A 56,855-nucleotide genomic window follows, 5' to 3' on the forward strand; every position below is an offset into this window, starting at 1 on the left:
TATGACGCTCTTCGGGCGCGAGGCAAGAGCGCGAAGGTCGCGCTCATCGCCTGCATGCGAATATTACTGATCAGACTGAATGCCATGCTGAGAGATGGCACCGAATGGCGGTGACGAATGGCAGGGTGAAGACAGTTGCTCCCACATTGGATCGGTGGTGGTTACAAAAGCGGGGTCGATCGGGCGACGATCGCTTCCACCTCCACCCCCCTTGGCAACGCGCCATACACGCGGCCGGCCGAACCGAGGCGGCTGGCGAGGAAGGCATCGCTGACCGCCGAATTGCCAGCCTCCAGCAACAGCTTGGCCTGCAGCCCCAAGGCGATGTCTTCGGTGAGCTGACGGGCACGATACTGAATGTCGCTGGTGTCCTTGAACGCCGCCTGCAATTGACTGATGTGCGCAGCCAGGCGTTTGTCGCCATGACCATCGCCCAACTCGCTGAACAGCACATCGAGCACGCCAGGCTCTTTCGACAGCGCCCGCAGCACGTCCAGGCATTGCACGTTGCCAGAACCTTCCCACGTCGAATTGACCGGTGCTTCGCGGTACAAGCGCGGCAAGATGCTGTCTTCGACATATCCCGCGCCGCCCATGCATTCGGCGGCCTCGTTGATCATGGCGGGGGCGCGCTTGCAGATCCAGTATTTGCCCACCGCCGTCACCAGACGGGCGAATTTCGCTTCGTGCTCATCATCCAGATGATCCAGTGCCTTGCCCATGCGCAGGCTCAACGCCAGGGCCGCTTCGCTTTCCAGCGCAAGATCGGCAAGCACGTTCTGCATCAACGGTTGTTCGCTGAGCAACTTGCCGCCGACCATTCGGTGAGCGCAGTGATGGCTGGCCTGGGTCAAGGCCTGGCGCATCAGCGAGCTGGAACCGACCATGCAATCGAAGCGGGTCATGGCCACCATTTCGATGATGGTCGGAACGCCGCGCCCTTCTTCACCGACCATCCACGCCAGTGCACCGCGGAATTCGACTTCGCTGGACGCGTTGGAGCAATTGCCGAGTTTGTTCTTCAGGCGCTGGATGTAGAACTGATTGCGTGTGTCGTCGGGGCGGTGGCGCGGCAGCAGGAAACAGGTCAACCCCTTGTCGGTCTGCGCCAGTGTGAGGAAGGCATCGCACATCGGCGCGGAACAGAACCACTTGTGGCCCACCAGTTCGTAGGCCTGACCAGGACCGCTGGCACCGACCGGATACGCCTTGGTGGTATTGGCCCGCACATCCGTGCCGCCCTGTTTCTCGGTCATGGCCATGCCGATGGTGACGCCGGCCTTGTGCGCCATGCCGACGTTACGCGGGTCGTATTCGGTGGCGAGGATTTTCGGCAGCCACTGCTCGGCCAGATCCGGTTGCAGGCGCATCGCCGGGACGCTGGCGAACGTCATGGTCAGTGGGCAACCGCTGCCGGCTTCGGCCTGGCTGTGCAGGTAGGTCATGGAGGCGCGGGCGACGTGGGCGCCGGATTGCGGATGGGCCCAGGGCAGCGAGGTCAGCCCGTGTTCGATCGCCGTGCGCATCAGCTCGTGATACGCCGGGTGAAACTCCACCAGATCGATGCGATGACCATAACGGTCGTGACTGCTGAACACCGGCTTGTTCTGATTGGCCAGAAACCCCGCTTCCATCAGCGGCCCGCCAGCCAGAGCGCCATAAGCATCGATCCGCGATTCGGCCCAACCGGCCCCGAAACGTCGCGACCACTCCTGCAACGGCAAATCGATGCGATACAGGTTGGCGCCGTCCAGCGAGGGGGGCTGGTTGGTGACTTCGTGGGTTTCGGCGAACTGATGCAGGTTCATGACGGGGCTCCTTTGGTCAGCCAAGGAATTCAGTTAATCACTGCCCCGAGGCCGAACAAAGTGGCATATCCGCCTAACTATCGGCGCTTTCGCCTTGTTTTGGGCAAAGCACTCGACGGTACAACGCAGCCTGCAAGTCTTCGAATTTCACCGGTTTGCTCAGGTGATCGATCAAGGCACCGGTCGGGCAGCGTTCCCGATCAGCACTCAAGGCAATCATGAACACCGGCAATTGCTCGCAGCCCGGCAAGGCGCGGATCTGGCAGCACAGTGACACGCCATCCAGCGACGGCAACTGACCATCGAGCAGCACGGCGTCGAAGGTTTCACGCTGCAAGAGATCCAGCGCGGCCACGCCATTGTCGGCCGTTCGTACCCGAAACCCGAGCTTGAGCAACATGCCGCGCATCACCAATTGATTGATGCTGTTTTCATCCACCAGCAGCACGGTGCAGTCCTGCGGCAGACGCAGACGCGGGAATTCTCTAGTCATCATCGGCGTTGAGGCTCGCTCTACCACGGGCAACTCAAGCTCGACGTCGAGCTGGAAGCGACTGCCGCGACCGGGCTCGGAGCGGTGAGTCAAATGCCCGCCCAGCAAATCGACCAGTTGCCGACAGATCGCCAGGCCTACGCCCAGGCCGCCATATTCCCGGGTCATCGAGCCGTCGAGCTGGAAGAAGCGCTGGTACAGCGTCGCCTCGCCCAGATCGGTGAAGCCGATGCCGGTGTCGATTACTGCAAAGGACAGTGCCAGCCGGTCGGGGCCGACGGGTTTCCCCGTGACCCGCAGCGCCACGCCGCCCACCCGGGTGAACTTGATCGCGTTGTCCAGCAGGCATTCCAGGCATTGCGCCAACTTGATGTTGTCGCCGTGCAAACGGTCCGGCAGGCCCGGTGTGACGTCGACCTTGAAGTCCAGCGACTTGCCTGACGCATTGCCTTCGAACTGCACGCGCAGGGCATCGATCAGGCTGCGCAAACTGAAGGTCGTCGCATTGGCCTTGAGCTTGCCGGCCTGCAATTCGGTGAGGGTGAGGATGCCGTTGACCATGCGCATCATGTCGCGTGCCGAACCGGCGGCCGTTTGCTGATATTGCTCCAGCTCCGGGTCCATCTCGACGGTTTGCATCAACTCCAGCGAACCGATCACACCGTTCATGGGCGTACGCAATTCGTGAGTCAGCGTGGCGAGGAACTCATCCTTGAGCTTGTTACTGTGCGCCAGTTGCTGGTTGAGCACTTCGAGCTTTTGACCGGCATCGAACAAGGTCTGCGCCTGTTGCTCGCGCATGGCGTTGATCCGGTCGGCCAGGGCCAGGGACAACAGCGCCACTTCGATGGCCGAGCCGATCTGGCTGGAATACATGGTCAGGAACACGTTCGGCAGGTAACCCAACACCATCATTGTGTTGATGATGCCGCCGAGCAAAAACGCCGACCAGGCGATGATGAAATAACGCGCCACCCGCAGGCCGCGCCACCAGGCGAAAAAACCCGCCGCGAAAATAACCACGGTGAACGTCAGGGCCAGTGTCGTCGCCAGACGCAAGGCCAGGGCGTAACTGGTCATCAACGACAACCCGACCACCACCGCCCCGAACGCAATCAACGCCAGCAGCAAGCGATCGAGCCAGCGGTTGAGGGTCGCCGTCTGCAGGAAGCTGCGGGCGAACTGGCTGCCGAACAGCCCCGCGCAACCAATGAAGAATGGCGTCGCGGCGTTAGCCCACCAGGGATTGTTCGGCCAGAAATACTGCACGGCCGCGCCGTTCACCGACAGTTGATACAGCCCGAACGAGGCGATATAGAAGATGTAATAGAGGTAACTGGTGTCGCGCACGCTGAGGTAGATGAACAGGTTGTAGACCAGCATCCCCAACAACACGCCGTAAATCAGGCCCAGCACGTAGAGCCGCACCGGTTGTTCTTCAAGGAATGCCGTACTCGACCACAACGTGACCGGCGCCTGGATCGACCCTTCGCTCTGCAGGCGCAGGTACAGGGTTTGCGTTTGATCCGGGGTGAAGTTCAGATCGAACAAATAGTTGTTCTGGCGAATTTCGCGACTGTCGAACGGCAAGGCATCGCCGGTCTGACGGGCCAATCGATAGACACCCGCAGCATCGGGCAAGTACAGATCGAGGTGATCGAGGGGTGGATAGGCCAGTTCCAACAACCACGTCCGTAGCGTTGCGGGGTCGGTCGGGCGGTAATGCAGGTCGATTTTCAGCCAGAACACCGAACGCGAGTAGCCGGCGTTGAGGGTGTCTTTATCGTGGGGCTTGAAATGTCCGGCCGCAGCTTGCGCACGGACATCATCGATGGTCGCCTGACCATCGGCATCTTCGAACACTTGCAGGGTTCGGCCCAGGGGCAGGCTTTGAGTGAATTCATCGAATTCGACTGCGCTCGCCATGAGGGGCAAGCAAAACAGCAACATCAGCAAATAGCGCATTTAAGCCCCAGCGTGGCCTGTCCGGTTATCTCAGGAAGCCCCTCATTCCCTTTGAGTAGACGTAAAACCGGTATTACCTGTTATTGGTTTGGATCCACTCTAGCATAGCCGTTGATGGCCATTGAACACCATTGAAATATTTCCTGCAAAGGCTCTAGTACGGGCGTTCCAGCGGAGCGTGTTGAGTTAGAGCTGTTTACTCGGTCAGATTATGACAATCCCGGCAGATTGCATTGCCAGCCCATGACTCTCTATCGGCAGGACTGGCGGGCACTGCACCCGAAAATCGATGTTTGGTGGTAAGCTCGCGCACCATGAATATCTACAGCTCTCGCCCCGTTGTCCTCTGTCTCTCCGGCCACGACCCAAGTGGTGGCGCCGGCTTGCAGGCAGATATCGAAGCCCTGCTTGCCCAGGGTTGTCATGCGGCCCCGGCCGTCACCGCCCTGACCGTGCAAGACACGGTCAATGTCACTGACTTCCGCGTCCTCGACCGCGAGTGGGTGCTGGCTCAGGCCAACGCCGTGCTCAACGATTCCGAAGTCGCTGCCGTCAAACTCGGCATGCTCGGCTCCCTGGAAATGGTCGACACCGTCGTCGAACTGCTTCAGGCGCACCCGCATTTGCCGATGGTCTGCGACCCGGTGCTGCGCGCCGGCGGCGGCGGACGACTGGGCAAGGATGAAGTCGGCTACGCCATGCGCGAACGCCTGCTGCCCTTGGCCATCATCGCCACCCCTAACCTTCCCGAAGCCCGCATCCTCGCCGAACTGCCCGAAGGCACCGCGGACGAGTGCGCGGAAAAACTCCTGCCCTTCGTCAAACACCTGCTGATCACCGGCGGCCATGGCGATGAAGACGAAATCCACAATCGCCTGTACAGCCGCGACGGTCGCCGCGAAACCTTTACCTGCCAGCGCTTGCCCGGCAGTTACCACGGTTCCGGTTGCACGCTGGCCAGTGCCCTCGCCGGTCGTCTGGCCCAGGGTGAAAACCTCGTCAGCGCCGTGCAGACCGCGCTTAACTACACGTGGCGCACCCTGCGCGATGCAGAGCAGCTGGGCAAAGGTCAGTTCGTGCCGCGCCGCCTGCCACTGGATTTCTGTTCGTAACGCCATGAGGCATGCCCGATGAAACTACGTGGCCTTTACGCCATTACCGATAGCCAGCTGCTGGCCGGTAAATTCCTGTCGTACGTGGAGGCGGCGCTGGAAGGCGGCGTCACCCTGCTGCAATACCGCGACAAGAGCAGCGACGAGGCCCGCCGTTTGCGCGAGGCCCAAGCCCTGCGTGATTTGTGCGAACGCTACAAGACCCATCTGATCATCAATGACGACGCCGAACTGGCCGCACGCCTGAACGTCGGCGTGCACCTGGGCCAGACCGACGGCCCGCTGACCCCGGCCCGTGCGCTGCTCGGTCGCCAGGCGATCATCGGCTCGACGTGCCACGCGCAACTCGAACTCGCCGAACAAGCAGCCAAAGAAGGCGCCAGTTACGTCGCCTTCGGCCGTTTCTTCAACTCCAACACCAAACCCGGCGCACCGACCTGCAACCTTGAGTTGCTCGACCAGGCCCGCAGCAAACTGCACCTGCCGATCTGCGCAATCGGCGGCATCACCCTGGACAACGCTGCGCCACTGGTAGCCCACGGGGTCGATCTGCTGGCGGTGGTTCACGGCCTGTTTGGCGCCGAGAGCACGGCTGAAGTGACACGCCGCGCCCGCGCATTTAACGAATTACTGAAAATCTGATTTGAGAGCCCGATCATGTCTCGTTCCGAAACCCTGTTTGCCAATGCCCAGAAACACATTCCCGGTGGCGTGAACTCGCCTGTTCGCGCATTCAAGAGCGTGGGCGGCACGCCGTTGTTCTTCAAACACGCGGAAGGCGCCTACGTCACCGACGAAGACAACAAGCGCTATGTGGATTACGTCGGTTCCTGGGGTCCGATGATCCTCGGCCACAGCCATCCGGACGTGCTGGACGCGGTGCGCAAACAACTGGAACACGGCTTGTCGTACGGCGCCCCGACCGAGATGGAAACCGAGATGGCCGACCTGGTCTGCTCGATCGTGCCGTCGATGGAAATGGTGCGCATGGTCAGCTCCGGCACCGAAGCGACCATGAGTGCGATTCGCCTGGCCCGTGGTTTCACCGGCCGCGACAGCATCATCAAGTTCGAAGGCTGCTACCACGGTCACTCCGACAGCCTGCTGGTCAAGGCCGGCTCCGGCGCGTTGACCCAAGGCGTACCGAGCTCTGCCGGTGTACCGGCGTCCTTCGCCAAACATACCCTGACCCTGCCGTTCAACGACATCGACGCCGTGGCAACCATGCTCGCCGAGGTTGGCCAGGACGTGGCCTGCATCATCGTCGAGCCAGTGGCCGGCAACATGAACTGCGTACCGCCAGCGCCGGGCTTCCTCGAAGGCCTGCGGACCCTGTGCGACAAGCACGGCGTGGTGCTGATTTTCGACGAAGTGATGACCGGTTTCCGCGTCGCCCTCGGCGGTGCTCAAGCGCATTACGGCGTCACGCCAGACCTGACCACGTTCGGCAAGATCATCGGTGGCGGCATGCCGGTTGGCTGTTTCGGCGGCAAACGCGAAATCATGTCGCACATCGCGCCACTGGGCCCGGTTTATCAGGCCGGCACCTTGTCGGGTAACCCGCTGGCGATGGCGGCCGGTCTCACGACTTTGCGCCTGATCAGCCGCCCTGGCTTCCACGCCGAATTGAGCGACTACACCAGCCGCCTGCTCGATGGCCTGCAGCAGCGCGCCGAAGCCGCCGGCATTCCGTTCGTGACCACGCAGGCCGGCGGCATGTTCGGCCTGTACTTCAGCGGCGCCGACGACATCGTCACGTTTGATGATGTGATGGCCAGCGACGCGAAGCTGTTTGGCCGCTTCTTCCACCTGATGCTCGAAGGCGGCGTGTACCTGGCGCCGAGTGCATTCGAAGCCGGCTTCACCTCGATTGCCCACGGCGAAACCGAGCTGAAACTGACGCTGGATGCCGCCGAACGCGCATTTGCCGCTCTGAAATAACGCTGTGCCGCTGACGTTGGCGATTGCCAGCGTCAGCTTTTACCTACATTTCAGCGTCTTTTCTTACTCATCTGCCGATAATCCCCCGTAAACCGGGCGATATATTCCCCGCGCAGCAGAAAAACGAGTAAAGACTTTGTAAGGTTGGCCCTGCTTATTTCATAATGCGCGCTTATTGGATCCCTCGATGGGTCCGCGTGCCCCTCAGAGGTAAGTCGATTCCCATGAACCGCACCGGCCGCGCCCTTGCATTGGGCTGCCTGTTGCTCCTTCAGCCCCTGCTCGCGCTCGCACAAGCAGGCGGCAACTCGTTGTTAATCCCAGCGATGGGTCGCTGCACCCTCAATACCCAGCCGCAAGATCTGGCACAGGCGCTCGCCGCCTGCCAGAAAGCGTCGGATGACGGGGATGCGCAAGCGCAATACGAGTTGGGTGAGTTCTATTACGACGGCAAAAATACCCCGCGCGACCTCAAGAAAGCCCTGGATTACTTCGAAAAGGCCTCGCTGCAAGGTCACGCCCAGGCGCAATTCAAACTCGGCACCATGTTCTTCCACGGTGAAGGCGTACCGGCCAATAACGTTCAGGCGTATATCGTGCTGAAAATGGCGGCGGTCAACGGTGCGGAAGAAGCGCTGGATACTGCGGACGAAGTCGCCGAGAAAATGCCGCGTGAAGAGCTTGAAGTGGCTACTCAGGTGCTTGGGCAAATCTTCCGCAAATACCTGATGGAATTGCAGAGCGCCGATGGGCGTACGCCGTTCTCGCCTCTTCCCTGATTTCTATTTTGGCCTTTGCGGCCCTATCGCCAGCAAGCCGGCTCCTACAAGGATTGCGTCAGCTTTGTAGGAGCCGGCTTGCTGGCGATCTGAGGCGACTCCGTCTTGAGCCCTACTTCTCAGGCATCGGCATCGGAAACGGCATGACATTGCCGACCGCGCCGCGGGCTTCGCTGATTTTCGGCGTGCCGAGACGCTCGACTTCGTCGATGCGCACGATCGAATGCATCGGCACAAAGCTGCGCACGACACCTTCGAACTGAGCCTTGAGCTTCTCTTCGCTCGGATCGACGACCACTTGCGTACGCTCGCCAAAGACGAACTCTTCCACCTCCAGGAAGCCCCACAGATCACTTTGATAGATCTGCTTGGCGTACATTTCGTACACCTGGCCCTGGTTGAGGAAAATCACCTTGTAGATTGGAGCTTCACGTTTGGTCATGGTGGGCGAGCAACACATAGGGGGATAAAAATGAGGGCGCGAACTATAGCATAGCCACCGGACGCACAACGGTAGGAACCTCGGGACATGTTCCCTATAATGCGCGGTTCTTTGAATCACGTGATGACTGTATCCATGGCCAAGAAGCTTTACATCGAAACCCACGGTTGCCAGATGAACGAGTACGACAGCTCGCGCATGGTCGATCTGCTGGGCGAACATCAGGCCCTGGAAGTCACCGCTCGCGCAGAAGACGCCGACGTGATCCTGCTCAACACCTGTTCGATCCGCGAACGCGCCCAGGACCGGGTGTATTCCCAGCTCGGCCGCTGGCGCGAACTGAAACTGGCGAACCCCGAGATGGTGATTGCCGTCGGCGGTTGCGTCGCCAGTCAGGAAGGCGCCGCCATCCGCGATCGCGCTCCGTATGTCGACGTGGTCTTCGGCCCGCAGACCCTGCACCGCCTGCCGGAAATGATCGACGCCGCCCGCGCCACCAAATTGCCGCAAGTCGACGTCTCGTTCCCGGAAATCGAAAAATTCGACCATTTGCCGGAGCCGCGCATCGATGGCCCGAGCGCTTACGTCTCGGTCATGGAAGGCTGCAGCAAGTACTGCACGTTCTGTGTGGTGCCCTACACCCGTGGCGAAGAAGTCAGCCGACCGTTCGATGACGTGATTGCCGAAATCATCCACCTCGCTGAAAACGGCGTGCGTGAAGTGACGCTGCTGGGCCAGAACGTCAACGGCTATCGCGGCACCACCCACGACGGTCGCCTGGCGGATCTGGCCGAGCTGATTCGTGTCGTCGCGGCTGTCGATGGCATCGACCGGATTCGCTATACCACCTCGCACCCGCTCGAATTCTCCGACAGCCTGATCCAGGCTCACGCCGAAGTGCCGGAGCTGGTGAAACACCTGCACTTACCGGTGCAATCGGGTTCGGACCGCATTCTTGCGGCGATGAAGCGCAACCACACCGCGCTGGAATACAAATCCAAACTGCGCAAGCTGCGCGCCGCCGTGCCAGGGATCTGCATCAGCTCGGACTTTATCGTCGGCTTCCCCGGCGAGACCGAAAAAGACTTCGAACAGACCATGAAGCTGATCGAAGACGTCGGTTTCGACTTTTCCTATTCGTTTGTCTACAGCCAGCGCCCAGGCACACCGGCGGCCGATCTGGCCGATGAAACGCCGGAAGAGCTTAAAAAAGAACGCCTGAACGCCCTGCAACATCGCCTGAACCAGCAAGGTTTCGAGATCAGCCGACAAATGGTCGGTTCGATCCAGCGGATTCTGGTCACCGATTACTCGAAAAAAGACCCCGGCGAGCTGCAAGGCCGGACCGAGAATAACCGGATCGTCAACTTCCGCTGCGACAATCCAACCCTGATCGGCCAGTTCGCTGACGTGCACATCGATGCGGCGCAGCCGCACTCGCTGCGGGGTTCGTTGATCACTGCATAACTTGCAGGAGCCGGCTTGCTGGCGATGAACGATAACCCGGTCATCCTGATGCACCGCGGTGCGCCCATCGCCAGCAAGCCGGCTCCTACAGAATCGGGGTGTGTCAGGTCGAGATATTTAAGAGCTTTCGCACCCGCCTCACTGGCGTTATCCTTGATTTCATCTTAATTGCCCCAGGGCGGCTAAATACGACCTTGAACGCACCCATAGAACCACATCGTTTTATCCTCGAGCCCTTTGAGGCTCGCCGCTTCGCCAATCTGTGCGGGATGTTCGACGAGCACCTGCGCTTGATCGAGCAACGCCTGACCATCGAGATCCGCAATCGCGGAAACCAGTTCGAGCTGATCGGCGACCCCAAACACACCACCTCCGCGGAAAACCTCCTGCGCCGCCTGTACCGGGAAACCAAGGGTACCGAGCTGTCGCCGGACATGGTTCACCTGTTCCTGCAGGAATCGGCCGTCGAAGAGTTGGACAACGTTTCCCCGTCCGAACCCTCCGTGGCCCTGCGCACCAAGAAAGGCATGATTCGCCCTCGTGGCTTGAATCAGTTGCGCTACGTGAAGGAAATCCTCGGTAACGACATCAACTTCGGCATCGGCCCGGCCGGTACCGGCAAGACCTATCTGGCCGTTGCCTGCGCGGTAGACGCGCTGGAGCGCGAGCAGATTCGCCGCATCCTGCTGGTTCGTCCGGCGGTTGAAGCGGGCGAAAAGCTCGGTTTTCTGCCGGGCGACCTGTCGCAAAAGATCGACCCGTACCTGCGTCCGCTCTACGACGCACTCTACGAGATGCTTGGCTTCGAATACGTCGCCAAGCTGATCGAGCGCCAGGTGATCGAAGTTGCGCCGCTGGCCTATATGCGCGGTCGCACGCTGAATAACAGCTTCATCATTCTCGACGAAAGCCAGAACACCACCGTCGAGCAGATGAAAATGTTCCTGACCCGAATCGGCTTCGGCTCCACAGCGGTCATCACCGGTGACATCACCCAGGTCGACCTGCCCAAAGGCACCAAATCCGGGCTGCACCATGTGATCGAAGTGCTGAAAGAAGTGCCGGGCATCAGCTTCACCCATTTCATGCCCAAGGACGTTGTGCGCCACCCACTGGTGCAGCGCATCGTCGAAGCTTACGAGCGCTTCGAGAATCGCGCGGCAGACGAAACACCAAAGGACAGTCGCCGCGATGCTTGAGCTTGATCTGCAACTCGCTACCGAAGCGCACGCCCCCAGCGAAGCCGAGTTCCGCCAATGGTGCGAACTGGCCTTGCGCCAGCGCACCGCCGACTCCGAGATGACCATTCGCCTGGTCGACGAAGCCGAAGGCCGCGAGCTGAACCACACCTGGCGGCAGAAGGATTACGCCACCAACGTCCTGTCGTTTCCTGCCGATGTGCCTGACGAGTTTCTCGATATCCCGCTGCTGGGCGATCTGGTCATCTGCGTGGCGGTGGTCGAGCGTGAAGCCGCCGAGCAAGGCAAGGAACCCAAGGCGCACTGGGCGCATCTGGTCATTCACGGCTGCTTGCATCTGCTGGGTTACGACCATATAGATGACGATGAAGCCGAAGAAATGGAAGCGCTGGAACGAACGTTGCTTGCAGAGTTGGGCTACCCCGACCCGTACGCGGACGACGAAATCGAAACATCCACTATCGTGACAACAAAGGATTCAGAGTAATCGCTATGAGCGAAGATCGATCGAGCAACGGGCAGAAGTCATGGCTGGGTAAGCTCACCCAGGCTTTTGCCCACGAGCCGAAGAACCGTCAGGAGCTGCTGGAGCTTCTGCGCGACGCACATCAAAACAAGTTGCTGGACAGCGAAGCGCTGGCCATCGTCGAAGGCGCCATCCAGGTTGCAGACCTGCAAGTACGGGACATCATGGTCCCGCGCTCGCAGATGATCAGCATCAAGGCGACCCAGACACCCCGCGAGTTTTTGCCGGCCGTAGTCGACTCGGCCCACTCCCGTTACCCGGTTATCGGCGAAAGCCACGATGACGTGATGGGCGTGTTGCTGGCCAAGGACTTGCTGCCGTTGATCCTCAGGGAGAACGGCGACAGCTTCAACATCAAGGACCTGCTGCGCCCGGCCACCTTCGTGCCCGAGTCCAAGCGCCTGAATGTGCTGCTGCGCGAGTTTCGCGCCAACCACAACCACATGGCCATCGTTATCGATGAGTACGGCGGTGTGGCGGGCCTGGTGACCATCGAAGACGTGCTGGAACAGATCGTCGGCGACATCGAAGACGAGCACGACGTCGAGGAAGACAGCTACATCAAGCCACTGCCCAGCGGTGACTTCCTGGTCAAGGCCCTGACGCCGATCGAGAACTTCAACGAGTTTTTCGACAGTGAGTTCTCCAACGATGAGTTCGATACCGTCGGCGGCCTGGTGATGAGTGCATTCGGGCATCTGCCGAAACGCAACGAAATAACCGAGATCGGCCCGTATCGCTTCCGCATCCTGAACGCCGACAGCCGTCGGATTCACTTGCTGCGCCTGACACCTATCGCCCGCTAAGGATTGAAATGCATCGTCTGACCCGCCCCGGCTGGCCCGGTAACCTGCTGGCCGTGGTGGCCGGTGCAATCACCACCCTGGCCCTGGCGCCGTTCGATATCTGGCCGTTGGCGTTGCTGGCGGTCGGCTTTTTCTACGCCGGTTTGCGTGAACTGAGCCCCCGCCAGGCCCTGGGCCGTGGGTGGTGTTTCGGTTTCGGCCTGTTTGGCGCCGGCACCAGCTGGATCTACTACAGCATCCACAACTTTGGCGGCGCATCGGTGCTGCTGGCCGGTTTCCTGATGCTGCTCTTCACTGCGGCGATTGCCTGGTTCTTCGCCCTGCCCGCCTGGATCTGGGCGCGCTGGTTGCGTCGCAACGAAGCGCCGCTGGCCGATGCCATGGCGTTCGCAGCGCTGTGGGTAGGCCAGGAAGCGTTTCGTGGCTGGTTCCTCACAGGCTTCCCGTGGCTTTACTCCGGTTACAGCCAGCTCGACGGCCCGTTGGCCGGCCTCGCACCCGTGGGCGGGATGTGGCTGGTGTCCTTCACCCTGGCCTTGACGGCCGCGCTGATCTATAACACTTCGCGCCTGATCAAGACGGGTCGCAAAGCTTTTATTGCGGCGGGTGTACTGCTGTTGGTCGGCCCTTGGGTTGCCGGCATCGTGCTCAAAGGCCATGCCTGGACCAGCCCGGCGGGTGCACCGCTGAGCGTCGCGGCGATTCAGGGCAATATCGAACAAAGCATGAAGTGGGACCCGGCGCAGCTCAACGCGCAACTGGCGCTGTACCGCGACATGAGCTTCAGCTCCAAGCGTGTCGACCTGCTGATCTGGCCGGAAACCGCGATCCCGGTACTCAAGGAGTCCGCCGAAGGCTATCTGGACATGATGGGTAAATTCGCTTCCGAGCGGGATTCGGCAATGATTACCGGCGTCCCCATCCGCGAAGTCGTCCGTCACGAAAAACGTTTTTTCAACGGCATCACTGTCGTCGGCGAAGGCGACGGCACTTACCTCAAGCAGAAGCTGGTGCCGTTCGGCGAATACGTGCCGCTGCAGGATATCCTGCGCGGCCTGATCGCCTTCTTCGACCTGCCGATGTCGGACTTTGCCCGTGGCCCCGCCGATCAGGCGATGCTGCAAGCCAAGGGCTATCAGATTGCGCCGTACATCTGCTACGAAGTGGTATACCCGGAGTTTGCCGCCAGCCTTGCGGCTCGCAGCGATCTGTTGCTGACCATCAGTAATGACACCTGGTTCGGCACTTCCATCGGGCCGTTGCAACACTTGCAGATGGCGCAGATGCGCGCACTCGAGGCCGGCCGCTGGATGATCCGCGCCACCAACAACGGCGTGACCGGCCTGATCAACCCCTTCGGCCAGATCACCACGCAGATCCCGCAGTTCGAACGCGGCATCCTGTACGGCGAAGTGGTGCCGATGCATAACCTGACGCCTTACCTGCAATGGCGCTCGTGGCCGCTGATCATTGTCTGCGTGTTGTTGTTTGGCTGGGCGTTGGTGGCCAACCGGATGGCCAAGGCCGTTTAATCGCGGAGCCTGCAAAAAGATCGCAGCCTTCGGCAGCTCCTACAGGGGATTGTGTACACCCTGCAGGAGCTGCCGAAGGCTGCGATCTTTTGATTTTCAGCGGTAAAACAACGAATACCCTATCTGCCCCACCGCTTCATTCAGCAACTGCCCGCTCTGCCAGATCGACTTGAACTCAGGCATCCAGCCCCCCAATGGCCGGGCATTGTCCACGCCTAGAAACCCCACCGGCGCGGGCACCACCTCAAATCCTGCCTTCTGGAAACTCCAGACCGCCCGCGGCATGTGCCAGGCCTGAGTCACGACCACAACACGCTTGATTCCTTGTGGCAGCAACACTTCGGCACTGAACTGCGCATTTTCCCAAGTCGTACGGCTGCGCCCTTCCTGCCAACGCACGGTTACGCCAGCGTCTTCGAACATCGAGTCCGCCATCAATTTGGCTTCGGTGGGCGGCGTGCCGAAATGCAGGCCGCCGCTGGTGAGGATCGGCAGGCCGGAGGCCTTGGCCAGTCGCGCGGCATAACGCTGACGCCCCAGGCCAACACCGGTCGGCTGGTCCTCGCCCCAAGCCAGGTCGCCCCGCTCACGCCCTGACCCCAGCACAACGATCGCGTCAGCGCGCTGACTCAGGGTCGCCCATTCAGCGCGATCCAGCGCCGGCTCCCGTTCCAGCATCTTGGCGCCCCATTGCACCACCACCGGCAGACTCATCAGCCAGAAGCCACCGAACCCCAGCGCAAAGCACAGCCCGGCCAGCCGCGGCCTCGATCGGCGAAACCACCAGGCAAGCGCCAGCAACAGCAACAAAACGCCGGGCGGCAGCAGAAGTTGTTTTATGAAGTAACGAAAAGGCATCGAGCATCTCCTGAAGATGCCCGAAGCCTAAGTGGGTTGACGCAATGCGACAACAAATGTGAAAGGACTATGCTTCAAAAAACCATACGTCATGGCTTCAAGTGCCCTTACTTGAATTGCAGAGACCGGACCTTTACCGCGTCCCTGCCCGGTGCCTTGTCCTTGAGCCAGATGATCTTGGCCGAACGTGGTGCGTCTAGTTGCTTCACTGCTTCTGACAAGCATCCGTGTGTCTCACGTTCACTGCGGTCCAGATAGGCCTTGACCAGTGCAAACTCTGCGGGGCTCAGGCCACGCAATTCCAGCTCAAGGGGGCGTTCATCACGCAACCGGCCAGCGGTTTTTGCCGCGTCCAGAGCCATTCCCAGACGATCAATCAGTCTTTCGTACAGCTCCGGCTTGGTAACATTTTGCTGTGAATCAACCATCCCTCACCTCATTGAAGATAAGACTCGCTCCCCAGTTAGAGCTTAGCTTCCATGAACAAACCGGCTGGATGCCGCGACCAACGGCCCTCGCAGCCATTTCTGCAAGACGCGCGGCAGTAATCAGGGTTTCCCTCGGTAGAGTGCGGTCATGTATGCTACGGCGCTTCCTGTAACTCCACTTCCAGCTCGCTTGGGCACCGCAACGCCGATTTGGCGTGATCACCGTCCAGCGTCGCATTGAAGAGGATTAGGCCACCCCTATTCAGTTCAAAAGTAGCCATGCACGAACAATATCAGCCCCGTGAAATCGAAGCCGCCGCCCAGTCGTTCTGGGACGAGCAAAAGTCCTTTGAAGTCAGTGAACAGCCAGGCAAGGAGACTTTCTACTGCCTGTCGATGTTCCCTTACCCCAGCGGCAAGCTACACATGGGGCACGTGCGCAACTACACCATCGGCGACGTGATCTCCCGCTATCAGCGCATGCAAGGCAAGAACGTCCTGCAACCCATGGGTTGGGACGCCTTCGGCATGCCGGCGGAAAACGCCGCGATGAAGAACAACGTAGCGCCCGCCAAGTGGACCTACGAAAACATCGCCTACATGAAGACCCAGCTGCGCAGCCTGGGCCTGGCGGTGGACTGGTCCCGCGAAGTGACCACCTGCAAGCCGGATTACTACCGCTGGGAACAATGGCTGTTCACTCGCCTGTTCGAAAAAGGCGTGATCTACAAGAAAAGCGGCACCGTGAACTGGGACCCGGTCGACCAGACCGTCCTGGCCAACGAGCAAGTGATCGACGGTCGCGGCTGGCGTTCCGGCGCGCTGATCGAGAAGCGCGAAATCCCGATGTACTACTTCAAGATCACCGCTTACGCGGATGAGCTGCTGGAAAGCCTCGACGAGCTGACCGGCTGGCCTGAACAGGTCAAGACCATGCAGCGCAACTGGATCGGCAAATCCCGCGGCATGGAAGTGCAATTCCCGTACAACGTCGACTCCATCGGCGAAGCCGGCGCACTGAAAGTCTTCACCACCCGTCCGGACACCCTGATGGGCGCAACCTATGTTGCCGTGGCCGCCGAACACCACCTGGCCGCCCTGGCCGCACAGAACAACCCTGAGCTGCAGGCGTTCATCGCTGAATGCAAGGGCGGCAGCGTCGCCGAAGCCGACGTCGCCACTCAAGAGAAAAAAGGCCTGCCGACCTCGCTGTTCGTCGAGCACCCACTGACCGGTGAGAAACTCCCGGTGTGGGTCGCCAACTATGTGTTGATGCACTACGGCGATGGCGCGGTCATGGCTGTTCCGGCGCACGACGAGCGTGATTTCGAGTTCGCCACCAAGTACAACCTGCCGATCAAATCCGTGGTGCGCACCAGCGCAGGCGATACTAACCCCGCGCCGTGGCAGGACGCCTACGGCGAGCACGGCACGCTGATCAACTCCGGCGAGTTCGACGGCCTCGACTTCGCCGGTGCGTTCGACGCCATTGAAGTCGCGCTGATCAAGAAGAACCTCGGCGCCTCGCGCACCCAGTTCCGCCTGCGCGACTGGGGCATCAGCCGTCAGCGGTACTGGGGCTGCCCGATCCCGATCATCCACTGCAACACTTGCGGTGATGTACCGGTCCCGGAAGATCAGCTGCCAGTGGTGTTGCCGGAAGACGTTGTGCCGGATGGCGCAGGTTCGCCATTGGCGCGCATGCCCGAGTTCTACGAGTGCAGTTGCCCGAAATGCGGCGCACCGGCCAAGCGTGAAACCGACACCATGGACACCTTCGTCGAGTCCTCGTGGTACTACGCCCGCTACGCCTCGCCGCACTATGAAGGTGGCCTGGTGGAAAAATCGGCGGCCGACCATTGGTTGCCGGTTGATCAATACATCGGCGGTATCGAACACGCGATTCTTCACCTGCTGTATGCGCGCTTCTTCCACAAGCTGATGCGCGACGAAGGCCTGGTGAGCTCCAACGAACCGTTCAAGAACCTGCTGACCCAGGGCATGGTAATCGCCGAGACTTACTATCGTCGCGAAGCCAACGGCGCTTACACCTGGTTCAACCCGGCAGACGTCGAACTCGAACGTGACAGCAAGGCCAAGGTCATCAGCGCCAAGCTGATCGCGGACGGCCTGCCGGTGGAAATCGGCGGCACCGAGAAGATGGCCAAGTCCAAGAACAACGGCGTCGACCCTCAGTCGATGATTGACCAGTTCGGCGCCGACACCTGCCGCCTGTTCATGATGTTCGCCTCGCCACCCGACATGAGCGCGGAATGGTCCGACTCGGGCGTCGAAGGTTCGCACCGCTTCCTCAAGCGCGTCTGGCGTCTGGCTCAAGCCCACGTCACTCAGGGCCTGCCGGGCAAACTGGACGTCGCCGGCCTGAACGATGAGCAGAAAGCCGTTCGCCGTTCGATCCACCTGGCTATCAAGCAGGCCAGCCACGACGTCGGCCAGAACCACAAATTCAACACCGCCATCGCCCAGGTGATGACGCTGATGAACGTGCTGGAAAAAGCCGCGCAAGGCACCGAACAGGATCGCGCACTGGTTCATGAAGGCCTGGAAGCCGTGACGTTGCTGCTGGCGCCGATCACCCCGCACATCAGCCATGAGCTGTGGCATCAACTGGGTCACGCAGACCCGGTGATCGACGCCGGCTGGCCGGTGGTGGACGAAACCGCGCTGGTGCAGGACAGCCTGACGCTGGTCATCCAGGTCAACGGCAAGCTGCGCGGCCAGATCGAAATGCCGGCCACCGCGACTCGCGAAGAAGTCGAAGCCGCTGCCCGTGTCAACGAGAACGTGCTGCGTTTTGTCGATGGCCTGACTATTCGTAAAGTGATCGTAGTGCCCGGGAAACTGGTCAATATCGTCGCCAGCTAATTGGATCAGGCGCCAGGTGAGCCTGGCGCCGAGTAAAACCTTTCGGGCCGCACGGTCGGCCCACATGGTTTCAAGGGGAGCAACAAGATGATCAAACGCAATTTGCTGGTGATGGGCCTTGCGGTCCTGTTGAGCGCCTGCGGTTTCCAGCTGCGCGGCACTGGCACCTATGAACTCGCCTTCAAGGAACTCGACCTGAGTGCACGCAACTCCTATGGCGAAACCGTGACCATGTTGCGTCAGGTGCTGGAAAGCAGCGGCGTCAATATCCACACGGGCGCGCCATACAAGCTGGTGCTGGCCGATGAGCAGGAAAGCCAGCGCATCCTCAGCTATGCAGGTGCCGGCCGTACTGGCGAGTACCAGGTGACCACCGTACTCAGCTACGACATCAGTGGTGAGCACAACCTGCACCTGCTGAGTGACAAGCTCGAAGTGCAGAAGGTCTTTATCCACGACGGTAACAACCTGGTAGGATCCGACCAGGAAGCCACCGATGCTCGCAAGGAGATCCGTCGCGAACTGGTACAACGCATGATGCTGCGCTTGCAGCAACTGTCGCCAGCCCAGCTGGATCAGCTGCAACAGACCGCCGAGGCCAAGGCCAAGGCTGAAGCTGCGGCACTGGAAGCCGCGCAGAAGGCTGAAGCGGAAACGCCGCGTCAGTCGCCTGTCGAAATCCCGCAGCAGTAAGACTTACGGGGCGCTCAGGCGCCCCGTTCGCCCTCTCTTATGAAACTCGCCCCCGCACAACTCGCCAAACACTTGCAAGGTGCTCTCGCGCCGATCTACGTCATCAGTGGCGATGACCCGTTGCTCTGCCAGGAAGCCGCTGACGCCATTCGTGCAGCCGCTCGCCAACAGGGTTTCGACGAGCGCCAGGTGTTCGCAGCCGACGCCAGTTTCGACTGGGGAACGTTGCTGCAAGCCGGCGCAAGCATGTCGTTGTTCGCCGAAAAACGCCTGCTGGAACTGCGTCTGCCGTCCGGCAAACCCGGTGACAAAGGGGCGGCCGCGTTCATCGAGTACTGCTCGCGACCGGCTGAAGACACCATATTGCTGATCAGCCTGCCGAAACTCGACGGCAGCGCGCAGAAAACCAAGTGGGGCAAGGCACTGGTCGAAGGCCAGCACACCCAGTTCGTGCAAATCTGGCCGGTGGATGCCAACCAGTTGCCGAGCTGGATCCGCCAGCGCCTGTCCCAGGCCGGACTCTCCGCCAGCCAGGACGCCGTCGAGCTGATCGCCGCGCGCGTCGAAGGCAACCTGCTGGCCGCCGCCCAGGAAATCGAAAAGCTCAAGCTGATGGCCGAAGGCGGTCAGATTACCGTCGAGACTGTGCAAGCGGCGGTGGCCGACAGTGCGCGCTTCGATGTCTTCGGCTTGACCGATGCGATTCTCAACGGCGAAGCAGCGCATGCCCTGCGCATGCTCGAGGGCTTGCGCGGTGAAGGGGTCGAACCGCCGGTGATTCTCTGGGCCCTGGCCCGTGAACTGCGTCTGCTGGCCAATATTTCCCTGCAATACAGTCAGGGCGTTCCGCTGGACAAAGCCTTCAGCTCTGCCCGACCACCGGTCTGGGACAAGCGCAAACCGCTGATGAGCAAAGCCCTGCAACGCTACTCGGCGCAACGCTGGGCGCAGTTGTTGCTCGAAGCTCAGCGGATCGACGCCCAGATCAAAGGCCAGGCCGCGGGTTCGCCGTGGATGAGCTTGAGTCGGTTGTCGTTGTTGATGGCTGGCCAAAGATTGTCGTTGCCAGCAGAGTAAGATCAAAAGATCGCAGCCTTCGGCAGCTCCTGCAGGGTGAATGTGATGCCTTTGTAGGAGCTGCCGAAGGCCGCGATCTTTTGATCCAGCTTCCTACACATCACACCTGCATTTGCCCTATAGACAGAGTCCCAACTTCGGCAGATGATTTCCCCGCAAAACCCACTCACTTGCGAGATTTCATCATGAGCAAAAAGCCATCTAAAAATGGCCCCAACAAGGCCAAATCCATCGTCGCCCAGCCACTGTTCCGCAGCCGTCAGGAACGAGCCGGCAAGGGCAAAGGCAGCTACCGCCGCGAAGCCTTCCAGTCTGACAACTGGGAGGCTTCTTACTTTCTGGCGGCCTGAAAGGCAAGCCAGCGCTCAACATGTTAAGGTCTGCACCTGATTCGTACTCCCTGGACCCGTGCATGCCCTTTTGTATTTCCCGTCGTTGGCACCTGCGCCAATTGATAGCTGCCTCCAGCCTCGTTCTGCTTGTCGCCTGCGCGGAAAAACCGACCGCCGCCGACGCCCAACCGCTTCAGACCCTTCCCGTCGCGACAGCCCCTGCGGTGATTCCGCCCGTGGTCCCGACCGGTGAGAACCTCGACATCCAGCCAACCCAGACCTTCGCCGAATGGCAGGCGGGCTTCCGCAAGGATGCACTGGCAGCCGGCATCCGCGCCGATCTGTTTGATCGCGCCTTCGCCAATGTCAGCCTGGACACCAGCGTGATTCGTGCCGACCGCAGCCAGCCGGAATTTTCCCGCCCGGTGTGGGAATACCTCGACGGTGCCCTGTCGCCGCTGCGTGTGCGCAAAGGCCAGACGCTGGTCAACCAGTACGCGGACATCCTGCAAAGCATCGAGCAGCGCTACGGAGTCGATCGCCAGGCACTGGTCGCGGTGTGGGGCATGGAGAGCAACTTCGGTCAGTTTCAGGGCAGCAAGTCGGTGATCAACTCCCTGGCGACCCTGGCTTATGAAGGCCGGCGCCCAGGCTTCGCCCATGCGCAATTGATCGCGGCCCTGCAGATCCTGCAACAGGGCGATATCGAGCCGGAACAGATGCTCGGTTCCTGGGCGGGCGCCATGGGCCAGACCCAGTTCATCCCGACCACCTACAACACCCACGCCGTGGACTTCGATGGCGATGGACGCCGCGACATCTGGGGCAGCTCTGCCGATGCGTTGGCCTCGACCGCGCACTACCTGCAAAGCTCTGGCTGGCAAAAAGGTCAGCCGTGGGGCTTTGAAGTTCAGCTCCCGGGCAGCTTCAACTACGTGTTGGCCGATGGCACGATCCGCAAGAGTGTCGCCGAATGGCGGCAACTGGGCGTGACGCTGCCTAACGGCGGACAGGTTCCAGCGGGTTCCGAGCACTTGTCCGCGGCGCTGTTGCTGCCAGCGGGTTATCGCGGCCCGGCGTTCCTGGTGCTCGACAACTTCCGCGCGATCCTCAAGTACAACAACTCCTCGTCCTACGCCCTGGCCGTCAGTTTGTTGTCCGAGCGTTTCAACGGCGGGGGCCTGATCAACGGCACATGGCCCAAGGATGATTTGCCGCTGAGCCGCACCGAACGGATCGAGCTGCAAAATCTGCTGAGTGCCCAGAAATACGATGCGGGCACCGCCGACGGCATCATTGGTGCCAACACCCGCAAGGCGATCCGCAGTGCGCAACAGTCGTTTGGCTGGCCGGCGGATGGGTATCCAACGCACAAGTTGCTCGAAGGCCTGCGCAACCGATAATTAGCCGTATGGCGACTGCCGCCTTCGCGAGCAAGCCCGCTCCCACATTTCACCGCGTTCTTGCATGGAACACGGTCGAATGTGGGAGCGGGCTTGCTCGCGAAGACTGACTGTCATGCGATGAACTGCTAACGCCTGACCACCACATCCTGCTCCAGCACCAACTCCTTGCTCCCCGCATCCAGCCTCACCAACGCCCCCAGCGGCAACGTCAGGTTCGGATCGCAATGCCCGCTGCGCCACCCCGACAGCACCGGTATGCGCAATGGCTCAAAGGTCTGCTTGAGCAATCGCTCAAGCGCAACCGAATCAACCCCGGCCACATCACCCACCAGAACCCCACGCAACTTGCCCAGCGTGCCAGCCAGGCGCAAATGAGTCAGCAGCCGATCGATGCGATACAACGGCTCGTTGATGTCCTCGATAAACAGAATGACGCCCTCGGCATCCATCTCATAAGGCGTGCCCATGGTCGCGGCAATCATCGCCAGATTACCTCCCAGCAAGCGCCCGTGAGCGATGCCAGGCTCGATGGTGGTCAACGGGTAGGCCACCGGATGCGTCAGCACACTGCCCGCCTTCACCTGCCCTCTGAGCATGTTGAAAAACGAGGCCTCGGTAGGTTTTTGCTTGTCACCCAACAGATCTGCATTGAGCAACGGACCATGAAAGGTCACGAACCCCGCATAACGGCTGATCGCCAGGTGCAGCGCCGTGATGTCGCTGTAGCCGATGAACGGCTTGGCGTTGTTTTGCAGCAACTCGAAATCGATGCGGTCGAGCAAACGCGGTGTGCCGTAACCACCGCGCAGACAAATGATCGCATCGACCTCGCTGTCCGCGAAGGCTGCGTGCAAGTCATTGAGCCGCACATCGTCGCTGCCGGCCAGGTAGCCGTCCTGCTCGTAGACACCGGGAAAAATTCGCAGCGCGTAACCGCGAGCCCGCATCCAGGCAATGGCTTTGTCGGTGTCCAGCGGCGCGGGGCCGGCGGGCGCAATGACGCCAATCAGCCCTTCCCGGGGCAAGGCTGGCACCGGTGTATGTGGAAACAGTGTGTGAGTCGGTCGAACGGTCATCCATGAATCTCCCTGCGCGAAATCTTCAGCACACAGTAGTCAGGAACGGGGACAAACAGAAGAGGGTCTGTCGCCCCACAGGTTGCAGGAAAAGCAGTGATCGCCACAGGCAAGGCGAAAAAATGCCCGCAGGGCCGGAAGCCGTGCGGGCATTTTTTTCTCACCGCGTGATCAGGACGACATCAGCTCGGCTTTAACCAGCTTAGCCTGCTCGTCGGCGTGGTACGAGGAGCGTACCAGCGGGCCGGAAGCGACGTTCTTGAAGCCCATTTTGTAACCTTCCTCGGCGAACCAGGCGAAGGTGTCCGGGTGCACGAAACGCTGCACCGGCAAGTGGCTGCGGGACGGTTGCAGGTACTGGCCCAGGGTCAGCATGTCGATGTCGTGTTCGCGCATGCGCTTCATGACTTCGATGACTTCTTCGTCAGTTTCGCCCAGACCCAGCATCAGGCCGGATTTGGTCGGAATGTGCGGCATCATCTGCTTGAAGCGTTGCAGCAGGGTCAGCGACCACTGGTAGTCCGAACCCGGACGCGCAGCCTTGTACAGGCGCGGCACGGTTTCCAGGTTGTGGTTGAACACATCCGGCGGCTCGGCGGCGGTGATTTCCAGTGCGACGTCCATGCGGCCACGGTAGTCCGGGACCAGGGTTTCGAGCTGTACATTCGGCGACAGCTTGCGGATCTCGCGGATGCAGTCGGCAAAGTGCTGGGCACCGCCGTCACGCAAGTCGTCGCGGTCCACCGAGGTGATCACCACGTATTTCAGTTTCAGGTCGGCAATGGCGATGGCCAGGCTTTCCGGCTCGTTGACGTCCAGTGGTTTCGGACGGCCGTGGCCCACGTCGCAGAACGGGCAGCGACGGGTGCAGATGTCGCCCATGATCATGAACGTTGCGGTGCCGCCGGAGAAGCACTCGCCCAGGTTCGGGCAGGACGCTTCTTCGCACACGCTATGCAGCTTGTGTTTGCGCAGCAGGGCCTTGATGCGATCGACTTCCGGGGAAACCGGGATGCGCACGCGGATCCAGTCGGGTTTCTTCGGCAGTTCGGTGGTCGGGATGATCTTCACCGGGATGCGTGCAACCTTCTCGGCGCCGCGCAGCTTGACGCCGGCTTCTACCTTGGCACGCGGGGCCGGACGCTCGGTGACATCCAGCGTCGGGATCATGGTTTGCACTGCATCAGTAGTCATATCAGTCGATTCCGCCCGTTAGGGTCGTCTGCTCAGCATAGTCGAGGTGTTTGACGAGCTGCGCGCGCAGCCGGGCACTTACCTCGGCAAATTCAATCGATCCTGCGTGATCGCTCAGCTGGGTCATCGCCAGCCCGGCGTAGCCGCAGGGATTAATCCGTCGAAACGGTTCCAGGTCCATGTCCACGTTCAGGGCCAGGCCATGAAAGGAACAACCATGGCGAATCCGCAAACCCAGGGAAGCGATCTTCGCCCCGTCGACGTAGACACCTGGCGCATCCGGCTTGGCCGCGGCAGTGACGCCGTAACTGGCCAGCAACTCGATCAGGCAATGTTCCATGCGGGTGACCAGGTCACGCACGCCGAAACCGAGCTTGCGTACATCGAGCAACAGGTAGGCCACCAACTGACCGGGACCGTGATAAGTCACCTGGCCACCGCGGTCGACCTGCACCACCGGAATATCGCCCGGCAGCAACAAGTGCTCGGCCTTGCCGGCCTGGCCCTGGGTGAACACCGGTGGGTGTTCCACCAGCCAGATCTCGTCTGCGGCATCGCTGCCGCGTTCGTTGGTGAAGCGCTGCATGGCATGCCAGACCGGCTCGTAAGCCATCTGGCCGAGCTCGCGAAAGCCCAGCGAGCCAGACATCACAACACCATGTGCACGAAACCGGTAGCCCGCAACTCGCTGTTGATGTCGTACAGCTGTTCTTGACCGGTGGCGATGATGTGCAGCTGGATGGTCGTGTACTTGCCGTTGGTACTCTGGCGCTCGGCCAGGGTCTTGTGGTCAACGGTCGCGTGTTTCTCAAGGATCGCGATGATCTTGTCCTTGAAACCCACGCCGGTGTCGCCGATCACCTTGATCGGGTAGTCCGCGCAGGGGAATTCGATTTTTGGCGCGTTTACTTCGGTGTCTGTCATGGCGTAACGGCCTCGTAAGCCGTGGCAACGGACATGGCCCCGCTCCGGAGTGGAGCGGGGCCATGAGAGTCCACACTAATTCAGTTGAACAAGCCGTAGAAGAATAGACGGATGCTATCCCACATGCGGCGGAAGATACCACCCTCCTCGACAGCGTCCAGGGCGATCAGGTCAGCGCTGTGCACCACCTTGTCGTCCAGTTTCACTTCGACTTTACCGATCACGTCGCCCTTGGCGATTGGCGCAACCAGTTGCGGGTTCATGGTCATGCTCGCGGCGAGCTTTTTCAGCTGGCCTTTTGGCAGGGTCATGGTCAGGTCTTGAGCCAGGCCGGCCTTGACTTGATTGGTGCTGCCTTTCCAGACAGGGGCCTGAGCCAGCTCGGCGCCTTTCTGATAGAAGGTCTGGGTTTCGAAGAAACGGAAACCATAGGTCAGCAGCTTCTGGGTTTCAGAGGCGCGGGCCACTTCGCTGTTGGTGCCGAACACCACGGCGATCAGGCGCATGCCATCACGTACCGCCGAAGACACCATGCAGTAGCCAGCTTCGTCAGTGTGGCCGGTTTTCAGACCGTCGACGGTCTTGTCGCGCCACAGCAGCAGGTTGCGGTTAGGTTGCTTGATGCCGTTCCAGAAGAACTCTTTCTGCGAGTAGATCGCGTAGTGAGCCGGGTCTTCGTGGATGATCGCGCGAGCCAGCACTGCCATGTCGTGAGCCGACGAGTAGTGCTCAGGGTTCGGCAGACCGGTCGGGTTCATGAAGTGGCTGTTGGTCATGCCCAGGTCGGCCACGGTTTTGTTCATCATGTCGGCGAAAGCGTCTTCGCTGCCGGCGATGTGCTCGGCGAGCGCAACACTGGCGTCGTTGCCCGATTGAATGATGATGCCGTGCAACAGGTCGCTGACGGTCACTTGCGAGCCGACCTTGATGAACATCCGCGAACCACCGGTACGCCACGCGTTTTCGCTGACGGTCACCGGATCGTTTTCGCCGATCTGGCCACGACGGATTTCCAGGGTCGCGATGTACGCGGTCATCAGCTTGGTCAGGCTGGCAGGCGGCAGACGCTGGTCACCGTTGTTCTCGACCAGCACGTTGCCGCTGCTGGCATCCATGAGCACATAGGCTTTGGCGGCCAGTTGTGGCGGCGACGGCATCATCTCGACCGCGAAAGCCGCAGGCGAGAGGAGCAGCGGGACTAGAAGGCACAGGCGTTTGGCAAAGGTGGTGATGTTCATCCGTCTCTCGAAATCGCTAATGGAAACTGCCCGAGGGCAAAACTAATCAAGATGGCCCTCTAACGGGCCATCGCGTGTTCAGTCGTTCACTCAGAACCCTTGCCGGGCTTTTGTTCTTCAACGAGCCAACAACCAGGTTCACCCCCCGAAACCGCAAGTGAACCGTCAATCAAGTACTACGTATTACTCGGCGGTGACCACGCTCGGCGAACCGAGATTGGCCAGACGCACACTGTTCTGCACTTGCTGGATTTCACCCGGCGAGCCGATCGGCCCCAGGCGCACCCGATGCAGTGTCTGTTGATTGCGCACGATCGAGCTGATGAACACCGGAGCGCTCACCATCCCGCTGAGCTTCGATCTCAGGAGTTCTGCAGCGTCCGGGTTGGCGAACGCGCCCACCTGCAGATACTGGCCAGAGGCTGGTACAGAAGCGTTTTTTTTTGCATCGATCTGCACGGGCACGACGGCCGCAGCGTGTTGCTGCGGCGGCGGTGTCCATTGTTCGACCGTGCCGGCCGAAGCGGTAATCGTCGGCGCGGTATTTTGCGCGACTTGCGGCTCGTTGAGCATCAAAGGCGCCGGACGGCCTTTGGCGGCCCACCATTGCTGTGGATCGATGCCTTCAACCTTGACCCGTGCAGTGCCGGTTTCGGCATAGCCGAGTTTTTTCGCGGCTGCGTAGGACAAGTCGATGATGCGGTCCGAGTAGAACGGGCCGCGGTCGTTGACCCGCAGGATCACGGTCTTGTTGTTGTCCAGGTTGGTCACCCGAACGTAACTTGGCAGTGGCAAGGTCTTGTGGGCGGCACTCATGCCATACAGGTCATACACTTCGCCGTTGGCGGTGTTCTGGCCGTGGAACTTGGTGCCATACCAGGACGCCGTGCCCGAGGCGACGTAGGTCCTGGATTCCTGCAGCGGGAAGTAAGTCTTGCCCAGCACGGTGTACGGGTTGGCCTTGTAAGGACCGGTGTGCAGGGTTGGCGTGGCATCCGGGATGCGCGAAACGTCGACGTCCCACCACGGTGCGCCATCTTTGTGGGCGCGGTTGATGTCCAGCCCCGGCGTCGAGCGCACGGCGGTGGAAGAAGACTTCTGTGTCGGCGAGCGGCTGGTCGAACAACTGGCGACCAGCACTGCCAACGCGGCGAATGCCATCAGCTTCAGGGGTTTATTCATAGGCAATGCCCGCATTACTTGACGCCCCGTGCTTGGACCAGCTGTTCAGACAGTTGATGTACCGCCATGGCGTACATCACGCTGCGGTTATAACGCGTGATTGCGTAAAAATTCGTCAGGCCCATCCAGTATTCAGAGCCATTGTCACCTTCCAGGCGGAATGCCGTGACCGGCATATCATCGCGCAGCGCATCATGACTTGACCACCCCAGCGCCCGCAACTCCCCGACGGTTTTAGTCGGCTCGATGCCGGCAGTCAAACCTTCGTCGACCTGCGCGCCACGCACATCGGCGCGGCTGACCACAGGTTCACCGGCCACCCAGCCGTGACGCTTGAAATAACTGGCGACGCTGCCGATGGCATCGTCGGGATTGGTCCAGATATTAATGTGGCCGTCACCGTCGAAATCCACCGCATAGGCGCGAAAACTGCTCGGCATGAACTGCGGCAGGCCCATCGCCCCGGCGTAGGAGCCCTTGAGGGTCAGCGGATCAACCTGTTCTTCCCGGGCCAGCAGCAGGAATTCACGCAATTCCTTGCGGAAGAATTCGGCACGGGGAGGATAGTCGAAACCCAGGGTCGACAAGGCGTCGATCACCCGGTAATTGCCGGTATTGCGGCCGAAAAAGGTCTCAACGCCGATGATCGAGACAATGACCTGGGCTGGCACACCGTATTCCTGCTCGGCGCGGGCCAGTACCGCCTCGTGCTGTCGCCAGAAATCCACGCCGCGGGCGATGCGCGCGTCGGTGATGAACATCGGACGATATTCGTTCCACTGCTTGACCCGCTCGGCGGGTTTCGAGATCGCGTCCAGAATCGTCTGCTTGCGCTCGGCTTCGCGGAACACGCCCATCAGCTGTTCACCGGCAAAGCCGTAGTCGCGGGTCATTTCACCGACGAATTCGGCCACCTGGGGTGTGCCTTCGTAATCGCCGGCCAACGCGTCCTGCGCGATGCCAAGGATGCTTACCAGGCTGACCCATGGCGCATTTCGAGTCGCCCAGCCACGCATTACTTGCATTGAAATCTTCACCTTATTCAAACTTGTGCGATCCACTTACGATGGGTATGGATCGACATCAAAACCCCAAACGCTGACAGCAGCGTTACCAGCGAAGTTCCTCCGTAGCTAATGAACGGCAACGGCACCCCCACAACCGGCAACAGGCCACTGACCATACCGATGTTGACGAAAACGTAAACAAAAAACGTCATGGTAAGGGCGCCCGCGAGCAATTTGCCGAACAATGTCTGGGCCTGGGCGGTAATCACCAGCCCGCGGCCGATCAACAGCAGGTAAATCAGCAGCAGCGCGCAGATGCCGACCAGGCCGAACTCCTCGCCCATGACCGCGATAATGAAGTCGGTGTGGCTTTCCGGCAGAAAGTCCAGGTGCGACTGGGTGCCCAGCAGCCAGCCTTTGCCGAAGACGCCGCCGGAGCCGATGGCCGCTTTCGACTGGATAATGTTCCAGCCGGTGCCTAGCGGATCGCTTTCCGGGTCGAGGAACGTCAGGATTCGCTGCTTCTGGTAGTCGTGCATGATGAAAAACCACATCCCCACGGCCACCGGCACGGCGGCGGCCAGCACGCTGATAATCCAGCGCCAGCGCAGGCCACCCATGAACAGCACGAACGCACCGCCCGCGAGAATCAGCAACGAAGTGCCGAGATCGGGCTGGCGCACGATCAGAATGAACGGCAAACCAATCAGAAACAGACTGACGCCCACATGCTTGAGCTGCGGCGGCAAGGTGCGTTTGGACAAATACCAGGCGATGGTCGCCGGCATCAGGATCTTCATGAACTCCGAAGGCTGGAAGCGGATCACCCCCGGAATGTTGATCCAGCGCGTGGCGCCCATGGCGTTGTGGCCCATGACGTCCACCACCACCAGCAACAGCACGCCGAGCACATAACCGACCGGCACCCAGCGGGCCATGAAGCGCGGTTCGAACTGCGCTATCACGATCATCGACACCAGGCCGATGCCGAACGAGGTAGCTTGCTTGGCCAGCAGATCCCAACTCTTGCCGCTGGCCGAATACAGCACGAACAGGCTGCCGGCGGCGAGGGTCAGCAGCAGGATCAGCAACGGGCCGTCGATGTGCATGCGTTGCAACAGCGTCGCACGGCGACGCATCACATCCTCACTGGAGAGGATGCGATCGAAATTACTCTTCACGGGCCGTAGCCTCCGCACTGATTGGGCTGGCGTATTCGGCTTTCAGTCGGCCGTCCTGGTCCAGGAGCCAGGCGTCCATGACTTGACGCACCACCGGCGCGGCGACACCGGAACCGGACTCGCCGTTCTCGACCATCACCGACACCACGATTTTCGGGTTGTCGGCCGGCGCGAAACCGACGAACAAGGCGTGGTCGCGATGACGCTCCTGAACCTTGGAGCGATCGTACTTCTCGCCCTGCTTGATCGCGACCACCTGGGCCGTACCACTTTTGCCGGCGATCCGGTATTGCGCGCCGATCGATGCCTTGCGCGCGGTACCGCGAGCACCGTGCATCACCTGCTGCATGCCATGGTTGACCTTGGTCCAGTCGGACGGATCGCGCAGGACGATGTCCGGCATCGGATTGTCATCCTTCGGCCGCTCGCCTTCGACGGTCTTGGCCAGGTGCGGACGGTTCCACACGCCTTTGTTAGCCACCAGCGCCGTGGCCTGGGCCAGTTGCAGCGGCGTGGATTGCATGTAGCCCTGGCCGATCCCGAGAATCAGCGTTTCGCCCGGGAACCAGGCCTGGCGACGGGTCGCGCGTTTCCACTCGCGGGACGGCATCAGCCCCGGCGACTCCTCGAACATGTCCAGGGAGACTTTCTGGCCGATACCGAACTTGCCCATGTAGGCCGACAGGCGATCAATCCCCAGCTTGTGCGCCAGGTCATAGAAGTAGGTGTCGTTGGACCGCATGATCGCCGTGTCCAGGTCGACGTAGCCGTCACCGGTACGGTTCCAGTTACGGTATTTGTGATCGTAGTTGGGCAGCTGGTAGTAACCGGGGTCGAAAACCCGGGTCGACGCCGTGACCACGCCCGAATCCAGACCGGCAATCGCTACCGCCGGCTTGATGGTCGAACCCGGCGGATACAGACCGCGCAACACGCGGTTAAACAGAGGCCGGTCGATGGAATCGCGCAGCTCGGAGTAAGCCTTGAAGCTGATGCCGGTGACGAACAGGTTCGGGTCGAAACTCGGCTGACTGACCATCGCCAGCACTTCGCCGGTCGCCGGGTCGAGCGCCACCACCGCACCACGGCGACCGCCGAGTGCCGCTTCCGCCGCTTCTTGCAATTTGATGTCCAGGCTCAGGACGATGTCCTTGCCGGGAATCGGATCGGTACGCTTGAGCACCCGCAATACGCGGCCTCGCGCGTTGGTTTCGACTTCTTCGTAACCCACCTGACCGTGCAACTCGGGCTCGTAGAAGCGCTCGATACCGGTCTTGCCAATGTGGTGGGTGCCGCTGTAATTGACCGGATCGAGGGACTTCAGCTCTTTCTCGTTGATCCGCCCCATGTAACCCACCGAGTGCGCAAAGTGCGCGCCCTGCGGGTAATGCCGCACCAGTTGCGCAACCACTTCAACACCTGGCAGACGGAACTGATTCACGGCGATGCGCGCGATCTGCTCTTCGGTCAGCTCGAACAGGATCGGCACCGGCTCGAACGGCCGTCGCCCCTGGCGCATGCGTTTCTCGAAGATCACCCGATCCTCGGGCGTCAGCTCCAGCACTTCGACGATCACATCGAGCACTTGCTGCCAGTCGCCGGAACGCTCGCGGGTCATGCTCAGGCTGAAGCTCGGCCGGTTGTCGGCCACCACCACGCCATTGCGGTCGAAGATCAGCCCACGGGTGGGCGGAATCGGCTGCACATGGACGCGGTTGTTTTCCGACAGGGTCGAGTGGTACTCGTACTGGATCACCTGCAGGAAATACAGGCGCGCGATCAGCACGCCGATCAGCGCCACCACCGCAATTGCCCCGAACACGACGCGGCCACGCACCAGACGGGCGTCTTTTTCGTGGTCCTTGATGCGGATCGGCTGGGACATGAGGCAGAACTACTTGTGGTAAGGGTGGCCGGACAGAACTGTCCAGGCACGATACAGCTGTTCGCCTATCAGAATCCGCACCAGCGGGTGCGGCAACGTCAATGGCGATAACGACCAGCGCTGATCGGCCCGCGCACAGACTTCCGGCGCCAGCCCTTCGGGGCCGCCGACCATGAAATTTACCGTGCGCGAGTCGAGCCGCCAGCGATCGAGTTCGACCGCCAACTGCTCGGTGCTCCAGGGCTTGCCATGGACTTCGAGGGTGACAACGCGCTCATTCGGCCCGACCTTGGCCAGCATGGCTTCGCCTTCCTGACGGATGAAGCGTGCCACGTCGGCGTTCTTGCCACGGGTGTTGAGCGGTATTTCCACCAGTTCCAGCGCCAGCTCGGACGGAAGACGCTTGGCATATTCATGCCAGCCTTCTTCCACCCATTTGGGCATGCGTGAACCGACGGCGATCAGTCGCAGTCGCACAGCGGTCCCTTATTGCTGGTCTTTGTTGAGCTTGGTGAAGTGCTCATGGGTGTTTTCCGGGCTGTGATGCGCAGCGCTGGCCGAACGGCTCTGCTCTGCACCGGCCCACAGGCGCTCCAGGTCATAGAACTGGCGAGCCGAGGCGGTCATCATGTGCACGATGACATCGTCCATATCCAGCAGGACCCAGTCGCTGTCGCCCTTGCCTTCTTCACCCAGTGGCTTGACGCCCTGGGCTTTGACGGCCTCGCGGACCTTGTCCAGCATCGCGCCGATCTGGCGGTTGGAAGTACCGGTAGCGATGATCATGAAGTCAGTGATGCTCTGCTTTTCACGAACGTCGATCACCTGAATGTCCTGGGCCTTGACGTCTTCCAGGGCGGCTACGGCAACCTTTACCAGTTCTTCGCCGACCAGCTCAGGGCCGGTTGGAGCTTCTACTGGCAGCGGGGCGCTCTTGAATGTGCCTTTGCGCTTAACTTTAGCTACGTCTTTGTCAGTCATATAAAACTCGTTTTGCTCATGTGTTCGGGTGGTTCAATACACGTTGATATCACGTGCCTTGAAGCACTCCCATTCAGTTCGGCGCACGGTAGAGTCCGTGCGCATCGATGTAGGCCAGGACCGCGTCGGGCACCAGGAAACGTACCGACTTACCGCTGGCCAGCAGTTGACGGATCTGGGTGGCGGATACCGCGAGCGGCGTCTGCCAGACGAATGCAATCTGTCCGCTCGGCCCTTTGAGGGCCAGCGGGTCGCTCACCGAGCGCGCTGCCAGCAGGTTGCGCAAGGCATCCGGCGGTTCGCTGTCGGCATCCGGGCGTTGCAGCACCAGGATGTGGCAATGCTGGAGCAACTCCTCCCAGCGGTGCCAAGTGGGCAGGCCGCAAAATGCGTCCCAGCCCAAAAGCAGAAAAACCTGGTCTTCAGCGGCCAGTTCGGCACGCATCAGTTCCAGGGTATCGATGGTGTAGGACGGTTTGTCCCGCTGCAATTCGCGGGCGTCCACCACCAACGGCGCCACACCGGCCACCGCGCACTTGACCATCGCCAGACGGTCCTTCGCCGACACCTGCGGCGTGCCACGATGAGGCGGCCGGGCACTGGGCGTCAGTCGCAACTCATCGAGCGCCAGCGATTCGGCGACTTCCAGCGCACCGCGCAAATGGCCGATGTGCACCGGGTCGAACGTCCCGCCCAGCATGCCGATACGTCGAGGCACAGGTTCGCTGGCGGTTACCGGGGCCGACGGATTAAGGTCGCCCAAGTCAGACCGACGCCTGGCCGCGCAACTGGCCATCACCGACCACGACGTACTTCTCGCAGGTCAGGCCTTCGAGACCCACCGGGCCGCGGGCGTGCAGCTTATCAGTAGAAATGCCAATCTCGGCACCCAATCCGTATTCAAAGCCATCGGCGAAGCAGGTCGGCGTATTGATCATCACCGACGACGAATCGACTTCAGCCACGAAACGCCGGGTGTCGCCCTGGTGTTCGCTGACAATCGAATCGGTGTGATGGGAGCCGTACTTGTTAATGTGCTCGATGGCCTGGTCCAGCCCGTCGACCACTCGGATCGAGAGGATCGGCGCCAGGTATTCGGTGTGCCAGTCTTCTTCAGTGGCCAGCGCGGCATCGATGATCGCCCGAGTGCGATCGCAACCACGCAGCTCAACGCCTTTTTCGCGGAACTGTGCAGCCATCGACGGCAGGAAATCCTTGGCAACGGCTTGATCCACCAGCAGCGTTTCCATCGCACCGCAGATGCCATAACGGTAAGTCTTGGCATTGAAGGCGATGCGTTGGGCTTTCGGTAGATCGGCATGCGCACTGACGTAAACGTGGCAGATGCCGTCCAGATGCTTGATGACCGGAACGCGCGCGTCACGGCTGACGCGCTCGATCAGGCCGCGGCCGCCACGGGGCACGATGACATCGACGTATTCAGGCATGGTAATCAGCGCGCCCACGGCGGCACGGTCAGTGGTTTCGACCACTTGAACCACAGCGGCCGGCAAATCGGCCTCGGCCAGACCGCGCTGGATGCAGGCGGCGATGGCACGGTTGGAATTGATCGCCTCGGAACCGCCCCGCAGGATGGTCGCATTGCCCGACTTCAGGCACAGGCTGGCAGCATCGATGGTCACGTTGGGCCGGGATTCGTAGATGATCCCGATCACGCCCAGCGGCACGCGCATCTTGCCGACCTGAATCCCCGACGGACGGAAACTCATGTCGCGAATGGCACCGACCGGGTCAGGCAAGGCTGCCACCTGTCGCAGACCGACGATCATGCCGTCGATGCGCTCCGGGGTCAGTGCCAGACGTTCCAGCAGCGCGGGTTCAAGACCATTGGCGCGACCGGCGGCCAGATCCAGCTCATTGGCGGCCGCCAGCTCGGCACGTGCAGCGTCCAGCGCATTCGCAGCCGCCTGCAGGGCGCGGTTTTTCTGCGCGGTGCTGGCACGGCCGATGATGCGCGACGCTTCGCGGGCGGCGCGACCCAGGCGGGTCATGTAGTCGAGAACGGACTCAGTCATGGTCTGTGATGGTCTTTGCTAAGGTCTTGGTAAAGAGTAAAGCGGCAGATTATAGCTGTCGCGTCCCCCGACTAACAGCGGTGACGGGCGGATGGTCGAAATGGAGGGCAATTTGCCGACGTTCAGCCGGGATTAAGCTGCAAATTGTTATCATCACGACTCAATCAGCCCTGATAAACACCGTTCATCATGACCAACCTGACTGTTCGTGCGTCCGCCGCGGGCCTGCCCAAGGGGCTCCCGGACGCGTTTTTCGACCGAGACGCCCAGACACTGGCCCGGGATTTACTCGGTAAAGTCATCCGTCACCGGGTCGGCGAACTGTGGCTCAGTGCCCGGATCATCGAGACCGAAGCGTATTACTTCGAAGAAAAAGGCAGCCATGCCTCGCTCGGCTACACAGAAAAGCGTAAGGCTTTGTTTCTGGATGGCGGCCACATCTATATGTATTACGCCCGGGGCGGCGACTCCCTGAATTTCAGCGCTCAAGGTCCGGGCAATGCCGTTTTGATCAAATCCGCGTATCCATGGGTCGATGAGTTGAGCGGGCCGGCGAGCCTGGCGCAGATGCTGCTGAACAATCCTGATGCCCAGGGCCGGCCTCGTCCTTCGCAAAAGCTTTGCGCCGGGCAAACGCTGCTGTGCAAGGCTCTGGGTTTGAAGGTGCCGGTCTGGGACGCGAAGCGCTTCGATCATGAAGTGCTGCTGGTGGAGGATGTTGGTCCGGCACCTGGCCACATCATTCAAACCACGCGCCTGGGCATTCCCCATGGGCGTGACGAACACTTGATGTATCGCTTCGTCGACGCGGCTTACGCGCCGTATTGCACGCGGAACCCGCTGCGACGGGGACAGGTCGAAGGTCGCGATTATTTTTTGCTGACTTGAACAATGAAAACCCTCCTGTAGGAGCGAGCTTGTGTGGCGAGGGGGCTTGCCCCCGTTGGGCTGCGAAACGGCCCCCAAATTGCCGATGCGCCAAAGATTTTGTGAGTGCTACGCACTCAAACGGGGGCAAGCCCCCTCGCCACAGGTCGCTCCCACAGGGGTTCTGTAGTGCTTGAAGATTGTGTTTGAACTAATGAACATCGAGGGGAGTTGTTTTTATGGGCCCATGGCTCGATAGCGTGACCGGATGGCTGGCGGCAAATCCGCAGTGGCTGGCCGCGGCAGTATTCATTGTGGCCTTCGTGGAGTGCCTGGCGATTGCCGGACTGATCGTGCCCGGCACGGTGTTGCTGTTTGCCGTCGCAGTGCTGGCAGGCAGCGGCGCGCTGTCGTTGAGCGAAACACTGTTGCTGGGATTCGTCGCCGGCGTGCTGGGCGATATCCTTTCCTACTTTGTGGGGCGACATTTCCACCAGAACATCCGGCGCCTGCCCGGCCTGCGCCACCACCCGGAATGGATCGCCGGCGCCGAGGCCTACTTCCAGCGCTATGGCATTGCCAGTCTTTTGGTCGGGCGTTTCATCGGGCCGTTGCGGCCAATGCTGCCGATGGTCGCCGGAATGTTCGACATGCCCTTCCCGCGCTTCGTCGCCGTCAGCCTCCTGGCCGCGGCCGGTTGGAGCGTCGCCTACCTGCTGCCCGGCTGGGCCACGGGCGCAGCGATCCGTTTGCCGCTGCCGGAAGGTTTCTGGCCTGAAGCCGGGATCGTCGCCGGCAGCATCGCGGTGATGCTTGGCTTGAGCGCGACCAGCAGCCTGCGCCGTCATCGCAAAGCGACAATATTGATCAGCGGCATGAGCTTACTGATCCTGGCGGGACTGTTTATCGGCTACCCGCACCTCACCGCCCTCGATCAGGGTGTGATGACCCTGGTGCAGGAGCATCGCAGCCCGACGCTCGATGAAGTCGCCGTCACCTTCACGCTGATCGGCGAATTCCGCAACATGCTGCTGTTCAGCGCCCTGCTGACCGCTTTGCTGCTGTTGACCCGGCAATGGCGACAGGCGGTTTTCGCAGGCAGCACCCTGCTCGTCACCGCACTCGGCAACACCTTCACCAAACAGTTTTTCGCCCGCGTACGACCGGAGGTTTTAAGTGATCCGCTGGTGAGCTACAGCATGCCCAGCGGTCACGCGTCGGGGTCCTTCGCGCTGTTTCTGACCCTCGCCGTTCTGGCCGGTCGCGGACAACCACCGCGGATGCGCCTGACCTGGTTGCTGGTGGGTTGCCTTCCGGCGCTGGCGATTGCGTTGTCACGCGTCTATCTGGGTGCGCATTGGCCAACGGATGTGCTGGCCGGCGCGATGCTGGCGGCGTGTGTCTGTGCGGCGAGCCTGGGCTTGAGTCAGCTCAAGACACCGCTCAGCGCCATGCCACCCAGGATCTGGTGGCTGGTGTTGCCGACGATGGTGGCGCTGTTCGGGTTCTTTGCGTTGCGGCATTTACCGCATGCGATGTTGCGGTATGCCTATTGAAGGTCAAAAGATCGCAGCCGGGTAAGGCATACATCTGTAGGAGCTGCCGCAGGCGGCGATCTTTCAGCATTCGTCAGGCGAACAACTCACCCTGCAACTCATCCAGCAGCGCCTGAATCGCATCCAGGCGCTGCTGCGGATCGTCGAGTTGCAGCAGGTCGATCTTGTCCACCTCGGCGAACGGCAACAGGTACGCCAACTGATTGGCCAGTGATTGCTGCCCGGTCGCTTCAGTGCCCATGTTCAACGCTTCGACCATCGGGTGCTCGGCCAGGGCCTTGAGCAGCGCAACGAGATCGGCGTCTTCATCCTGCAACGGCTGCTCGGGCTCGTCTTCCAGCCACTCGACCTCGGCAACGGTCAACTGATCGCGCTGGACCTCGGTGCGCAACACGTGAAAACGCCGCCCGCCCTGCACTCGAATGCCCAGCAGACCATTGTCCTGCTGCTTGAAGTCGGTAATCAGCGCTTCACAGCCGACCAGCGCATAGCCCGCCGGAGCGATGCCGACTTCTTCGCCATCAAGAATGCACACCACGCCGAAACCGCCGTCCTGTTTCATGCAGCGGCTGATCATGTCCAGGTAGCGCGCCTCGAAGATCTGCAAGTCGAGGATGCAGCCAGGAAACAGCACCGTGTTCAGCGGGAAAAGCGGCAAGCTCATAGACATTTCCTTACACCACCATCGACACCGCCAACGGCAGGAACACCGCCGTGGCCACGCCCATCAGACTCATTGCCAGCGCCGCGAAGGCGCCACATTCTTCACTTTCCTGCATGGCCACCGCGGTGCCGACCGCATGAGCGGTCATGCCCAACGCCATGCCGCGCGCCTCGGGACTGTGAACACCGAGCCGATTCAGCAGGCTCGGCCCAAAGATCGCTCCGATCACACCGGTGATCAACACAAACACCGCCGCCAGCGCCGCGACACCACCAATCTGCTCGGCCACCAACATGGCAATCGGCGACGTCACCGACTTCGGCGCCATGGTCATCAGGATCATGTGTTCGGCACCGAACGACCAGCCCAGCAACACGCCCATACCGGTGGCGACCACACCACCTATCACCAGCGTAGTAAATATCGGCCAGAACAACTGCCGGATCCGTCGCAGATTGAGGTAAAGCGGCACCGCCAGCGCGACCGTGGCCGGGCCGAGCAAAATACTGAGGATCTCGGTGCTTTTGCGATACTCGGCGTAGGTCAGGCCGCAGCCCACCAAAACGCCGATCACCAGCAACATGGAGACCAGCACCGGCTGCAGAAAGATCCAGCGGGTTTTCTCGAACGCCGCCAGCACCAGTTGATAAGCGCCAAGGGTGATGCCGATGCCGAACAACGGATGATGAATCACCGACGCCCAGGCGCCTTGCCAGTCAAAAATCATTGTGAGTCCTCGCGGTGCGCGTGGCGCTTGACCATGCGCTGCATCAGCACACCGGCGAAGGCCATGGACAACAGCAGCGACAACACCAGCGCGCCCACAATGGCCCAGAAGTCCGCAGCAATATCCTTTGCATAAACCATCACGCCCACGGCCGGCGGCACCAGCAGCAACGGCAGGTAACGCAGCAAGCTACTCGCGGCAAGGTTCAGCGGCTCGCCCACCTGGCCACGACAGATCAAGTACACCAGCAGAAGCAGCAGGCCAATAATCGGCCCCGGCAGCACCGGCAAAAACAAATGGTTGATGGCTGTGCCCAGCAATTGGAACAACACCAGCCAGGTCAGGCCACGTAACAACATCCGTCCTCTCCCCTGCAAATTCGCGCCCGGCATTATAAGCATGCCAACGCTATGGACCGGCATTCGCCAAAAGCATGGTCAGTTGACCGGAGCAATTTGCCATGTTGATCTAAAGTGGTAATCCGGGAGGTCAAATCCCCCCACCTCAAAACTATAAAACCGATGAACCCAAGGAGAGTCTCAATGCCCTATGTTCCCGTTGCAGAGCTCAAAGATTATGTCGGCAAGGAACTTGGACGTTCCGAATGGCTTACCATCGACCAGGAGCGCATCAACCTGTTCGCCGAAGCCACAGGGGACTATCAGTTCATCCACGTCGACCCGGTCAAAGCCGCGCAAACGCCATTTGGCAGCACCATTGCACACGGTTTCCTGTCGCTGTCGCTGATCCCCAAACTGATGGAGGACATCCTGATCCTGCCTGAAGGGGCCAAGATGGTGGTCAACTATGGCCTGGACAGCGTTCGTTTCATCCAGCCAGTGAAGGTCAATTCCAGGGTTCGCCTCAAGGTCGACATGAACGAAGTCACCGAAAAGAAACCCGGCCAATGGCTGCTCAAAGCTACCGCCACGCTCGAGATCGAAGGTTCGGACAAACCGGCCTATATCGCCGAGCCGCTGTCGCTCTGCTTCGTGTAAACCCACCCGGATGCGAAGCAGCTCACGCTGTTTCGCGACCTCTGTCTTTCCCTCTCTATATAAGGTCATAGAGCTGCGGCATACTCGGTCGCCTAATTGACCGGATCCCGCTATGCGCCCACTTGCACTTCTAGCACTGACCCTGTTGCTCACCGCATGCGGTGACGGCGAATCGCTGTTGCCTCCCGACGCCCGCCTGCCGGACGGCGGACGCTATCGCGGTGACCTGGTCAACGGATTGCTGCAAGGCCAGGGCCGCGTCGATTACCCGAATGGCAGCTGGTACGCCGGCAGTTTCGACAAGGGCCAATGGCATGGCCCGGGCGAATGGCACGGCAGCAACGGCGAAGTGTATCGCGGCAATTTCAACCTGGGGCTGTTCGACGGCCAGGGCACACTGACCACCAGCGGCAGCAGCTACACCGGTGGCTTCAAGGCAGGTCGACGCGAAGGCGAAGGCACCCTCAAAGAAAACGGCATGACTTACCGCGGCGAATTCAAGGCCGATCAATATTCGGGGCTCGGACGTCTGGAACTCGAAGACGGCAGCTCGTATCAAGGTCAGTTCGCCCACGGCAAGCCCAATGGCGAAGGCCAGCGCGGCGATGCCAGCGGCAATCAGTTCACCGGACATTTCAAGGACGGTCAGCTGGAAGGCAACGGGACCTTCAACAGTGCTGAAGGCGACATCTATGTCGGCGGCTTCAAGAACAACCAACTGCACGGCAAGGGCCGCTACGAGAATGCCGACGGCGATGTCTGGCTGGGCCAATTCAAGGAAGGTTCGCTGAACGGCAAGGGCGAGTTGATCGGCGCCGACGGCAGCCACTACATCGGTCAGTTCAGCGACTGGCGCTTCACCGGTCAGGGCCGGCTGAACCTGCCCGACGGCAGCTTCTACATCGGCCAGTTCGACGGCGACAGCTATCAAGGTCGTGGCACGCTGGTGTTGACCGATGGCACCGTGCAGAGCGGCACCTGGGTCAATGGCCAGCGAGTGCGCGATGCCGACGGCAAACTGCTGCCCGACAGCCTCGAACTCGGCCTGCTGGCTCAAGGGCGCTTGCTCGAAGATGCACTGGCCAATGTGCCGGCCTCGACCCCGGCGATAGAGTTGTACACCCTGACCCTCGGCGGTGACGGCAAGCAGAGCGTGTTCCTGCGCGAATCCGATTACGTCAGCAACATGCTCACCAGCCGCTTCGGTGCGTTCGGCCAGATTCGTCTGGTGAACCATCGCGACCATCTCGTCGATCGGCCGATGGCCACCCGGGAAAACCTGCGCCGCGCTGCGCTGACGCTGGCCGAACGCAGCGGCCCGGAAGACTTGATCTTCATCTACCTGACCAGCCACGGCACCAGCGAACACGAATTCGTGCTCGACCAGCCGCGCATGGAACTGGCCGACTTGCCGGCCGATGAACTCGCTGCCGTGCTCGCACCGCTGAAAAACCGCGACAAGATCATCGTGATTTCGTCTTGCTACTCCGGTGGTTTCATCCCCGCCCTCAAGGACGAGCGCACGCTGATCATGACGGCCGCACGCGCCGACCGCGTGTCCTTCGGTTGCACGGAAGAAGCCAACTTCACGTACTTCGGCGATGCCCTGTTCGCCCAGGCCCTGAATCAGACCGACGACCTGGAACAAGCCTTCAAGCTGGCCAAGGCCACCGTGGCCGAGCGGGAACTGGCCGACAGCTTCGAAGCCTCTGAACCGCAGATCTGGGCGCCTAAAACCGTTCTCTCCCACTGGCAGCTGTTACGCAAACAGCAGGCACGAAAAGCGCTACAAAGTGTCTCTATCAGCAACAAGGATGCAAAGAGCAACTAAGCTGATCAGTATCAAGGGGGAAACACTATGTACTTGACGCCTCAGCATGTACTGCTTGCCGGAGCTACCGGTCTGACGGGTGAACATTTGCTTGATCGCCTGCTCAACGAGCCCACGATCACGCGTGTATTAGCCCCCTCACGTCGGCCGCTGGCCAAGCACCCCCATCTGGAAAACCCGGTCGGCGAACCGGCGGAGTTCCTGCCGCAACTGAACGGTCGCGTCGACATCGCTTACTGCTGTCTCGGCACCACGATCAAACAGGCAGGCTCGGAAGAGGCGTTTCGCGCGGTCGATCTCGACATGGTGGTGGCTTTCGCCAAACGCGCGCGGGAAATGGGCGCGCGGCACTTGATCGTGATCAGCGCCCTGGGGGCCGATCGGAGGTCCTCGATTTTCTACAACCGGGTCAAAGGCGAGATGGAGTACGCATTGCGCGCGCAAAACTGGCCGCAGCTGACCATTTGCCGACCTTCGGTGTTGCTGGGCGATCGTATCGAGCCACGGCCGGCCGAGCTGTTCGCCGGTCCGTTGTCCCGCCTGATCCCGGGCAAGTACCACGGCATCGAAGCCTGCCAACTGGCTCGCGCGATGTGGCGGCTGGCGCTGGAGGAGCAGGATGGGGTGCGGATTGTTGAGTCGGATGAGTTGCGCAAGTTAGGCAAATAGATCTCTAGCGCCAGAGAGGATGCCTTCGCGAGCAAGCCCGCTCCCACATTAGACCGAGTTCGCCTGGACAACTCGGTCTAATGTGGGAGCGGGCTTGCTCGCGAATGGCGCAACACCGATCTACAGCCGAACACTACAACCCGCCGGTCGCCTGAAAACTCACGCCGATCACCGTCAACACCGACAACGGCAACAACAGCGTATCCAGCAAGGCGCTGGCCGGCAGATCAACGCCAGGATAGCTCGGTGCCTCTGCACCAAAACGATCCATGGCGCAGCAACCGCCGTTCATGGCATATAAATCCAGCCGCGTTCCCGCATACACCACCGGCGCACCCGGCTTTGCAGCATCCAGCGTGCGCACCGTGGCGCACCCCGTCAGTTGCAGCGCCAGCACGATCATCAGCAGCTTATTCATCGCTGGTCAGATGGTGTTCGCCCCACCGCGGCAGCATGTCTTGCGGGATGTTCAGCAGGTTGAGAATCCGCGCCACGACGAAGTCGATCAGGTCATCGATGGTTTGCGGCTGATGATAGAAGCCTGGCGACGCCGGCAGGATCGTCACGCCCATATTCGACAACTTGAGCATGTGCTCCAGATGAATGCTCGAATACGGAGCTTCGCGCGGCACCAGGATCAGCTGGCGACGTTCCTTCAGCGTGACGTCAGCGGCCCGTTCGATCAGGTTGTTACAGGCACCGGTCGCAATGGCCGACAGCGTGCCAGTCGAACACGGCACCACCACCATCGCCGACGGCGCGCCGGAGCCCGAAGCCACCGGCGACATCCAGTCTTCCTTGCCGTACACCCGAATCTGCCCGGCGGCAGCGCCGGTGTATTCCGTGAGGAAGGCCTGCATCATCTGGGTTTTCGGCGGTAACGTAACGTCAGTTTCAGTGGCCATCACCAGCTGCGCAGCCTTGGAGATCAGGAAGTGCACCTCGCGATCTTCGCGGATCAGGCAGTCCAGCAGGCGCAAACCGTACTGGGCGCCCGAAGCGCCGGTCATCGCCAACGTGATGCGTTCCGGGCCGTTGTTCATTTAAGCGCCTCGGCGAGTTTGCCGTGCAGGCCGCCGAAGCCGCCGTTGCTCATGATCACCACGTGAGTGCCGGGCTGAGCCTGGCTTTTCACACGCTCGATAATGCCTTCCAGGGAATCGCTGACAATCGACGGCACCGTGCACAGCGCCGCGGTAGCGCCCAGGTCCCAGCCGAGGTTGGCCGGTGCATACCAGATCACCTGATCGGCATCGACCACGCTTTCCGGCAAACCATCACGGTGAGCGCCGAGTTTCATGGAGTTGGAGCGCGGCTCGATGATGGCGATCAACGGCGCGTCGCCAATGCGTTTACGCAGACCGTCGAGGGTCGTGGCGATGGCCGTCGGGTGGTGAGCGAAGTCGTCGTAGATGGTAATGCCACGGACTTCTGCGACTTTCTCCATCCGGCGCTTCACGCTTTTGAACGCGCTCAATGCCGCAATGCCCATGGACGGCACAACACCGACATGCCGCGCCGCCGCCAAGGTGGCCAAGGCGTTGGCGACGTTGTGCTGACCGGTCATGTCCCACTCGACCACGCCTTGAGCGACACCTTCAAACATCACTTCGAATTTCGAACCGTCTTCACTCAGCAACTTGACCTGCCACTGACCGCCCGCGCCGGTGGTTTGCACCGGAGTCCAGCGGCCCATCTCGATCACACGCTGCAAAGCCGGCTCGGTGGTCGGGTGGATCACCAGACCTTCGCTCGGGATCGTGCGCACCAAATGGTGGAACTGTCGCTCGATTGCGGGCAGATCGGGGAAGATGTCGGCGTGATCGAACTCCAGGTTGTTCAGGATCGCCGTGCGCGGGCGGTAGTGAACGAACTTGGAGCGTTTATCGAAGAACGCACTGTCGTATTCGTCAGCTTCGATCACGAAGAACGGCGTGCCGCCCAGACGCGCCGACACCGAGAAATTCTGCGGAACGCCGCCGATCAGGAAACCAGGGCTCATGCCCGCGTGTTCCAGCACCCAGGCGAGCATGCTGCTGGTGGTGGTTTTGCCGTGCGTGCCGGCGACGGCGAGTACCCAGCGACCTTGCAGCACGTGATCGGCCAGCCACTGCGGGCCGGAAACGTACGGCAAGCCTTTGTTCAGCACGTATTCCACAGCCGGGTTACCGCGGGACATGGCGTTGCCGATGACCACCAGGTCCGGGGCCGGATCGAGTTGCGCCGGGTCGTAACCCTGGGTCAACTGAATGCCCTGAGCCTCAAGCTGAGTGCTCATCGGCGGATAGACGTTGGCATCGGAGCCGGTCACGTGATGGCCCAGCTCTTTGGCCAGAACCGCCATCGAACCCATGAAAGTGCCGCAGATACCAAGAATATGAATGTGCATAGTCGACCTCGTAAAACATGGCCGCAGGTTAGCGTAGGGAGGCGAAAATCGCACCTTGTGTTTCGGATCTGAAGACGCCTTCGCGAGCAAGCCCGTTCCCACATTGGCTCTCCTGTGTACACAACATTGGTGAGCAACAGAGATTAAATGTGGGAGCGGGCTTGCTCGCCAATGGCGGCAACGCGCTTTACCGGGCGATCCCGTGTTTACGCAGTTTCCTGTAGAGGGTATTGCGGCTAACGCCAAGTTGCTCCGCGGTATGGGTCATATGCCAACGGGTTTGCTCCAGTGCATTCAACAATGCCAGCCGCTCGGCATCATCCAGGGGATGTTCGCAAGGCTGTTCAACAGCAACAACCGGCGCCGGTCGCGCCTGACGAATCATCGCCGGCAAATCCTCCAGCCCGATCCGCCCGCCATCACACAACGCCGCCAACGTGCGCAGCACATTGCGCAACTGCCGCACATTTCCGGGCCAGGTAAAACCCAGCAACGCCTGGCGTGCCGGCTCATCAATCAGAACCGTCTCCCCGCCCGCCTCTTCCGCCAGCAGAAAATCGAGCAACTGCGATTTGTCACTGCGCTCGCGCAACGCCGGCAGTGCGATCTCCAGGCCGTTGAGCCGGTAGTACAAATCCTCGCGGAAGCTGCCATCCTGCACCCGCTCCAGCAAATTACGGTGAGTGGCGCTGATGATCCGCACGTTGACCGACTCCGGTTCCCCGCCAATCGGCACCACTTGCCGGTCTTCGAGCACTCTTAACAGCCGGGTCTGCAATGCCAGCGGCATGTCGCCGATTTCATCCAGAAACAACGTCCCGCCATCGGCCTGCTGCAACTTGCCGCGCATGCCTTCCTTGCGCGCACCGGTAAAGCTGCCGCCGCGATAACCGAACAGTTCGCTCTCGATCAGGCTTTCGGGGATAGCCGCGCAATTGAGCGCGACGAAGGCCTTTTCCGCCCGTTGACTGGCCTGATGCACCGCTTTGGCAAAGGCTTCTTTGCCCGACCCGGTTTCGCCGTTGATCAACAGCGGCACGTCCCGCTCGAAGACGCGAAGGGACTTGCGAAAATCTTCCTGCAACCCAGCATCGCCCAGACAAATGCCCGACAACCGCGACGGCCCGGCAATCACCGCAGCGGGTGCCACGGGCACTGGAATGCTGCGCGGCTGACCGCGCAATACGGCGAACAGACTTCGCCCGTCACGGGTGCGCAGCGGCCAACTGGCACTGGCATTCACACTCGCGCGGCCCAGCAACTCGTCCAGCGAGCAGTCGAAAAACGCTTCGACCGGTTTACCCAGCAGTCCGCCGCGAACATGCCCCAGCAGGTTGAGCGCACTCTGGTTGACGGCACAGATCCGCCCTTCCCCGTCGAACGCCAGCAACCCTTCGCTGAATAACCCGACGGATTCGGCCTGCAGGTGAAAACGCAGCAACCATTGATTGTCGAAGTAACGCAGGAAATAGCAGCTTTCGATCATCTTCGCCGACAGATTGACCAGCGCCATGGTGTGGAACTGGCTTTGTCGCGAGACTTCGTGACGCGCCGAGGACACGTCGAGCACCGCCAACAGTTCGCCATGCGGGTCGAACACCGGGCTCGCCGAGCAGGTCAGGCCGGTGTGGCGGCCGCGAAAGTGTTCGTCCTGATGGATGGTCAGCGACTGGCGCTCAACCAGGCAGGTGCCAATGCCGTTGGTGCCTTCGCAGGCCTCACTCCAGTCGGCACCGAGCCAGAGGCCGGCGCGCTCGAAAATCTTGCGCTCGGCGGGCGCGGTCACGCAGTTGAGGATCACCCCGCGCGCATCGGTCAGCAGCACGGCATGACCGGCGCCGGAAAGCTGTTGATGCAGGCTGCTCATTTCGTTGCCGGCGATGTGCAGCACTTGCTGCAGGCGTTCGCGACTTTCAAGGACGCGGCCATGCTCCAGCACCGTTGGCGCCATGGTCAGGGCCGGGTCGAGGTGGTAGTCCTCAAGACAACGCAGCCAGGACCGGGCAATGGACGGATCGCTGCCGGGACCGTGCAGGTGGGATTTACCCTGGGTCACGGTCAGCACTTGCTGGGCATGGCGACTCAAATGGTTGTCGTGCATTTCTTATTGTTCTCCCCGAGCGGTTTACACCGCCCCTACAGGAGCTGTCGAGTGAAACGAGGCGGCGATCTTTTATCTTGTCCCTTAAAGCAAAATCAAAAGATCGCCGCCTCGTTTCACTCGACAGCTCCTACAAGGGTTGTGCCGAGCATCCTCCAGCCTGGCCTTCATTGCAATGCTGGCAAGACCGCCCGGTCACAGGTTGTGCCACAAGCGGTACAAAGTGTCCCAGGCACCGTACCGAAAGCGCCACAGACGCCGCCCGCCTGTCCGACAAAAAACGCGCAAGACCTTGATTTGCCTGACCTGCAGGGCAGTGGCCCGACCTTTGCTCTACGCTTATAGCAAGCGCACATGCGCTCTCCCTTATAAGCACAAAAGCCAAGGAGAAATCACTATGCGTTACGCTCACCCCGGTACTGAAGGCGCTATCGTTTCGTTCAAGAGCAAATACGGTAACTACATCGGCGGCGAGTTCGTCGCGCCTGTCAAAGGTCAGTACTTCACCAATACCTCGCCAGTGAATGGCCAACCGATTGCCGAATTCCCGCGCTCCACGGCCGAAGACATCGACAAGGCCCTGGACGCTGCCCACGCCGCTGCCGACGCCTGGGGCGCCACGTCCGCCCAGGCTCGCTCGCTGGTGCTGCTGAAAATCGCCGACCGCATCGAACAGAACCTGGAAGTCCTGGCAATCACCGAATCCTGGGACAACGGCAAAGCCGTACGTGAAACGCTCAACGCCGACATCCCATTGGCCGCGGACCATTTCCGCTACTTCGCCGGTTGCATCCGCGCCCAGGAAGGCAGTGCCGCCGAGATCGATGGCAACACCGTGGCCTATCACATCCATGAACCACTGGGCGTGGTCGGGCAGATCATTCCGTGGAACTTCCCGATCCTGATGGCCGCGTGGAAACTCGCACCGGCCCTGGCTGCCGGTAACTGCGTGGTGCTCAAGCCTGCCGAGCAAACCCCGCTGGGCATTACCGTGCTGATGGAGCTGATCGGCGACCTGCTGCCGCCGGGCGTGCTGAACGTGGTGCAAGGCTTCGGCAAAGAAGCCGGCGAAGCCCTGGCCACCAGCAAACGCATCGCCAAGATCGCCTTCACCGGCTCGACCCCGGTCGGCTCGCACATCATGAAATGCGCCGCCGAAAACATCATTCCGTCCACCGTGGAGCTGGGTGGCAAATCGCCGAACATCTTCTTCGCCGACATCATGCAAGCCGAAGAAACCTTCATCGAAAAAGCCGCCGAAGGCCTGGTGCTCGCGTTCTTCAACCAGGGCGAAGTCTGCACCTGCCCGTCTCGCGCACTGGTGCAAGAGTCGATCTACGACGACTTCATGAAAGTGGTGATGAAGAAAGTCCTGCAAATCAAACGTGGCGACCCGCTGGACACCGACACCATGGTCGGCGCCCAGGCGTCCGAGCAACAGTTCGACAAAATCCTTTCGTACCTGGAAATCGCCAAGGGCGAAGGCGCCGAATTGTTGACCGGTGGCAAGGTGGAAAAACTCGAGGGCAACCTGGCGAGCGGGTATTACATCCAGCCGACGCTGCTCAAGGGCACCAACAAAATGCGCGTGTTCCAGGAAGAAATCTTTGGCCCGGTGGTGAGCATCACCACGTTCAAGGACGAAGCCGAAGCCCTGGCCATCGCCAACGACACCGAGTTCGGCCTGGGTGCCGGCCTCTGGACCCGCGACATCAACCGCGCCTATCGCATGGGCCGCGCCATCAAGGCCGGTCGCGTGTGGACCAACTGCTACCACCTGTACCCGGCGCATGCCGCGTTCGGCGGTTACAAAAAGTCCGGTGTCGGTCGTGAAACCCACAAGATGATGCTCGATCACTATCAGCAGACCAAAAACCTGCTGGTGAGCTACGACATCAATCCGTTGGGGTTCTTCTAACCCGACGCGATACCGCGTTAACGGCCATCGCCAGCAAGCCGGCTCCTACAGGTTTGCGCAGTCCTGCAGGAAACGGCTTGCTGGCGATAGCGCCCTCAAACACACCGCAAATCATAGCCCTGCCGCTCTGGCACGGGCTTTGCGTGCCCGACTTACAGTAAAAGCAGCCCCCGAAAGTCCAACAGATCAAACAATAAAAAAGACAGCGAGGACTTATGACTTCTTCCACACAGCTCAAACCCACACTCGGCACCCTGCACTTATGGGGCATTGCCGTCGGCCTGGTGATCTCCGGCGAATACTTCGGCTGGAGTTACGGCTGGGGCACCGCAGGAACCCTGGGTTTCCTCGTCACCGCGTTGATGGTGGCGACGATGTACACCTGTTTCATCTTCAGTTTCACCGAATTGACCACCGCCATTCCCCACGCGGGCGGGCCGTTTGCCTATAGCCGACGGGCCTTTGGCGAAAAAGGCGGACTCATCGCCGGCATCGCCACCCTGATCGAGTTCGTCTTTGCGCCCCCAGCCATTGCGATGGCCATCGGCGCCTATCTGAACGTGCAATACCCGGAGCTTGATCCCAAGATTGCAGCCGTTGGCGCCTATTTTGTGTTCATGACCCTGAATATCCTCGGCGTCAGCATTGCCGCGACGTTTGAACTGGTGGTCACCGTCCTGGCCGTCGCCGAACTGCTGGTGTTCATGGGCGTGGTCGCGCCGGGCTTCAGTTTCAGCAACTTCGTGCTCAACGGCTGGTCGGGCTCCAACGACTTCACCATGGCCTCGATTCCCGGCATCTTTGCGGCGATCCCGTTTGCGATCTGGTTTTTCCTCGCCATTGAAGGCGCGGCAATGGCAGCTGAAGAAGCCAAGGACCCGAAACGCACGATTCCCAAAGCCTACGTCAGCGGCATTCTGACCCTGGTGTTCCTCGCGATCGGCGTGATGGTGATGGCCGGCGGCGTGGGCGACTGGCGCCAACTGTCGAACATCAACGACCCGCTGCCTCAGGCGATGAAAGCCGTGGTCGGCAACAATTCGACCTGGATGCACATGCTGGTCTGGATCGGTCTGTTCGGTCTGGTGGCGAGTTTCCATGGGATCATTCTTGGTTACTCGCGTCAGTTCTTCGCCCTGGCCCGCGCCGGTTACCTGCCACGTTCGCTGGCCAAACTGTCGCGCTTCCAGACTCCGCACCGCGCCATTCTGACCGGCGGCGTGATCGGCATCGCGGCGATATACAGCGACGGCCTGGTCAACCTGCAAGGCATGACCCTGACGGCGGCAATGATCACCATGTCGGTATTCGGCGCCATCGTGATGTACATCATCAGTATGCTGAGCCTGTTCAAACTGCGTAAAACCGAGCCGAACCTGGAACGCACCTTCCGCGCGCCGGGCTATCCGATCGTCCCGGGGATTGCGCTGTTCCTGGCGGTGGTGTGCCTGGTGGCGATGGCGTGGTTCAACCCGCTGATCGGTTGTGTGTTCCTCGGCTTCATGGCGGCCGGTTATTTGTATTTCCAACTGACCGCCAAGCAGCGCTTCGATGCCCCGGCGGATGCGATGCTCGAAGGCGTCTGAGTTGCACCGGCGCCGGGCCCGCTGCCTGGCGCCTGCTTTATTAGGGTGCACCAAGATCCATTGTAGGCGCCGGCTTGCTGGCGATGGCGGTCCTCCAGCCGGCGCAAGTGCTAACCGGCACACCGTTGTCGCCAGCAAGCCGGCTCCTGCAGGATTCGCGGTGCTGTCAGGTTATTTACAGAATCAGGAGGACACCGTGGCCACATTTGCCCATTCCGTCGGCGCCCAGACCTACCGCTTCGCCAGCCTCAAAGAGGTCATGGCCAAGGCCAGTCCGGCGCGCTCCGGCGATTTCCTGGCCGGCGTCGCCGCCCTCAACGATGGCGAGCGTGTGGCCGCGCAAATGGCCCTGGCTGATATCCCGCTGACTCATTTCCTGCAGGAAGTGCTGATTCCCTATGAGGCCGATGAAGTCACCCGACTGATCATCGACACCCACGACAAACAAGCCTTCGCCGCGGTTAGCCATCTCACTGTCGGTGGTTTCCGCGACTGGCTGCTCAGTGATGCAGCCGACGAACACAGCCTGCGCGCCCTCGCCCCGGGCCTGACGCCGGAAATGGCCGCTGCCGTGTCGAAAATCATGCGCGTGCAGGACCTGGTATTGGTCGCGCAGAAAATCCGCGTGGTCACTCAGTTTCGCGGCACGATGGGCCTGCGCGGGCGCTTATCCACACGCCTGCAACCCAACCATCCCACCGACGAACCGGCCGGCATTGCCGCGAGCATTCTGGACGGGCTGCTGTACGGTAACGGCGACGCGATGATCGGCATCAACCCGGCCACCGACAGCATTGCCTCGATTTGCGCGATGCTGGAAATGCTCGACGCGATCATCCAGCGCTATGAAATTCCTACACAAGCTTGCGTGTTAACCCACGTCACCACGTCCATCGAAGCAATCAATCGCGGCGTTCCGCTGGACCTGGTGTTCCAGTCGATCGCCGGCACCGAAGCGGCCAACGCCAGCTTCGGCATCAACCTGAACGTTTTGCAGGAGGGCTACGACGCCGGTTTGAGTCTGAATCGCGGCACGCTGGGACAAAACCTGATGTATTTCGAGACAGGCCAGGGCAGTGCCCTGTCAGCCAACGCCCACCACGGCCTCGATCAACAGACCTGCGAAACCCGCGCCTACGCCGTAGCGCGACATTTCAAACCGTTCCTGGTGAACACGGTTGTAGGATTCATCGGCCCGGAGTACCTCTACAACGGTAAACAGATCATCCGTGCCGGTCTGGAAGACCACTTCTGCGGCAAATTGCTGGGTGTGCCGATGGGCTGCGACATCTGTTACACCAACCACGCCGAAGCCGATCAGGACGACATGGACACCCTGCTGACCCTGCTGGGCGTGGCCGGGATCAACTTCATCATGGGCATCCCCGGCTCCGACGACATCATGCTCAACTACCAGACCACCTCGTTCCACGATGCGCTCTATGCCCGACAAACCCTGGGCCTGAAGCCGGCGCCTGAGTTCGAACAGTGGCTGGCCAGAATGGGCATCTTCACCCAGGCAGACGGCAAGATTCATTTCGGCGATAGCTTGCCGCCCGCCTTCCGCCAGGCGATGGGGCAACTGGGATGAGTGTCGAAATGGATAAACCGCCCGTTGATGCAGAAAACCCATTGCTGGAACTGCGGCGCCTGACCCCGGCGAGGATTGCCCTGGGCCGCACCGGCACCAGCATGCCCACCAGCGCGCAGCTGGATTTCCAGTACGCCCACGCCCAGGCTCGGGACGCGGTGCACCTGCCCTTCGACCATGCAGGGCTCAGCACGCAATTGGCGGAGTGCGGATACGAAAGTGTGCTCCTGCACAGCGCCGCCACAAACCGCGACAGCTATTTGCAGCGCCCTGACTTGGGGCGAAAATTGAGCGATGAGTCGGCGCAAATCCTGCGCAACCATGCTTCAGCCCATCCCGGCGGCGTTGATCTGGTGATTGTCGTGGCCGATGGTTTGTCGGCACTGGCTGTGCACCGCCACACCGTGCCCTTCCTTGCGCGCATGCGAGAGCAGATCGAAGTCGATGGCTGGACGGTTTCTCCGGTGATTCTGGTAGAGCAAGGCCGTGTCGCGGTGAGCGACGAGATCGGCGAGTTGCTGGGCGCCAAAATGGTGGTGATCCTGATCGGCGAACGCCCTGGGCTCAGCTCGCCAGACAGTCTGGGTTTATATTTCACCTACAATCCAAAGGTCGGCCTGACGGATGCTTACCGCAACTGCATCTCCAATGTGCGACTGGAAGGCTTGAGTTATGGCATGGCGGCACACCGCTTGCTTTATCTGATGCGTGAAGCCTGTCGGCGGCAGCTATCGGGGGTCAACCTGAAGGACGAAGCACAGCTTCAGACGCTGGAGTCGGACTCAGGGGCGGAAATGAAAGGTAATTTCCTACTGAATTCGCCGAAGGCCTGAACCGTTTCCGCATTGCGTTTCTCATTCGGTTTCAGGCAGGATCGAAACACGGCTGCCCGAGTGAGAACCGTTCGCCGTCAGAGCAAGACAGCCACTTGAAGACGAGACCTATCGATGCGGATTATTCAAGCGACCCTCGAACACCTGGACCTGCTGACCCCGTTGTTCGTCAAATATCGCGAGTTTTATGGTTCCCTGCCGTATCCGGACTCGTCCCGGGCGTTCCTCGAGAAACGCCTGCGCCGCAAGGAATCGGTGATTTACCTGGCACTGGCCGATGACGACGACAAGAAGCTGATGGGGTTCTGTCAGCTGTACCCGAGCTTTTCGTCGCTTTCGCTTAAACGCGTGTGGATCCTCAATGACATCTACGTCGCTGAAGACGCGCGCCGTCAGTTGGTCGCCGACAATCTGATGCGCACCGCGAAAAAAATGGCCAAGGAAACCAATGCCGTGCGCATGCGCGTTTCCACCAGCAGCGACAACAAAATAGCCCAGAAAACCTACGAATCCATCGGGTTCAAGGAAGACACCGAGTTCAAGAACTACGTGTTGCCGATCAGCGACGAGCTGTAACGCCGGTTACCTGTAGGCGCGAGCTTGCTCGCGATGGTCGTCAACGGAGACGCTTCAAGCCTGATACCCCACGGCGCTCTCAAGGCCATCGCGAGCACGCTTGCTCTACAAGAAAACCGCGCCCGCCGCCGGTCTTGCACGACATCCCCCGCTACAAACTCGACGCGCTTTTCACTTCTCAGCCCGTATAATGCCGACCTTTCCGGCTTGTAAGAAAAACTACACCCGTCTGTAGCCTTACGCGAAGTCATCCGCACAGGCCTGCCGAGTCGGGCCGTCACCACAGGTGCCCCCATGGATTTCAACCCGCTCGACCTTATCCTGCATCTCGATGTTTACCTCGACTTGCTGGTGAACAACTACGGGCCATGGATTTACGCCATTCTATTTCTGGTGATTTTCTGCGAAACCGGCCTGGTGGTGATGCCCTTCCTGCCGGGTGATTCCTTACTGTTCATCGCGGGTGCAGTGGCAGCCGGTGGCGGCATGGACCCCGTGCTGCTGGGCGGTTTACTGATGCTCGCGGCGATCCTCGGTGACAGCACCAACTACATCATCGGACGAACGGCAGGCGAGCGCCTGTTCAGCAACCCGAACTCGAAAATCTTCCGTCGCGACTACTTGCAACAAACCCACGATTTCTACGACAAGCACGGTGGAAAAACCGTGACCCTGGCGCGTTTCCTGCCGATCATCCGCACTTTCGCACCGTTCGTCGCCGGCGTAGCGAAGATGCCTTATCCGCGCTTCTTTGCCTTTAGCGTCCTCGGCACCCTCCTCTGGGTGGGCGGCCTGGTGACCCTCGGTTACTTCTTCGGCAACGTACCGTTCATCAAACAAAACCTGTCGCTGCTGGTGGTGGCCATCATCTTGCTGTCGCTGGTGCCAATGATCATTGGCGTGGTCCGCAGCCGCTTCGGCAGCCGCGCGTCCAAAGCCGAACCCCACTGAGCAATGTGGTCGCTCAGCGCCTGGCGTCGCCGGCGCATCCTGGCCAGACACCCGATTGCCGACGATATGTGGCAGCGGGTGCGCCATCACCTGAGTTTTCTCGACGGCATCAGCGCCGCTGAAGACCAGTGGCTGCGTGAAGCCAGTGTATTGTTCCTCGAAGACAAACACCTGACCGCCCTGCCCGGCGTCGAACTCCATCAGGAGCAGCGCTTGCTGCTCGCCGCCCAGGCGCAATTGCCCTTGCTGAACCTGGGCGATCTGAACTGGTATCAGGGTTTTCACGAAATCGTCCTCTACCCCGACGACTTCCTCAGCCCCCAGCGTCATCGCGACGCCAGTGGGGTCGAGCACGAGTGGGACGGCGAACACAGCGGTGAGGCCTGGCAACAAGGCCCGATCATCCTCGCCTGGCCCGGCGTGATGGCCAGCGGCGGCTGGGAAGGCTACAACCTGGTGATCCACGAACTCGCGCACAAACTCGACATGCTCAATGGCGATGCCAATGGCCTGCCGCCGCTGCACGCCGACATGCGCGTCAGCGACTGGGCCAGGGTCATGCAAGAGGCCTACGACGACCTCGACCGACAGCTCGAGCACAACCCTGACGCAGAAACCGCCATCGACCCCTACGCCGCGGAAAACCCCGCCGAGTTCTTTGCGGTCACCAGCGAATACTTCTTCAGCGCCCCGGATTTGCTGCACGAGGCTTATCCGCAGGTCTATGAGCAACTAAAGCTGTTTTATCGCCAAGATCCGCTGAGCAGATTGCGGCAACTTCAGGCCGAAGATCCGGTCTATCAGGCACACTACTAAGGTCTACACGACCTCTGGCACATAGCAACGGTGGCGGAATATGCCTATAATCGCCGCCACTTTTTGGTCAATCCGGCCAAGTGTTTTTGGTCAACTAACGGGGGCACCGCCCAATGAGCTACAGCAAGATTCCGGCTGGCAAAGACCTGCCGAACGACATCTACGTCGCGATCGAGATTCCGGCCAACCACGCGCCGATCAAATACGAAATCGACAAAGACAGCGATTGCCTGTTCGTTGACCGTTTCATGGCCACCCCGATGTTCTACCCGGCCAACTACGGTTACATCCCGAACACCCTGGCTGACGACGGTGACCCCCTCGACGTTCTGGTCGTGACCCCTTACCCGGTTGCTCCAGGCTCCGTCATCCGCGCCCGTCCGGTCGGCATCCTGAACATGACCGACGACGGCGGCGGCGATGCCAAAGTCATCGCAGTCCCACACGACAAGCTGTCCCAGCTGTACGTCGACGTGAAGGAATACACCGACCTGCCACCCCTGCTGATTCAGCAGATCGAGCACTTCTTCGCGAACTACAAAGATCTCGAAAAAGGCAAATGGGTGAAGATCGAAGGCTGGGCCGGTGCAGACGCCGCCCGCGAAGCGATCACCAAGTCGGTTGCTGCCTATAAAGGCTGAGACGCCACTGGCCTTGCGCCACTGACGACTTGAAAAAACCCCGGTTGATCCGGGGTTTTTTGTGCGTGCTTGAATCAGCTTAAACAGCACGTTTAACTGGTGGGCACAGCGGTTTTTTCTTGTTTAATTCTTACCAAAGACGTCTTACATCGAGACTTAAAATTCACGCCGAATTTGAACGTTTTGTTGAATCAAAGCCTTATGCCGCGCGGCTAGACTCGTGTTTATGAAAAAGAACAAAACCTGCGGCCCACGATTCAGAACGCTCCTGAAAGAGGTCCAAATCACGACAACGAGATTTGCCGAATTCCTGGGCATCACCGACCCTCAAACCGTCCACAACTGGTATTCCCGCGGAGTGCCCGACTACCGCATGGAGGATGTCGCCAGAAGACTGTCCGTGAACAGCGAATGGTTGAAAACCGGCGAAGGGCCCAAAGACGCCAGGGAACTACGTCTGATCGACGACTCCGGCAACGCCTTCGACGCCCAATCGATCCGCGGCACCTACCGGGTCATCGAACCAGTCGATATCGAACTGCCCTTCTTCAAAGAAACGGCCATCACTCCCGGCACCGACAAAACTCATGTCATCAAGGACCCCAGCGAATCGATCCGCTTGCCTCGCAGCGATCTCGACTCCCTGGAAATCAAGCACTCCGACGCCATCTGCGCCCGGATGGTCGGCAACAGCATGGCCGAAAGAATCGAAGACGGCTCCATCGTCGCCATCGATCGCGGGCTCACACAAATTGTCGACGGCGAGATCTACGCCGTCGAGCACGACGGCATGTTGCGCATCAAGTACCTGAGCCGTGTGCCGGGCAACGCGATTCGCATGCGCAGCCACAACAGCGCCGAATACCCCGAAGAGATCTTCAGGACCGCGCAAATCGAAGAAGAAAACATCAGGGTGCTGGGATGGGTGTTCTGGTGGTCGACCCTGAACAAACGCAGGCCACCGGTGCCATTCTTGTAGCTTGTTTGCCGACACGCCCATTTCTACAGGTATCACTTAAACCCTGTGGGAGCGGGCTTGCCCGCGAAGGCGATGGACCATTCACCTCAAATCCCGGATCAGCTACCCGATCCAGGGCAACTGACAGCTCTACCCCGCACACCAAGCTGGGAATTTCCCAAAAAAATCAGTATGCTGCGCCCCACGTTTGCGCATCGACCCGCCCCGCGGCTCCGATCGCACCGACAAGGCAGATGATTTTCTCGCCGAGTCCCACAGCCGGACGCAAGATCCGGGTGTACGTTTTGAAGGCTGGCGCGGTTTACCAAAAATGAACCAAGCCAGTCCCCGAGAAGCCGGCCACAAGCCGGCTTTTTAATTGTCCGAAATAATCCTATCCCATCCGAGAATCTTCCTGTTAGCTTAGCTATTCCGGGGGTTTGAGACATTTCCCTGTCCGATGGTGTTCAACGCCATTTGACCTCATCCGAGGATGAAGTGGGGGGACAGGTGGGGGGACAAAGGGACAGCAGGGGGAATCAATGAGTAAACTGAATCCGAAACAAGTCGAGAACCTGACCGAGCCTGGCACTTACGAAGATGGTGATGGCCTCCGTTTGGTCGTCAAACCTACCGGACGTAAATCCTGGCTACTTCGCTTTCAATTGGCGGGGCGTCGTAGGGAGATGGGCTTGGGCTCATTCCCTGAAGTCAGCCTCAAGAAAGCCA

53 protein-coding genes and 2 pseudogenes (1 of these 55 running past the window's edge) are annotated in these 56,855 nt (G+C 60.5%); 30 read left to right on the forward strand and 25 right to left on the reverse strand.

Annotated elements, in window-relative coordinates; translation table 11 throughout:
• Positions 1-114, forward strand: a pseudogene (locus FBY04_RS32905) (IS110 family transposase); the annotation flags it as partial.
• Between the two features lie 47 nt (positions 115-161).
• Here FBY04_RS32905 and FBY04_RS28320 read toward each other — a convergent pair.
• Entirely contained in the window at positions 162-1,808 is a 1,647-nt protein-coding gene (locus FBY04_RS28320) for an acyl-CoA dehydrogenase family protein (RefSeq protein WP_145318685.1), read from the reverse strand.
• Positions 1,809-1,881: 73 nt separating this feature from the next.
• Positions 1,882-4,266, reverse strand: coding sequence for a hybrid sensor histidine kinase/response regulator (locus FBY04_RS28325; protein ID WP_145318688.1), 2,385 nt, complete (start codon positions 4,264-4,266; stop codon positions 1,882-1,884).
• A 314-nt stretch (positions 4,267-4,580) separates the two neighbouring features.
• Between FBY04_RS28325 and FBY04_RS28330 the strand changes: the two genes are divergently transcribed.
• The 4 genes from FBY04_RS28330 (at position 4,581) to FBY04_RS28345 (ending at position 8,098) form a co-directional block, all read left to right on the forward strand.
• Positions 4,581-5,378 (forward strand): hydroxymethylpyrimidine/phosphomethylpyrimidine kinase, encoded by a 798-nt coding sequence (locus tag FBY04_RS28330; protein WP_084319727.1) that lies wholly within the window; start codon positions 4,581-4,583, stop codon positions 5,376-5,378.
• Positions 5,379-5,396: 18 nt separating this feature from the next.
• Positions 5,397-6,020 (forward strand): thiamine phosphate synthase, encoded by a 624-nt coding sequence (thiE, locus tag FBY04_RS28335; protein ID WP_084319726.1) that lies wholly within the window; start codon positions 5,397-5,399, stop codon positions 6,018-6,020.
• A gap of 15 nt (positions 6,021-6,035) precedes the next feature.
• Complete coding sequence (gene hemL, locus FBY04_RS28340) at positions 6,036-7,319, forward strand: glutamate-1-semialdehyde 2,1-aminomutase (RefSeq protein ID WP_145318691.1); 1,284 nt, start codon at positions 6,036-6,038, stop codon at positions 7,317-7,319.
• A gap of 224 nt (positions 7,320-7,543) precedes the next feature.
• Positions 7,544-8,098: a tetratricopeptide repeat protein gene (locus FBY04_RS28345; protein WP_084319725.1), complete on the forward strand. Its 555-nt coding sequence runs from the start codon at positions 7,544-7,546 to the stop codon at positions 8,096-8,098.
• 112 nt (positions 8,099-8,210) lie between these two features.
• Here the strand turns inward: FBY04_RS28345 and FBY04_RS28350 are convergent, their stop codons facing one another.
• Positions 8,211-8,540, reverse strand: a complete 330-nt coding sequence (locus tag FBY04_RS28350) for a DUF1820 family protein (protein ID WP_007894425.1) — start codon at positions 8,538-8,540, stop codon at positions 8,211-8,213.
• A gap of 135 nt (positions 8,541-8,675) precedes the next feature.
• On the opposite strand from FBY04_RS28350, the gene miaB reads away from it, so the two are divergent.
• The 5 genes from miaB to lnt all read left to right on the forward strand — a co-directional run bounded on the left by miaB (position 8,676) and on the right by lnt (position 14,070).
• On the forward strand, positions 8,676-10,007 hold the full coding sequence (gene miaB / locus FBY04_RS28355; protein ID WP_167362944.1) for a tRNA (N6-isopentenyl adenosine(37)-C2)-methylthiotransferase MiaB: 1,332 nt from the start codon (positions 8,676-8,678) through the stop codon (positions 10,005-10,007).
• Positions 10,008-10,201: 194 nt separating this feature from the next.
• A complete protein-coding gene (locus FBY04_RS28360) occupies positions 10,202-11,206 on the forward strand; it encodes a PhoH family protein (RefSeq protein WP_084319723.1) in 1,005 nt (334 codons plus the stop codon).
• Complete coding sequence (gene ybeY / locus FBY04_RS28365; RefSeq protein ID WP_084319722.1) at positions 11,199-11,693, forward strand: rRNA maturation RNase YbeY; 495 nt, start codon at positions 11,199-11,201, stop codon at positions 11,691-11,693. Before FBY04_RS28360 ends, ybeY begins: the two co-directional genes overlap by 8 nt.
• A gap of 5 nt (positions 11,694-11,698) precedes the next feature.
• Positions 11,699-12,538, forward strand: coding sequence for an HlyC/CorC family transporter (locus FBY04_RS28370; protein WP_084319721.1), 840 nt, complete (start codon positions 11,699-11,701; stop codon positions 12,536-12,538).
• Positions 12,539-12,546: 8 nt separating this feature from the next.
• A complete protein-coding gene (lnt, locus tag FBY04_RS28375) occupies positions 12,547-14,070 on the forward strand; it encodes an apolipoprotein N-acyltransferase (protein WP_145318694.1) in 1,524 nt (507 codons plus the stop codon).
• Between the two features lie 96 nt (positions 14,071-14,166).
• Here the strand turns inward: lnt and FBY04_RS28380 are convergent, their stop codons facing one another.
• Both FBY04_RS28380 and FBY04_RS28385 read right to left on the reverse strand, forming a co-directional pair.
• Positions 14,167-14,928, reverse strand: coding sequence for a YdcF family protein (locus tag FBY04_RS28380; RefSeq protein WP_084319719.1), 762 nt, complete (start codon positions 14,926-14,928; stop codon positions 14,167-14,169).
• A 107-nt stretch (positions 14,929-15,035) separates the two neighbouring features.
• Complete coding sequence (locus tag FBY04_RS28385; protein WP_084319718.1) at positions 15,036-15,356, reverse strand: hypothetical protein; 321 nt, start codon at positions 15,354-15,356, stop codon at positions 15,036-15,038.
• 279 nt (positions 15,357-15,635) lie between these two features.
• Here FBY04_RS28385 and leuS point away from each other — a divergent pair, with 279 nt between their 5' ends.
• From leuS to FBY04_RS28410, 5 genes are all read left to right on the forward strand, one after another.
• Positions 15,636-18,242 (forward strand): leucine--tRNA ligase, encoded by a 2,607-nt coding sequence (leuS, locus tag FBY04_RS28390; protein ID WP_084319717.1) that lies wholly within the window; start codon positions 15,636-15,638, stop codon positions 18,240-18,242.
• Between the two features lie 87 nt (positions 18,243-18,329).
• On the forward strand, positions 18,330-18,935 hold the full coding sequence (gene lptE / locus FBY04_RS28395; protein WP_084319716.1) for an LPS assembly lipoprotein LptE: 606 nt from the start codon (positions 18,330-18,332) through the stop codon (positions 18,933-18,935).
• Positions 18,936-18,974: 39 nt separating this feature from the next.
• Positions 18,975-20,012: a DNA polymerase III subunit delta gene (gene holA / locus FBY04_RS28400; protein ID WP_084319715.1), complete on the forward strand. Its 1,038-nt coding sequence runs from the start codon at positions 18,975-18,977 to the stop codon at positions 20,010-20,012.
• A gap of 185 nt (positions 20,013-20,197) precedes the next feature.
• Positions 20,198-20,362, forward strand: a complete 165-nt coding sequence (arfA, locus tag FBY04_RS28405) for an alternative ribosome rescue factor ArfA (RefSeq protein WP_084319714.1) — start codon at positions 20,198-20,200, stop codon at positions 20,360-20,362.
• A 62-nt stretch (positions 20,363-20,424) separates the two neighbouring features.
• Complete coding sequence (locus tag FBY04_RS28410; RefSeq protein WP_084319713.1) at positions 20,425-21,747, forward strand: lytic murein transglycosylase; 1,323 nt, start codon at positions 20,425-20,427, stop codon at positions 21,745-21,747.
• 128 nt (positions 21,748-21,875) lie between these two features.
• On the opposite strand, the gene FBY04_RS28415 is transcribed toward FBY04_RS28410, so the two are convergent.
• The 13 genes from FBY04_RS28415 to FBY04_RS28475 form a co-directional block, all read right to left on the reverse strand.
• Entirely contained in the window at positions 21,876-22,826 is a 951-nt protein-coding gene (locus FBY04_RS28415; protein WP_145318697.1) for an LD-carboxypeptidase, read from the reverse strand.
• A 171-nt stretch (positions 22,827-22,997) separates the two neighbouring features.
• Positions 22,998-24,020 carry a lipoyl synthase gene (lipA, locus tag FBY04_RS28420; RefSeq protein WP_007946663.1) on the reverse strand — a complete coding sequence of 341 codons (1,023 nt, stop codon included), beginning with the start codon at positions 24,018-24,020 and terminating at the stop codon, positions 22,998-23,000.
• 1 nt (position 24,021) lies between these two features.
• On the reverse strand, positions 24,022-24,669 hold the full coding sequence (gene lipB, locus FBY04_RS28425) for a lipoyl(octanoyl) transferase LipB (protein WP_084319711.1): 648 nt from the start codon (positions 24,667-24,669) through the stop codon (positions 24,022-24,024).
• Positions 24,669-24,944 (reverse strand): DUF493 domain-containing protein, encoded by a 276-nt coding sequence (locus tag FBY04_RS28430; protein ID WP_017340995.1) that lies wholly within the window; start codon positions 24,942-24,944, stop codon positions 24,669-24,671. The genes lipB and FBY04_RS28430 overlap by 1 nt, the downstream gene beginning before the upstream one ends.
• A gap of 80 nt (positions 24,945-25,024) precedes the next feature.
• Positions 25,025-26,182 (reverse strand): D-alanyl-D-alanine carboxypeptidase family protein, encoded by a 1,158-nt coding sequence (locus FBY04_RS28435; protein WP_084319710.1) that lies wholly within the window; start codon positions 26,180-26,182, stop codon positions 25,025-25,027.
• Between the two features lie 183 nt (positions 26,183-26,365).
• Positions 26,366-27,379, reverse strand: coding sequence for a septal ring lytic transglycosylase RlpA family protein (locus FBY04_RS28440; protein WP_084319709.1), 1,014 nt, complete (start codon positions 27,377-27,379; stop codon positions 26,366-26,368).
• Positions 27,379-28,389 (reverse strand): lytic murein transglycosylase B, encoded by a 1,011-nt coding sequence (gene mltB, locus FBY04_RS28445; RefSeq protein ID WP_084319708.1) that lies wholly within the window; start codon positions 28,387-28,389, stop codon positions 27,379-27,381. The genes FBY04_RS28440 and mltB overlap by 1 nt, the downstream gene beginning before the upstream one ends.
• 17 nt (positions 28,390-28,406) lie before the next feature.
• Positions 28,407-29,510 (reverse strand): rod shape-determining protein RodA, encoded by a 1,104-nt coding sequence (rodA, locus tag FBY04_RS28450; RefSeq protein ID WP_167362969.1) that lies wholly within the window; start codon positions 29,508-29,510, stop codon positions 28,407-28,409.
• A 31-nt stretch (positions 29,511-29,541) separates the two neighbouring features.
• Positions 29,542-31,437: a penicillin-binding protein 2 gene (gene mrdA, locus FBY04_RS28455; RefSeq protein WP_084319706.1), complete on the reverse strand. Its 1,896-nt coding sequence runs from the start codon at positions 31,435-31,437 to the stop codon at positions 29,542-29,544.
• Between the two features lie 9 nt (positions 31,438-31,446).
• Positions 31,447-31,914, reverse strand: a complete 468-nt coding sequence (rlmH, locus tag FBY04_RS28460) for a 23S rRNA (pseudouridine(1915)-N(3))-methyltransferase RlmH (RefSeq protein WP_007937439.1) — start codon at positions 31,912-31,914, stop codon at positions 31,447-31,449.
• A 9-nt stretch (positions 31,915-31,923) separates the two neighbouring features.
• Complete coding sequence (gene rsfS, locus FBY04_RS28465) at positions 31,924-32,418, reverse strand: ribosome silencing factor (protein ID WP_084319705.1); 495 nt, start codon at positions 32,416-32,418, stop codon at positions 31,924-31,926.
• 73 nt (positions 32,419-32,491) lie between these two features.
• Positions 32,492-33,136 carry a nicotinate-nucleotide adenylyltransferase gene (nadD, locus tag FBY04_RS28470; protein ID WP_178118338.1) on the reverse strand — a complete coding sequence of 215 codons (645 nt, stop codon included), beginning with the start codon at positions 33,134-33,136 and terminating at the stop codon, positions 32,492-32,494.
• Positions 33,137-33,182: 46 nt separating this feature from the next.
• The gene (locus FBY04_RS28475; RefSeq protein WP_145318703.1) at positions 33,183-34,454 is read right to left on the reverse strand and encodes a glutamate-5-semialdehyde dehydrogenase; all 1,272 of its coding nucleotides are present in this window, start codon (positions 34,452-34,454) and stop codon (positions 33,183-33,185) included.
• 189 nt (positions 34,455-34,643) lie between these two features.
• Here FBY04_RS28475 and FBY04_RS28480 point away from each other — a divergent pair, with 189 nt between their 5' ends.
• Both FBY04_RS28480 and FBY04_RS28485 read left to right on the forward strand, forming a co-directional pair.
• Positions 34,644-35,342, forward strand: coding sequence for a DNA-3-methyladenine glycosylase (locus FBY04_RS28480; protein ID WP_084319702.1), 699 nt, complete (start codon positions 34,644-34,646; stop codon positions 35,340-35,342).
• Between the two features lie 218 nt (positions 35,343-35,560).
• Complete coding sequence (locus FBY04_RS28485; protein ID WP_084319701.1) at positions 35,561-36,877, forward strand: bifunctional DedA family/phosphatase PAP2 family protein; 1,317 nt, start codon at positions 35,561-35,563, stop codon at positions 36,875-36,877.
• Between the two features lie 73 nt (positions 36,878-36,950).
• Here FBY04_RS28485 and FBY04_RS28490 read toward each other — a convergent pair whose 3' ends face one another.
• The 3 genes from FBY04_RS28490 to FBY04_RS28500 are packed head-to-tail and all read right to left on the reverse strand — an operon-like array spanning position 36,951 to position 38,627.
• Positions 36,951-37,541: an LON peptidase substrate-binding domain-containing protein gene (locus FBY04_RS28490; protein WP_145318706.1), complete on the reverse strand. Its 591-nt coding sequence runs from the start codon at positions 37,539-37,541 to the stop codon at positions 36,951-36,953.
• 10 nt (positions 37,542-37,551) lie between these two features.
• On the reverse strand, positions 37,552-38,268 hold the full coding sequence (locus FBY04_RS28495) for an LrgB family protein (protein ID WP_084319699.1): 717 nt from the start codon (positions 38,266-38,268) through the stop codon (positions 37,552-37,554).
• On the reverse strand, positions 38,265-38,627 hold the full coding sequence (locus FBY04_RS28500; RefSeq protein ID WP_145318709.1) for a CidA/LrgA family protein: 363 nt from the start codon (positions 38,625-38,627) through the stop codon (positions 38,265-38,267). Before FBY04_RS28500 ends, FBY04_RS28495 begins: the two co-directional genes overlap by 4 nt.
• A 183-nt stretch (positions 38,628-38,810) precedes the next feature.
• On the opposite strand from FBY04_RS28500, the gene FBY04_RS28505 reads away from it, so the two are divergent.
• The 3 genes from FBY04_RS28505 (at position 38,811) to FBY04_RS28515 (ending at position 41,766) form a co-directional block, all read left to right on the forward strand.
• Positions 38,811-39,266 carry a MaoC family dehydratase gene (locus tag FBY04_RS28505; RefSeq protein ID WP_084319697.1) on the forward strand — a complete coding sequence of 152 codons (456 nt, stop codon included), beginning with the start codon at positions 38,811-38,813 and terminating at the stop codon, positions 39,264-39,266.
• Positions 39,267-39,378: 112 nt separating this feature from the next.
• The gene (locus FBY04_RS28510) at positions 39,379-41,097 is read left to right on the forward strand and encodes a C13 family peptidase (RefSeq protein ID WP_145318712.1); all 1,719 of its coding nucleotides are present in this window, start codon (positions 39,379-39,381) and stop codon (positions 41,095-41,097) included.
• A 27-nt stretch (positions 41,098-41,124) separates the two neighbouring features.
• A complete protein-coding gene (locus FBY04_RS28515; RefSeq protein ID WP_084319695.1) occupies positions 41,125-41,766 on the forward strand; it encodes an oxidoreductase in 642 nt (213 codons plus the stop codon).
• Between the two features lie 133 nt (positions 41,767-41,899).
• Here FBY04_RS28515 and FBY04_RS28520 read toward each other — a convergent pair whose 3' ends face one another.
• The 4 genes from FBY04_RS28520 to FBY04_RS28535 form a co-directional block, all read right to left on the reverse strand.
• The gene (locus FBY04_RS28520) at positions 41,900-42,184 is read right to left on the reverse strand and encodes a YceK/YidQ family lipoprotein (RefSeq protein ID WP_084319694.1); all 285 of its coding nucleotides are present in this window, start codon (positions 42,182-42,184) and stop codon (positions 41,900-41,902) included.
• The gene (ubiX, locus tag FBY04_RS28525; protein ID WP_008035761.1) at positions 42,177-42,809 is read right to left on the reverse strand and encodes a flavin prenyltransferase UbiX; all 633 of its coding nucleotides are present in this window, start codon (positions 42,807-42,809) and stop codon (positions 42,177-42,179) included. The genes FBY04_RS28520 and ubiX overlap by 8 nt, the downstream gene beginning before the upstream one ends.
• Entirely contained in the window at positions 42,806-44,155 is a 1,350-nt protein-coding gene (gene mpl, locus FBY04_RS28530) for a UDP-N-acetylmuramate:L-alanyl-gamma-D-glutamyl-meso-diaminopimelate ligase (RefSeq protein ID WP_145318715.1), read from the reverse strand. The genes ubiX and mpl overlap by 4 nt, the downstream gene beginning before the upstream one ends.
• Positions 44,156-44,342: 187 nt before the next feature.
• The gene (locus FBY04_RS28535) at positions 44,343-46,256 is read right to left on the reverse strand and encodes a sigma-54-dependent Fis family transcriptional regulator (protein WP_084319692.1); all 1,914 of its coding nucleotides are present in this window, start codon (positions 46,254-46,256) and stop codon (positions 44,343-44,345) included.
• 397 nt (positions 46,257-46,653) lie between these two features.
• On the opposite strand from FBY04_RS28535, the gene FBY04_RS28540 reads away from it, so the two are divergent.
• The 10 genes and pseudogenes from FBY04_RS28540 to FBY04_RS28590 form a co-directional block, all read left to right on the forward strand.
• Positions 46,654-48,174, forward strand: a complete 1,521-nt coding sequence (locus FBY04_RS28540) for an aldehyde dehydrogenase family protein (RefSeq protein WP_145318718.1) — start codon at positions 46,654-46,656, stop codon at positions 48,172-48,174.
• A 215-nt stretch (positions 48,175-48,389) separates the two neighbouring features.
• Positions 48,390-49,760, forward strand: coding sequence for an ethanolamine permease (gene eat / locus FBY04_RS28545; RefSeq protein WP_084319690.1), 1,371 nt, complete (start codon positions 48,390-48,392; stop codon positions 49,758-49,760).
• A gap of 196 nt (positions 49,761-49,956) precedes the next feature.
• Positions 49,957-51,351, forward strand: a complete 1,395-nt coding sequence (locus FBY04_RS28550) for an ethanolamine ammonia-lyase subunit EutB (protein WP_145318721.1) — start codon at positions 49,957-49,959, stop codon at positions 51,349-51,351.
• Positions 51,352-51,359: 8 nt separating this feature from the next.
• The gene (eutC, locus tag FBY04_RS28555) at positions 51,360-52,184 is read left to right on the forward strand and encodes an ethanolamine ammonia-lyase subunit EutC (RefSeq protein ID WP_174602659.1); all 825 of its coding nucleotides are present in this window, start codon (positions 51,360-51,362) and stop codon (positions 52,182-52,184) included.
• Positions 52,185-52,298: 114 nt separating this feature from the next.
• Positions 52,299-52,760: an N-acetyltransferase gene (locus tag FBY04_RS28560; RefSeq protein WP_008042983.1), complete on the forward strand. Its 462-nt coding sequence runs from the start codon at positions 52,299-52,301 to the stop codon at positions 52,758-52,760.
• A 294-nt stretch (positions 52,761-53,054) separates the two neighbouring features.
• A complete protein-coding gene (locus tag FBY04_RS28570; RefSeq protein ID WP_084319688.1) occupies positions 53,055-53,711 on the forward strand; it encodes a DedA family protein in 657 nt (218 codons plus the stop codon).
• A 3-nt stretch (positions 53,712-53,714) separates the two neighbouring features.
• Positions 53,715-54,527 (forward strand): zinc-dependent peptidase, encoded by an 813-nt coding sequence (locus FBY04_RS28575; RefSeq protein WP_084319687.1) that lies wholly within the window; start codon positions 53,715-53,717, stop codon positions 54,525-54,527.
• A 113-nt stretch (positions 54,528-54,640) separates the two neighbouring features.
• A complete protein-coding gene (gene ppa, locus FBY04_RS28580; RefSeq protein WP_003205933.1) occupies positions 54,641-55,168 on the forward strand; it encodes an inorganic diphosphatase in 528 nt (175 codons plus the stop codon).
• A gap of 226 nt (positions 55,169-55,394) precedes the next feature.
• Complete coding sequence (locus FBY04_RS28585) at positions 55,395-56,147, forward strand: S24 family peptidase (RefSeq protein ID WP_084319686.1); 753 nt, start codon at positions 55,395-55,397, stop codon at positions 56,145-56,147.
• A 521-nt stretch (positions 56,148-56,668) separates the two neighbouring features.
• A pseudogene (locus tag FBY04_RS28590) lies at positions 56,669-56,855 on the forward strand (Arm DNA-binding domain-containing protein); its annotated part runs 104 nt beyond the window's last position; the annotation flags it as partial.

This window comes from Pseudomonas sp. SJZ080 (assembly GCF_007828295.1).
GTDB classification, from domain to species: domain Bacteria; phylum Pseudomonadota; class Gammaproteobacteria; order Pseudomonadales; family Pseudomonadaceae; genus Aquipseudomonas; species Aquipseudomonas migulae_A.

Excerpts from the sequence above, each read along its gene's own strand:
- lnt (WP_145318694.1), top strand. The coding sequence starts at position 12,547 with ATGCATCGTCTGACCCGCCCCGGCTGGCCCGGTAACCTGCTGGCCGTG.
- FBY04_RS28440 (WP_084319709.1), bottom strand. The coding sequence starts at position 27,379 with ATGCGGGCATTGCCTATGAATAAACCCCTGAAGCTGATGGCATTCGCC.
- FBY04_RS28410 (WP_084319713.1), top strand. The coding sequence starts at position 20,425 with ATGCCCTTTTGTATTTCCCGTCGTTGGCACCTGCGCCAATTGATAGCT.
- mrdA (WP_084319706.1), bottom strand. The coding sequence starts at position 31,437 with ATGTCCCAGCCGATCCGCATCAAGGACCACGAAAAAGACGCCCGTCTG.
- FBY04_RS28480 (WP_084319702.1), top strand. The coding sequence starts at position 34,644 with ATGACCAACCTGACTGTTCGTGCGTCCGCCGCGGGCCTGCCCAAGGGG.
- rodA (WP_167362969.1), bottom strand. The coding sequence starts at position 29,510 with ATGCGTCGCCGTGCGACGCTGTTGCAACGCATGCACATCGACGGCCCG.
- FBY04_RS28345 (WP_084319725.1), top strand. The coding sequence starts at position 7,544 with ATGAACCGCACCGGCCGCGCCCTTGCATTGGGCTGCCTGTTGCTCCTT.
- ubiX (WP_008035761.1), bottom strand. The coding sequence starts at position 42,809 with ATGAACAACGGCCCGGAACGCATCACGTTGGCGATGACCGGCGCTTCG.
- FBY04_RS28535 (WP_084319692.1), bottom strand. The coding sequence starts at position 46,256 with ATGCACGACAACCATTTGAGTCGCCATGCCCAGCAAGTGCTGACCGTG.
- lptE (WP_084319716.1), top strand. The coding sequence starts at position 18,330 with ATGATCAAACGCAATTTGCTGGTGATGGGCCTTGCGGTCCTGTTGAGC.
- FBY04_RS28500 (WP_145318709.1), bottom strand. The coding sequence starts at position 38,627 with ATGTTGTTACGTGGCCTGACCTGGCTGGTGTTGTTCCAATTGCTGGGC.
- FBY04_RS28510 (WP_145318712.1), top strand. The coding sequence starts at position 39,379 with ATGCGCCCACTTGCACTTCTAGCACTGACCCTGTTGCTCACCGCATGC.
- thiE (WP_084319726.1), top strand. The coding sequence starts at position 5,397 with ATGAAACTACGTGGCCTTTACGCCATTACCGATAGCCAGCTGCTGGCC.
- FBY04_RS28540 (WP_145318718.1), top strand. The coding sequence starts at position 46,654 with ATGCGTTACGCTCACCCCGGTACTGAAGGCGCTATCGTTTCGTTCAAG.
- FBY04_RS28475 (WP_145318703.1), bottom strand. The coding sequence starts at position 34,454 with ATGACTGAGTCCGTTCTCGACTACATGACCCGCCTGGGTCGCGCCGCC.
- FBY04_RS28520 (WP_084319694.1), bottom strand. The coding sequence starts at position 42,184 with ATGAATAAGCTGCTGATGATCGTGCTGGCGCTGCAACTGACGGGGTGC.
- miaB (WP_167362944.1), top strand. The coding sequence starts at position 8,676 with ATGGCCAAGAAGCTTTACATCGAAACCCACGGTTGCCAGATGAACGAG.
- FBY04_RS28430 (WP_017340995.1), bottom strand. The coding sequence starts at position 24,944 with ATGACAGACACCGAAGTAAACGCGCCAAAAATCGAATTCCCCTGCGCG.
- leuS (WP_084319717.1), top strand. The coding sequence starts at position 15,636 with ATGCACGAACAATATCAGCCCCGTGAAATCGAAGCCGCCGCCCAGTCG.
- FBY04_RS28490 (WP_145318706.1), bottom strand. The coding sequence starts at position 37,541 with ATGAGCTTGCCGCTTTTCCCGCTGAACACGGTGCTGTTTCCTGGCTGC.
- ybeY (WP_084319722.1), top strand. The coding sequence starts at position 11,199 with ATGCTTGAGCTTGATCTGCAACTCGCTACCGAAGCGCACGCCCCCAGC.
- rsfS (WP_084319705.1), bottom strand. The coding sequence starts at position 32,418 with ATGACTGACAAAGACGTAGCTAAAGTTAAGCGCAAAGGCACATTCAAG.
- arfA (WP_084319714.1), top strand. The coding sequence starts at position 20,198 with ATGAGCAAAAAGCCATCTAAAAATGGCCCCAACAAGGCCAAATCCATC.
- FBY04_RS28370 (WP_084319721.1), top strand. The coding sequence starts at position 11,699 with ATGAGCGAAGATCGATCGAGCAACGGGCAGAAGTCATGGCTGGGTAAG.
- FBY04_RS28385 (WP_084319718.1), bottom strand. The coding sequence starts at position 15,356 with ATGGTTGATTCACAGCAAAATGTTACCAAGCCGGAGCTGTACGAAAGA.
- mpl (WP_145318715.1), bottom strand. The coding sequence starts at position 44,155 with ATGCACATTCATATTCTTGGTATCTGCGGCACTTTCATGGGTTCGATG.
- FBY04_RS28435 (WP_084319710.1), bottom strand. The coding sequence starts at position 26,182 with ATGAACATCACCACCTTTGCCAAACGCCTGTGCCTTCTAGTCCCGCTG.
- FBY04_RS28570 (WP_084319688.1), top strand. The coding sequence starts at position 53,055 with ATGGATTTCAACCCGCTCGACCTTATCCTGCATCTCGATGTTTACCTC.
- lipA (WP_007946663.1), bottom strand. The coding sequence starts at position 24,020 with ATGACTACTGATGCAGTGCAAACCATGATCCCGACGCTGGATGTCACC.
- eutC (WP_174602659.1), top strand. The coding sequence starts at position 51,360 with ATGGATAAACCGCCCGTTGATGCAGAAAACCCATTGCTGGAACTGCGG.
- FBY04_RS28330 (WP_084319727.1), top strand. The coding sequence starts at position 4,581 with ATGAATATCTACAGCTCTCGCCCCGTTGTCCTCTGTCTCTCCGGCCAC.
- FBY04_RS28325 (WP_145318688.1), bottom strand. The coding sequence starts at position 4,266 with ATGCGCTATTTGCTGATGTTGCTGTTTTGCTTGCCCCTCATGGCGAGC.
- FBY04_RS28350 (WP_007894425.1), bottom strand. The coding sequence starts at position 8,540 with ATGACCAAACGTGAAGCTCCAATCTACAAGGTGATTTTCCTCAACCAG.
- FBY04_RS28380 (WP_084319719.1), bottom strand. The coding sequence starts at position 14,928 with ATGCCTTTTCGTTACTTCATAAAACAACTTCTGCTGCCGCCCGGCGTT.
- FBY04_RS28485 (WP_084319701.1), top strand. The coding sequence starts at position 35,561 with ATGGGCCCATGGCTCGATAGCGTGACCGGATGGCTGGCGGCAAATCCG.
- FBY04_RS28515 (WP_084319695.1), top strand. The coding sequence starts at position 41,125 with ATGTACTTGACGCCTCAGCATGTACTGCTTGCCGGAGCTACCGGTCTG.
- FBY04_RS28560 (WP_008042983.1), top strand. The coding sequence starts at position 52,299 with ATGCGGATTATTCAAGCGACCCTCGAACACCTGGACCTGCTGACCCCG.
- FBY04_RS28495 (WP_084319699.1), bottom strand. The coding sequence starts at position 38,268 with ATGATTTTTGACTGGCAAGGCGCCTGGGCGTCGGTGATTCATCATCCG.
- FBY04_RS28575 (WP_084319687.1), top strand. The coding sequence starts at position 53,715 with ATGTGGTCGCTCAGCGCCTGGCGTCGCCGGCGCATCCTGGCCAGACAC.
- holA (WP_084319715.1), top strand. The coding sequence starts at position 18,975 with ATGAAACTCGCCCCCGCACAACTCGCCAAACACTTGCAAGGTGCTCTC.
- FBY04_RS28505 (WP_084319697.1), top strand. The coding sequence starts at position 38,811 with ATGCCCTATGTTCCCGTTGCAGAGCTCAAAGATTATGTCGGCAAGGAA.
- FBY04_RS28415 (WP_145318697.1), bottom strand. The coding sequence starts at position 22,826 with ATGACCGTTCGACCGACTCACACACTGTTTCCACATACACCGGTGCCA.
- mltB (WP_084319708.1), bottom strand. The coding sequence starts at position 28,389 with ATGCAAGTAATGCGTGGCTGGGCGACTCGAAATGCGCCATGGGTCAGC.
- FBY04_RS28585 (WP_084319686.1), top strand. The coding sequence starts at position 55,395 with ATGAAAAAGAACAAAACCTGCGGCCCACGATTCAGAACGCTCCTGAAA.
- lipB (WP_084319711.1), bottom strand. The coding sequence starts at position 24,669 with ATGTCTGGCTCGCTGGGCTTTCGCGAGCTCGGCCAGATGGCTTACGAG.
- FBY04_RS28320 (WP_145318685.1), bottom strand. The coding sequence starts at position 1,808 with ATGAACCTGCATCAGTTCGCCGAAACCCACGAAGTCACCAACCAGCCC.
- eat (WP_084319690.1), top strand. The coding sequence starts at position 48,390 with ATGACTTCTTCCACACAGCTCAAACCCACACTCGGCACCCTGCACTTA.
- hemL (WP_145318691.1), top strand. The coding sequence starts at position 6,036 with ATGTCTCGTTCCGAAACCCTGTTTGCCAATGCCCAGAAACACATTCCC.
- ppa (WP_003205933.1), top strand. The coding sequence starts at position 54,641 with ATGAGCTACAGCAAGATTCCGGCTGGCAAAGACCTGCCGAACGACATC.